Source organism: Pseudomonas sp. GW821-FHT09C10 (assembly GCF_059418085.1).
In genome coordinates, this window is sequence record NZ_JBWKPE010000009.1 from 219,774 (window position 1) to 276,924 (window position 57,151).

General features: G+C 62.7%; 52 protein-coding genes (1 of these 52 running past the window's edge). 20 read left to right on the forward strand and 32 right to left on the reverse strand.

Annotation, left to right across the window (positions count from 1 at the left end):
• Window positions 1–1,796 carry the start of an amino acid adenylation domain-containing protein gene (locus AC07OT_RS18685; protein WP_495108733.1) on the reverse strand. The gene continues 4,468 nt to the left of window position 1, outside the view, so 1,796 of the gene's 6,264 nt are visible here — the first part of the coding sequence; its start codon is at window positions 1,794–1,796; its stop codon lies beyond the left edge, outside the window.
• A 490-nt stretch (window positions 1,797–2,286) separates the two neighbouring features.
• Between AC07OT_RS18685 and AC07OT_RS18690 the strand changes: the two genes are divergently transcribed.
• Together AC07OT_RS18690 and adeC are read left to right on the forward strand one after the other, a co-directional pair.
• Window positions 2,287–3,081, forward strand: a complete 795-nt coding sequence (locus AC07OT_RS18690; RefSeq protein WP_253491357.1) for a helix-turn-helix transcriptional regulator — start codon at window positions 2,287–2,289, stop codon at window positions 3,079–3,081.
• Window positions 3,081–4,502: an AdeC/AdeK/OprM family multidrug efflux complex outer membrane factor gene (gene adeC / locus AC07OT_RS18695; RefSeq protein WP_495108734.1), complete on the forward strand. Its 1,422-nt coding sequence runs from the start codon at window positions 3,081–3,083 to the stop codon at window positions 4,500–4,502. The genes AC07OT_RS18690 and adeC overlap by 1 nt, the downstream gene beginning before the upstream one ends.
• A gap of 57 nt (window positions 4,503–4,559) precedes the next feature.
• Here adeC and AC07OT_RS18700 read toward each other — a convergent pair whose 3' ends face one another.
• From AC07OT_RS18700 to AC07OT_RS18715, 4 genes are read right to left on the reverse strand one after another with little or no spacing between them, the layout of a single operon-like run.
• Window positions 4,560–4,964 (reverse strand): RidA family protein, encoded by a 405-nt coding sequence (locus tag AC07OT_RS18700; protein ID WP_115487026.1) that lies wholly within the window; start codon window positions 4,962–4,964, stop codon window positions 4,560–4,562.
• A gap of 47 nt (window positions 4,965–5,011) precedes the next feature.
• Entirely contained in the window at window positions 5,012–5,605 is a 594-nt protein-coding gene (locus AC07OT_RS18705) for a LysE family translocator (RefSeq protein ID WP_495108735.1), read from the reverse strand.
• Window positions 5,606–5,803, reverse strand: a complete 198-nt coding sequence (locus AC07OT_RS18710) for a rubredoxin (RefSeq protein ID WP_495108736.1) — start codon at window positions 5,801–5,803, stop codon at window positions 5,606–5,608.
• Window positions 5,803–6,624 carry an iron-containing redox enzyme family protein gene (locus tag AC07OT_RS18715; protein WP_419480533.1) on the reverse strand — a complete coding sequence of 274 codons (822 nt, stop codon included), beginning with the start codon at window positions 6,622–6,624 and terminating at the stop codon, window positions 5,803–5,805. The genes AC07OT_RS18710 and AC07OT_RS18715 overlap by 1 nt, the downstream gene beginning before the upstream one ends.
• 524 nt (window positions 6,625–7,148) lie before the next feature.
• On the opposite strand from AC07OT_RS18715, the gene AC07OT_RS18720 reads away from it, so the two are divergent.
• Window positions 7,149–7,346: a DUF6124 family protein gene (locus AC07OT_RS18720; RefSeq protein ID WP_495108737.1), complete on the forward strand. Its 198-nt coding sequence runs from the start codon at window positions 7,149–7,151 to the stop codon at window positions 7,344–7,346.
• A gap of 261 nt (window positions 7,347–7,607) precedes the next feature.
• Here the strand turns inward: AC07OT_RS18720 and AC07OT_RS18725 are convergent, their stop codons facing one another.
• The 5 genes from AC07OT_RS18725 to AC07OT_RS18745 all read right to left on the reverse strand — a co-directional run bounded on the left by AC07OT_RS18725 (window position 7,608) and on the right by AC07OT_RS18745 (window position 12,052).
• Window positions 7,608–8,540, reverse strand: a complete 933-nt coding sequence (locus AC07OT_RS18725) for a flavin-nucleotide-binding protein (protein WP_495108738.1) — start codon at window positions 8,538–8,540, stop codon at window positions 7,608–7,610.
• A gap of 79 nt (window positions 8,541–8,619) precedes the next feature.
• Window positions 8,620–9,504 carry a LysR family transcriptional regulator gene (locus AC07OT_RS18730; RefSeq protein ID WP_495108739.1) on the reverse strand — a complete coding sequence of 295 codons (885 nt, stop codon included), beginning with the start codon at window positions 9,502–9,504 and terminating at the stop codon, window positions 8,620–8,622.
• Entirely contained in the window at window positions 9,504–10,424 is a 921-nt protein-coding gene (locus AC07OT_RS18735) for a LysR family transcriptional regulator (protein ID WP_495108740.1), read from the reverse strand. The genes AC07OT_RS18730 and AC07OT_RS18735 overlap by 1 nt, the downstream gene beginning before the upstream one ends.
• A gap of 18 nt (window positions 10,425–10,442) precedes the next feature.
• Window positions 10,443–11,075: a glutathione S-transferase family protein gene (locus AC07OT_RS18740; RefSeq protein WP_495108741.1), complete on the reverse strand. Its 633-nt coding sequence runs from the start codon at window positions 11,073–11,075 to the stop codon at window positions 10,443–10,445.
• Between the two features lie 104 nt (window positions 11,076–11,179).
• Window positions 11,180–12,052, reverse strand: a complete 873-nt coding sequence (locus tag AC07OT_RS18745) for a LysR family transcriptional regulator (protein WP_065940236.1) — start codon at window positions 12,050–12,052, stop codon at window positions 11,180–11,182.
• Window positions 12,053–12,187: 135 nt separating this feature from the next.
• Between AC07OT_RS18745 and AC07OT_RS18750 the strand changes: the two genes are divergently transcribed.
• Window positions 12,188–12,961, forward strand: a complete 774-nt coding sequence (locus AC07OT_RS18750; protein ID WP_495108742.1) for a glucose 1-dehydrogenase — start codon at window positions 12,188–12,190, stop codon at window positions 12,959–12,961.
• Window positions 12,962–12,975: 14 nt separating this feature from the next.
• Window positions 12,976–14,028, forward strand: a complete 1,053-nt coding sequence (locus tag AC07OT_RS18755) for an L-idonate 5-dehydrogenase (RefSeq protein WP_495108743.1) — start codon at window positions 12,976–12,978, stop codon at window positions 14,026–14,028.
• Between the two features lie 205 nt (window positions 14,029–14,233).
• Here the strand turns inward: AC07OT_RS18755 and AC07OT_RS18760 are convergent, their stop codons facing one another.
• Both AC07OT_RS18760 and AC07OT_RS18765 read right to left on the reverse strand, forming a co-directional pair.
• Window positions 14,234–15,025: an ABC transporter permease gene (locus tag AC07OT_RS18760; protein ID WP_027606140.1), complete on the reverse strand. Its 792-nt coding sequence runs from the start codon at window positions 15,023–15,025 to the stop codon at window positions 14,234–14,236.
• Window positions 15,022–15,699, reverse strand: a complete 678-nt coding sequence (locus AC07OT_RS18765) for an ABC transporter ATP-binding protein (RefSeq protein ID WP_495108744.1) — start codon at window positions 15,697–15,699, stop codon at window positions 15,022–15,024. Before AC07OT_RS18765 ends, AC07OT_RS18760 begins: the two co-directional genes overlap by 4 nt.
• 131 nt (window positions 15,700–15,830) lie before the next feature.
• Here AC07OT_RS18765 and AC07OT_RS18770 point away from each other — a divergent pair, with 131 nt between their 5' ends.
• Together AC07OT_RS18770 and AC07OT_RS18775 are read left to right on the forward strand one after the other, a co-directional pair.
• Window positions 15,831–16,907 carry an aldo/keto reductase gene (locus AC07OT_RS18770; protein ID WP_092485758.1) on the forward strand — a complete coding sequence of 359 codons (1,077 nt, stop codon included), beginning with the start codon at window positions 15,831–15,833 and terminating at the stop codon, window positions 16,905–16,907.
• Between the two features lie 309 nt (window positions 16,908–17,216).
• Entirely contained in the window at window positions 17,217–18,425 is a 1,209-nt protein-coding gene (locus AC07OT_RS18775) for a DUF1835 domain-containing protein (protein ID WP_495108745.1), read from the forward strand.
• Window positions 18,426–18,479: 54 nt separating this feature from the next.
• Here AC07OT_RS18775 and AC07OT_RS18780 read toward each other — a convergent pair whose 3' ends face one another.
• The 12 genes from AC07OT_RS18780 to nac form a co-directional block, all read right to left on the reverse strand.
• A complete protein-coding gene (locus AC07OT_RS18780) occupies window positions 18,480–19,313 on the reverse strand; it encodes an ABC transporter substrate-binding protein (RefSeq protein ID WP_115487017.1) in 834 nt (277 codons plus the stop codon).
• A gap of 59 nt (window positions 19,314–19,372) precedes the next feature.
• Window positions 19,373–20,101 (reverse strand): amino acid ABC transporter ATP-binding protein, encoded by a 729-nt coding sequence (locus AC07OT_RS18785; protein ID WP_169899070.1) that lies wholly within the window; start codon window positions 20,099–20,101, stop codon window positions 19,373–19,375.
• Between the two features lie 23 nt (window positions 20,102–20,124).
• On the reverse strand, window positions 20,125–20,868 hold the full coding sequence (locus AC07OT_RS18790) for an amino acid ABC transporter permease (RefSeq protein WP_053138766.1): 744 nt from the start codon (window positions 20,866–20,868) through the stop codon (window positions 20,125–20,127).
• 6 nt (window positions 20,869–20,874) lie between these two features.
• The gene (locus tag AC07OT_RS18795; RefSeq protein ID WP_027608104.1) at window positions 20,875–21,576 is read right to left on the reverse strand and encodes an amino acid ABC transporter permease; all 702 of its coding nucleotides are present in this window, start codon (window positions 21,574–21,576) and stop codon (window positions 20,875–20,877) included.
• A 109-nt stretch (window positions 21,577–21,685) separates the two neighbouring features.
• Window positions 21,686–22,438, reverse strand: a complete 753-nt coding sequence (locus AC07OT_RS18800; protein ID WP_314560233.1) for an SDR family oxidoreductase — start codon at window positions 22,436–22,438, stop codon at window positions 21,686–21,688.
• A 93-nt stretch (window positions 22,439–22,531) separates the two neighbouring features.
• A complete protein-coding gene (locus AC07OT_RS18805; protein ID WP_495101783.1) occupies window positions 22,532–23,305 on the reverse strand; it encodes a LamB/YcsF family protein in 774 nt (257 codons plus the stop codon).
• Window positions 23,302–23,694: a hypothetical protein gene (locus AC07OT_RS18810; RefSeq protein ID WP_495108746.1), complete on the reverse strand. Its 393-nt coding sequence runs from the start codon at window positions 23,692–23,694 to the stop codon at window positions 23,302–23,304. Before AC07OT_RS18810 ends, AC07OT_RS18805 begins: the two co-directional genes overlap by 4 nt.
• Window positions 23,691–24,665, reverse strand: a complete 975-nt coding sequence (locus AC07OT_RS18815; protein ID WP_108574175.1) for a 5-oxoprolinase subunit C family protein — start codon at window positions 24,663–24,665, stop codon at window positions 23,691–23,693. The genes AC07OT_RS18810 and AC07OT_RS18815 overlap by 4 nt, the downstream gene beginning before the upstream one ends.
• Entirely contained in the window at window positions 24,662–25,318 is a 657-nt protein-coding gene (gene pxpB, locus AC07OT_RS18820) for a 5-oxoprolinase subunit PxpB (RefSeq protein WP_027608099.1), read from the reverse strand. The genes AC07OT_RS18815 and pxpB overlap by 4 nt, the downstream gene beginning before the upstream one ends.
• Window positions 25,315–26,667 (reverse strand): acetyl-CoA carboxylase biotin carboxylase subunit, encoded by a 1,353-nt coding sequence (gene accC / locus AC07OT_RS18825; RefSeq protein WP_495108747.1) that lies wholly within the window; start codon window positions 26,665–26,667, stop codon window positions 25,315–25,317. Before accC ends, pxpB begins: the two co-directional genes overlap by 4 nt.
• Before the next feature lie 33 nt (window positions 26,668–26,700).
• A complete protein-coding gene (locus AC07OT_RS18830; protein ID WP_115487009.1) occupies window positions 26,701–27,114 on the reverse strand; it encodes an acetyl-CoA carboxylase biotin carboxyl carrier protein in 414 nt (137 codons plus the stop codon).
• A 114-nt stretch (window positions 27,115–27,228) separates the two neighbouring features.
• Window positions 27,229–28,134 carry a nitrogen assimilation transcriptional regulator NAC gene (gene nac, locus AC07OT_RS18835; RefSeq protein ID WP_027608096.1) on the reverse strand — a complete coding sequence of 302 codons (906 nt, stop codon included), beginning with the start codon at window positions 28,132–28,134 and terminating at the stop codon, window positions 27,229–27,231.
• Between the two features lie 379 nt (window positions 28,135–28,513).
• On the opposite strand from nac, the gene AC07OT_RS18840 reads away from it, so the two are divergent.
• The 3 genes from AC07OT_RS18840 (at window position 28,514) to AC07OT_RS18850 (ending at window position 32,677) form a co-directional block, all read left to right on the forward strand.
• Window positions 28,514–29,722 carry an aspartate transaminase gene (locus AC07OT_RS18840; RefSeq protein WP_495108748.1) on the forward strand — a complete coding sequence of 403 codons (1,209 nt, stop codon included), beginning with the start codon at window positions 28,514–28,516 and terminating at the stop codon, window positions 29,720–29,722.
• A 9-nt stretch (window positions 29,723–29,731) separates the two neighbouring features.
• Window positions 29,732–31,282 (forward strand): MFS transporter, encoded by a 1,551-nt coding sequence (locus AC07OT_RS18845; protein ID WP_495108749.1) that lies wholly within the window; start codon window positions 29,732–29,734, stop codon window positions 31,280–31,282.
• A 63-nt stretch (window positions 31,283–31,345) separates the two neighbouring features.
• A complete protein-coding gene (locus tag AC07OT_RS18850) occupies window positions 31,346–32,677 on the forward strand; it encodes an OprD family porin (protein WP_495108750.1) in 1,332 nt (443 codons plus the stop codon).
• 10 nt (window positions 32,678–32,687) lie between these two features.
• Here AC07OT_RS18850 and AC07OT_RS18855 read toward each other — a convergent pair whose 3' ends face one another.
• Window positions 32,688–33,224, reverse strand: coding sequence for a chemotaxis protein CheY (locus AC07OT_RS18855; protein WP_495108751.1), 537 nt, complete (start codon window positions 33,222–33,224; stop codon window positions 32,688–32,690).
• 205 nt (window positions 33,225–33,429) lie between these two features.
• On the opposite strand from AC07OT_RS18855, the gene AC07OT_RS18860 reads away from it, so the two are divergent.
• The 9 genes from AC07OT_RS18860 to AC07OT_RS18900 all read left to right on the forward strand — a co-directional run bounded on the left by AC07OT_RS18860 (window position 33,430) and on the right by AC07OT_RS18900 (window position 47,306).
• A complete protein-coding gene (locus AC07OT_RS18860; RefSeq protein ID WP_223841607.1) occupies window positions 33,430–34,116 on the forward strand; it encodes a fimbrial biogenesis chaperone in 687 nt (228 codons plus the stop codon).
• Window positions 34,117–34,139: 23 nt separating this feature from the next.
• Window positions 34,140–35,123, forward strand: a complete 984-nt coding sequence (locus tag AC07OT_RS18865) for a fimbrial protein (RefSeq protein WP_495108752.1) — start codon at window positions 34,140–34,142, stop codon at window positions 35,121–35,123.
• 57 nt (window positions 35,124–35,180) lie between these two features.
• Window positions 35,181–37,979 (forward strand): ATP-binding protein, encoded by a 2,799-nt coding sequence (locus tag AC07OT_RS18870; RefSeq protein ID WP_495108753.1) that lies wholly within the window; start codon window positions 35,181–35,183, stop codon window positions 37,977–37,979.
• Complete coding sequence (gene pvrR, locus AC07OT_RS18875) at window positions 37,966–39,159, forward strand: response regulator cyclic di-GMP phosphodiesterase PvrR (protein WP_027607483.1); 1,194 nt, start codon at window positions 37,966–37,968, stop codon at window positions 39,157–39,159. The genes AC07OT_RS18870 and pvrR overlap by 14 nt, the downstream gene beginning before the upstream one ends.
• Window positions 39,160–39,242: 83 nt before the next feature.
• Complete coding sequence (locus tag AC07OT_RS18880) at window positions 39,243–42,416, forward strand: hybrid sensor histidine kinase/response regulator (RefSeq protein ID WP_495108754.1); 3,174 nt, start codon at window positions 39,243–39,245, stop codon at window positions 42,414–42,416.
• 23 nt (window positions 42,417–42,439) lie between these two features.
• Window positions 42,440–43,087, forward strand: a complete 648-nt coding sequence (locus AC07OT_RS18885) for a response regulator (protein ID WP_027607481.1) — start codon at window positions 42,440–42,442, stop codon at window positions 43,085–43,087.
• 196 nt (window positions 43,088–43,283) lie between these two features.
• Complete coding sequence (locus AC07OT_RS18890; RefSeq protein ID WP_027607480.1) at window positions 43,284–43,889, forward strand: fimbrial protein; 606 nt, start codon at window positions 43,284–43,286, stop codon at window positions 43,887–43,889.
• 77 nt (window positions 43,890–43,966) lie between these two features.
• Entirely contained in the window at window positions 43,967–44,707 is a 741-nt protein-coding gene (locus AC07OT_RS18895; protein WP_065940260.1) for a fimbrial biogenesis chaperone, read from the forward strand.
• 85 nt (window positions 44,708–44,792) lie between these two features.
• Window positions 44,793–47,306, forward strand: a complete 2,514-nt coding sequence (locus tag AC07OT_RS18900; protein ID WP_495108755.1) for a fimbria/pilus outer membrane usher protein — start codon at window positions 44,793–44,795, stop codon at window positions 47,304–47,306.
• 6 nt (window positions 47,307–47,312) lie between these two features.
• Here the strand turns inward: AC07OT_RS18900 and AC07OT_RS18905 are convergent, their stop codons facing one another.
• The 4 genes from AC07OT_RS18905 to AC07OT_RS18920 form a co-directional block, all read right to left on the reverse strand.
• Window positions 47,313–48,176 (reverse strand): alpha/beta hydrolase, encoded by an 864-nt coding sequence (locus tag AC07OT_RS18905; RefSeq protein ID WP_495108756.1) that lies wholly within the window; start codon window positions 48,174–48,176, stop codon window positions 47,313–47,315.
• Complete coding sequence (locus tag AC07OT_RS18910) at window positions 48,176–50,401, reverse strand: TonB-dependent siderophore receptor (RefSeq protein WP_065940263.1); 2,226 nt, start codon at window positions 50,399–50,401, stop codon at window positions 48,176–48,178. The genes AC07OT_RS18905 and AC07OT_RS18910 overlap by 1 nt, the downstream gene beginning before the upstream one ends.
• A gap of 97 nt (window positions 50,402–50,498) precedes the next feature.
• Window positions 50,499–51,842: a HAMP domain-containing sensor histidine kinase gene (locus AC07OT_RS18915; RefSeq protein WP_141155518.1), complete on the reverse strand. Its 1,344-nt coding sequence runs from the start codon at window positions 51,840–51,842 to the stop codon at window positions 50,499–50,501.
• A complete protein-coding gene (locus tag AC07OT_RS18920) occupies window positions 51,842–52,567 on the reverse strand; it encodes a response regulator transcription factor (protein WP_081744477.1) in 726 nt (241 codons plus the stop codon). Before AC07OT_RS18920 ends, AC07OT_RS18915 begins: the two co-directional genes overlap by 1 nt.
• Before the next feature lie 105 nt (window positions 52,568–52,672).
• Here AC07OT_RS18920 and AC07OT_RS18925 point away from each other — a divergent pair, with 105 nt between their 5' ends.
• Window positions 52,673–53,497, forward strand: coding sequence for a 5'-nucleotidase, lipoprotein e(P4) family (locus AC07OT_RS18925; protein ID WP_495108757.1), 825 nt, complete (start codon window positions 52,673–52,675; stop codon window positions 53,495–53,497).
• A gap of 7 nt (window positions 53,498–53,504) precedes the next feature.
• Here AC07OT_RS18925 and AC07OT_RS18930 read toward each other — a convergent pair whose 3' ends face one another.
• From AC07OT_RS18930 to AC07OT_RS18940, 3 genes are all read right to left on the reverse strand, one after another.
• Complete coding sequence (locus AC07OT_RS18930) at window positions 53,505–54,845, reverse strand: OprD family porin (protein ID WP_495108769.1); 1,341 nt, start codon at window positions 54,843–54,845, stop codon at window positions 53,505–53,507.
• Between the two features lie 69 nt (window positions 54,846–54,914).
• A complete protein-coding gene (locus AC07OT_RS18935) occupies window positions 54,915–56,120 on the reverse strand; it encodes an acetyltransferase domain-containing protein (protein ID WP_495108758.1) in 1,206 nt (401 codons plus the stop codon).
• Between the two features lie 28 nt (window positions 56,121–56,148).
• Complete coding sequence (locus AC07OT_RS18940; RefSeq protein WP_495108759.1) at window positions 56,149–56,919, reverse strand: DUF4198 domain-containing protein; 771 nt, start codon at window positions 56,917–56,919, stop codon at window positions 56,149–56,151.
• Window positions 56,920–57,151 lie beyond the last annotated feature (232 nt).

Here is a 57,151-nt window from a genome sequence, read left to right on the forward strand (position 1 = left end):
GACGGTTCGACCCTCACGCCAGGGTTGCTGCCAGGGCGAACAACCGGCCGATCCAGCGCAATCACCGGTATCGCCAACGCCGGCAGGCGTGGCAACAGCGCCTGCTGGGTCAACACCGCCACCGGCGCGCTGTCCTGCAGCAGGTAGTTCAAGCGTTCGGCGGGGTGGGCCGGGTCGATCGGCACATAGCAGGCGCCGGACTTGAGAATCCCCAGCAGCCCTGCCAGGGTCTCCAACCCGCGCCGGGCCAGTACAGCCACGCGATCATCCGGGCGAACACCGTGCGCGATCAGTTGATGGGCCAGGGCATTGGCCTGCTGGTTGAGCTGGGCGTAAGTCAGCTGGCGATTCTGGTAAATCGCAGCGACCGCATCCGGCGTGCGTAGTGCCTGGGCTTCGATCCGCCCGTGCAGGGTGTGTGGCTGCGCGCTGGGCTGGACGGTAGCGTTCCACCGTTGCAACTGGGCCTGTTCGGCAGGCGTGACCAGGGAGAACGCGCCAATCTGCAACGCGCTATTCTCCAGCCCCTGCTCCAGCAATCCGCTCAGCCGCTGCGCCAATGCGCGCACTTCGTCGTGCTGGAAGTATGCCTCGTTGTACACGCAATGCAGGCACGCGGTGCCCTGGTGACGGTTACTGCGCAGGTGGATGGCCAACGGCAGCGGTTCGTGGAGGTTGGAGACTTTGATCGCACGGGCCTGGGTGGCGCCGTAGCGCAGCTCATGGTCGTCCTGTTCGAAGGACACCGACACCTCAAAGAGTTGGCCGCGCTGCGAACGGTGCAAGCCCAGTTCACGGTTCATCTCGCTCAAGGGGAAACGCTGGTGGCGCATATCCTCCTTGAGCCGGTCGCGCACCCCGCGCACCAGGGCACCGAACGGCAACTGTTCATCGAACTGCAACTGCACGGCACTGACCTGGGCAAACAGCCCCACAGTCGCCCGAAACCGCGCGTTGGAGCGGTTGAGTATCGGCAGGCCCACCACCCAATCCTGACGCTGGGCGGTGCGGGTGAAATACACATACAGCGCCGCCAGCAGCACATGAAACGCCGAGGCCTGGTAATGGTTGCCCACCTGTTCCATGCGGGTGAGCAAGGCCATCGGAAAGCCTTGCACCAGGGTGTTGCTGCCGGCCTTGGCGTTGTGCCGGGGCGTGAGCAGCGGCTCCGGTAATACCGGGTATCTGTCCAACCAATAGGCGCGGTCGCGGGCGAAGCGTGCCGAGGCGTGATAGCGCTGGTCGGCGTCGATGAATTCGACATAGGACGGTGCCGGCGGCTCCGGTGGCCGGCCTTGCTCCAGCGCGGTGTACAGGTGCGCCAGGGATTGCAGCATCTGGCCAAAGCCCCAGCCGTCGAGGATCACATGATGGGCCTGGGTGCCGAGGCGGTAGTGGTTGTCGTCGAGTTTGACCAGGAAGAAACGGAACAGCGGCGCGCCTTCCATCTGATAAGGCAGGGCCATCTGCGCGTGCATCAAGGCCTGGCTCGCGACCTCGGGGTCGGGCAGCGCGCTGAAATCGTGCAGTGCCACTTGCGTCGACAACCCAGGGGCAAAGGTTTGTCGAGGCAAGCCGTCGGCGTCACTGTGCAACTGGGTGCGCAGCGCATCGTGCCTGGCCACCAGTTGCTCGACAGCACGCTGAATCAATTCACGGTCCACCGAGCCTTCGAAGTCGACGTAACCGCCGATGTTATACAGCGGCGAATCGCCCGCCCGCAGTTGGTCGAGCCAGATGTCCTGTTGGGCAGCGGTGAGGGGAAAGCTGGCCGGCAGGCTGGGAAAATGCTGCATAAGATCCTTCTCATGGGTATCAGGCACTGGCCGCGCGGGGAGCCCGTCAACGGCGAAATTGCCGGATTTGAGCATTGGAGGTCGCGAGCTGTCTGTCACCCTAAACCCGGACATCCAAACGGATGGATCCGGGTTGACTGAAGGTTCATTGCTGAAACGATTAAAGCCCTGTAGGAAATTGGCTACATCTACTCGCTACCAGCTTTTCAGACGCCGCTTCACGAATGAATATTTTATTTTAAATATCAATAACTTAATAACTAATAAATATTTTACATCGCTTTTCGTAGGCGGAATCACCTCTCAGAAACGTCGAATTAATGACGTTGTTTTTATGGCAGGTTGTGTCCCTCGTTTCCGCTACATACGTAGGACAGATCCCCTGGCCAAATGAAATCCAGAGTGCCGACTCTCGTTCATGAGGAACGAATCGCCCCCCACAGGCCCAGGGAGTTCGTTGACGGTTTTCGACATCAAGGATGAGATGGCTATGAGTTTGAAACGCAGCATGGATAACACGCAGAGCCCGAATTTCTACGCCGAAATGGGCGAGCTGATTGCACACAGCGGCCATGAGGAATTCGCCGCTCACATGTTGCATCTGGTCTGCAAATGGGTGCCGATCCACCTGGTGGATCTCAGTGAATGGACCCTCGACGAGCCGCGCGACCGTGTGCTCGATATCAAGCTTCTGGGCAGCGCTGGCCAAAAACAGGACCTGCCGCCGCCCCTGGCCCTGCGCCCGCCGGATGACCACCCGCTGCTGCGGGAAATGCTCGGCATGCAAGACCCGCTGCTGATCCAGATGAATGCTAAACCCGACAGCGCCCATCCTCGGGGTACCTCGCACCAGTGCAATCTGGTGTCACGCCAGGGCAACCGGCGCTGCGTGATTTCATGCTACCGACCGCCGACCCAGCGCGGTTTTTCCCTGGCCGAGTTATCGTTTCTCAAGTGCCTGTCGGACACCCTGTTGCCGCTGATCGAGCGCCACGCGCACGTCCTGCGCCATGCGCCACATGCCCAGGCGGAGCCGGCCCATACGCTGCTTGAGCAATCACGCTTGCAGCGCGAGTTCCACAAGCGCCTGTCCCTCGGCGAGATCAGCCTTTCGGCCCGCGAACAGGAAGTGTGCCTCGGCCTGTTGACCGGCGGCACTGTGCCGCAGATCGCGGAAAAACTCAGCGTGAAAAACAGCTCCATCGAAACCTACCTCAAGCGCGCCGCCGCCAAGCTGGGCGTGAGTGGCCGGCATGGCCTGGCTAAATGGATGGTGGGGGCCTGATGGACACACGCACCGTCGCCAGCATCGGTATGGCCTGCATGCTCGGGGGCTGCTCGCTGATCCCCGAGTACCAGCGGCCCGAGGCGCCAATGCCCGCGCAGTATCCCCAGGGTGGGGTCTACCGCCTCGCCCAGGCCGGCAACAGCGATCCGGCGTCGGACTGGCAGCAGCAGTTCCACGACCCGGCGCTGCAACAGTTGATTCGCGACGCCCTGGTCAATAACCGCGACCTGCGGGTGGCTGCGCTGAATGTCGAAGCGTTTCAGGCGCAGTACCGCATCCAGCGTGCCGACCTGTTCCCGGCGGTGTCCGCCACGGGGGCCGGCAAACGCCAGAAGCTGCCGGGGGATGTCACCGGCACGGGCAAGTCCGCGATCACCTCCAGTTACTCCGCCACCCTGGGGCTCAGTGCGTATGAGCTGGACCTGTTTGGCCGCGTGCGCAGCCTCAGTGAACAGGCGATGCTCACCTACCTCGGCACGGAAGAGGCCCGGCGCAGCACACAACTGAGCCTGGTGGCCAACGTCGCCAACGCCTACCTGACCTGGCGCGCCGACCAGGAACTGCTGGCCCTGGCCCAACAGACCCTGGCCGCCAACGACCACAGCCTGCACCTGACCCGCCGCAGCAAAACCGCCGGCAAAGCCTCGGCCCTGGACGTGGTGCAGGCGCGCACCAGCGTCGAAAGCACCCGCGCCAGCGTGGCCCGCTATGCACGCCAGGTGGCCCAGGACCTCAACAATCTCACCCTGCTGGTGGGCGGCCCGGTGGATCAAAGCCTGCCAGCGCGCCCGTTGGCTGACGACCAGGTGGCGCGGCTACCGGCCGGCTTGCCATCGGCCCTGCTGCAACGCCGCCCGGATATCCTCCAGGCCGAGTACCAACTGCGCGCCGCCAACGCCAACATCGGCGCGGCGCGCGCGGCGTTTTTCCCATCAGTCAGCCTTACCGCCAATGCCGGCAGCACCAGCACCGAACTGTCGGACCTGTTCAAGGGCGGCACCGGCACCTGGACCTTCCAGCCGCAGATCAACCTGCCGATCTTCAACGCCGGCAGCCTGCGCGCCAGCCTGGACTACGCCAAACTGCAAAAAGACATCAGCGTCGCCCAGTATGAGAAGTCCATCCAGACGGCCTTCCAGGAAGTCGCCGACGGCCTGGCCGCACGCCAGACGTTTACCGACCAGCTCAACGCCCAACGCGACTTCGTCGCCGCCAACCAGGCGTATTACGACCTGGCCCAGCACCGCTACCGCAGCGGGGTGGACAGCAACCTCACCTTCCTCGATGCCCAGCGCTCGCTGTTCAGTGCGCAACAGGCGCTGATCGTGGACCGACTGGCGCAACTGGTGGCGGAGGTGAATTTGTATACCGCACTGGGTGGTGCCTGGGCGCAAATGCCCGCGCTGGCATCGTGGTAAGCCGGTTTGCTCGTTCCGTGGCGAGCTCGCTCGCCACGGAACCGTGAGATGAGGCGCTTATTTCAGCGCAATCACCGCCTCCGCCTCGATTTCGATCAACCACTCCGGCAACGAAAGCCCACTGACAATAATCCAGGACGACGGCGGCGGGTTATGGGGGAAGCGCTCACGCAGCGCCTGGGCGATGAGCTCCTGCCGATCACGTGCGGACTCGACGATATACAGCCGCAGCATTACCACATCGGACAAGTCACCCTCGACCTCCGCCAGGATTTTTTCGATATTGTCCAACGCCGTATCGGTTTGCTCGGCAATGCCTGGACCGACCGTACGCTCCTGGGCATCCACACCTACCTGGCCGGAAAGCAGAATACGCCGGCCATCAGGCACTTCGATGGCTTGGCTGAAGCCGTATTGCAGGGAGTTGAATACGCTCTTGGGATTGATGACCTTGGGTTGCATGACGAGTCCTTGTTGTCGGTAGGAGTGCAAGGCTAACGTTAAAAGTCTTACGTCTCCAGAACGCGAGCCAACTGCCAGGCAGCAAAAGCAATGAGACAACCTCCGCTGACGCGGTTCAAAAAGCCGAAATCGAGCGGGTCAGCAAGCGCCCTCTTGATCATTGCACCAACGAGCGCGTACAACATCTGCCCCGACAATGAACCCAGCAGAAAACCCAGCAAATTCAAGTACATTCCATGCCTATAGAGCAGCGCCTCACTGGCGATGACATAGGAAGAGATCGCAGCGATCGTTAAAGGGCTGGTCAACGTCAGCAGGAAAACCGGGATGAACCCTGCTGCTCGTTTGGCCAGGGAGGTGGCTGCGGATTTCTTGAAAGTGATTACGCCCAAATAAAAGAGGTAGGCAATCGCCGCCCACGTTAGCAATTGGCTGTTGGCGGCCCAAAACGCTTCAACGGCTCGCAACCCCGCGAAGGCGACAGCTGCAAACACTGCATCTGCAACTGCCGCCCCGAAAACCGCAGGTAAAGCGCTAAGGAAGCCGAAGGTGAAGGACTGCCTGAAAATGATGAAGGCTACCGGCCCAAAGCTTATTGAGAGCGCTGCCGCAAACACCATAGGACTTAGAAAAGTCTGCATCTAAATCACAATTTCTTTGAACATTTTTTTCTCTGCATGGCAGTGCGGACACCGAAATTTCTCCCCTATTTCCTCCCACGTTGTTCCAGGTTCAACGTTAACTAACGACTCACCCAAGGACTCCAAATAAACGTAGTGACATATTTGACATTCATAAGCTTTCTCCATATATACACCCCACTTACCCATAACTACCATCAACCGACTAGACGCCGATTTAAAGCAGTAAACATCTGTTCAAATCCATTCATAAACGCCATTGCTCCACGCATTGCCTGTGGTGCGATAGCTGGGCTCTTCTCCATATATGAAATTATGATTTCACGCCCAGTCGCCACATGCATAGGTTCCACCTCACAATGAATAGAAAAAAAAGCTAACACGGGATCATCTACGTCCGCCAAACCGTAATGACTAGCGAACTTTTGAAACCCTTTAAGAAAATATTGAAACTCTCTCGACGAAGTCATCTCCGACGCCAGATGAAAGCCCAGCGCCTCACCTAGATATTCAGACCTATACATTCGATGAGTATTATTCCCCATTGCTGTACCTTCAGGAAGTATGTAATTAGAATTAAATAACTCAGCGTCGGACAACCCTAAATGGCTTGTCAGCTGTTTGAACATCTGGTGATGGGTTGGCAGCATATGTTCACTATGCTGCTGCAGACCATACTCATCAACTGAAGCGTAGAGAATATGTGCAGCCTTAGCAGTTCCATTCCACATATCCTCCTTTATCCACTCATCCGTAACACGTGATGCTAAAGCAACGATACCTGCCGGAACGTCTTTAAAAAAAGCCCAAATCGTTGCAAAAAACAGCGCCATATCTTGATGACTCAATGGTCGACTAGAAATAATCGCCCCAAATTTCTCAAGCTCATTAATAGCATTATGCCTAATTATTGCTCCTGCAATCTCATTGTAGCCCGCCTCGCACACTTTATAGATCTCGTTACGTGTAGCTCTTTCATTCTCACCAGCCCGAATAACAGCCATTCTTCGAATAGTCACAAACACCTTCCTTAACCTTATTAAAGATTTAAGAATCGAAAAAAAACACCTACGCCCCAAAATTATTCACAATAAAAAAAACATATCAACAAAAAATAAGACATTTCAAATTGAAATATTTCCAATACATAGAGCCAAGCATTTAAAAAAAACAAACAAAACACAAAAAATATAATAAAAATATAAATACAAGCCAGATAACCTACATACAAACCCATAATATCTGTAAGAAACTTCTCGCAATCACGACCAAGAACAATAACCTTCGCGGGCACTTTTTTCATGTCCGCGATAAAGTGTTATGGCGGCTGTGCGCGGGGCACCTTCGGGTGCGCTGGGTCCTGGGTCCGGTCTTCCACACCTGCATACAGTCACCACCCATCATGTGGAAGTGATTGTGGCGGCTCCTTCAACTCCAGAAGCAACCGTATGAAAAAAGTCACACCCCGCCCACCCTCCACCTCGGATGACCATCCGCAAATCCCCCCGATGTCATCCGTCCCGGCCTGAGTACGGAAGCCGCCTTGAGCAACGCCAGCGAGATGCTGGAATCGGCTACGGTCTGCGCGTACGACTGCGCCGAACGCCTTGACAGTCACCACCGCAGGCAGGTGCTGGCAGTGGTGCAGATGATCGAGATTGCACAGTTATTGGTGGATGAAGCCCTTAACCGGGAATGCCGGTGCCCTGATCACACAGCGCAAATCCAAGCAGCGCAGTAAAGCCCCCTGTGGGAGTTGTCGAGCTTCAGCGAGGCTGCGATGGGGCCGGATCAGGTGGTCAATTCGTCCGCATTCTTGTGGCGAGCGGGCTTGTCTCGCGTTGGGGTACGAAGCGCCCCTATGAAGATGAATGAGGTGTATCAGGCATGCCTCTGCGCCTGGTTTGGGGGCCGCTGCGCAGCCCCACGCGGGACAAGCCCCCTCACCACAGAGGAAGTTCCCCCGTTTGATCTTCAACAGGCCGTGATAAATACGCTGACGCTACCAACCGCCCATCGCCAGGCTGAACGGCGAAAACTCCGCGAACTGCCAGCGCAAGGCCAACGCCGCCGGGCGGCGGACCACGTGGTCCACGGTCACCGTCCAGAGCCGCTGCGCGCCCTCGAAGCGGGCGACTTCAGGGCCGTCGAGGATCAGCGAGGTATGCCCCGCGATCTGCAGCACATCCCCCGTTTCAAAGTCGATAAACAACAGCCCCGCCACCGGGTTGGCCGCCAGGTTGCCCAAGGTGTTGAAGAACAGGTTGCCGGCAAAATCGGGGATGGTCAGCACGTCGCCCTCCACGCGCACGAAGCCGGTATTGCCGCCGCGATGGGAGACGTCCACCGAACGTTCGCCGTCGACCTCCACGTAGCTGGCGACGAAGAAGGTGTCGGCGTTGCGGATCATGCTTTCGGCAGCGGCGTCCAGGCCGTCAAGACGCTCGGCCTGGGTGCCGGGTTTACGCGCAATCCCATCGACCGGCCGCAGCTGGATGTATTTGGGGCAATTGCCGTAGGTCTGCACCACGTCGACCAACAGCCCCTCGTGATCGAGCGCGCCGATACGCCCATTCATGCGGTTGCGCCGCCGGGTGTTGAGGTCGATACCCAGCAGGCCCACGGCGGCGCCCTTGTGCAAGGCGGCGCGGGCCGGGTCGCTGGCAGAGGGCAGGCTGTCAATCTGCAACATATAAGGGTCGGGAGAGTGGACGAACCCCGGCGCGCCTTCAATCAGGGTCGCCCAGGGAATCCCCTGTTCATCCACCACGCCAAGCATCAGGTAGGGCAACAGCGGATAGAAATTCCGATGCTGCTCCGGCAGGTGATCGCGTATCACCTTGGGCCCGACCACCGCCATGCGCTCGGCCACGCCGACCGCTGCTTGTAACTGCCGTTCGCCGGCATGCCAGGGGGACTGTTCAATAGGGTTCATGGTGATCACCTCCAGTGGGTTGGCCCCATGCTGCGCCCCGCCAGCCAAACGCAGAATACCCAGCCCAGGCAATCCACTGTTACGCCAACTGAAATGCCGGATGCTCACGCAGCGCCGCCACGCAATGATCGACAAAACTGCGCACACGCATCGGCCCATGGCGCCCTTCGCCGTACACCACCTGCACCGGCAGGGGCGCTGGCTCATAGCCCTGCAGGACGCGGCATAACTGGCCGCTGAGCAGATGCTCATGCAGCGGATAGCTCAAGCAACGCACCAGCCCCGCGCCCTGCACCGCCGCATTGATCGTGCCTTGCACCGTGGCGCAACTCAGCCGCGCGCGGGCCTTGAGCTGGCAACCCTGGAACGCCCAATGCACCGGGTCGGCAGTGGCGATCAGGCGATGCCGCTTGAGGTCGTCCGGGTGTCGGGGTTCGCCGTGCGCCGCGAGGTAAGCGGGACTGGCGCAGAGGACCTGTCGCACGTGCCCGACCGGCCGCGCGATCAGTGAGGAGCTGGGCAACTCGCCGACCAGGATCGCCACGTCCAGCCCCTCTTCGTGCAGATTGGGGTAATAGTCGTGGTAGTGGGCGGTGAGCTGCACCGCCGGGTAACGATCCATGTAGCTGGCCAACAGCGGCGCCATCACATAGCGGCTGAACAGCAACGGCATGAACACCCGTAGATTGCCCTGGACCTGTACATGCAAGCCCTTGGCCGAGGCTTCGGCGGCGTCCACGGCGGCCAGCAGCCGCACGCAGTCGGCCATGTAGACAGTGCCCGCGTCGGTAAGGCTGACACCCCGCGTGCTGCGTTGCAGCAACGGTACGCGCAGGCGTGCTTCCAAGCGGGCAATCGCACGCATCAACGTCGGCGCCGAGACCTGGGCTGCACGTGCGGCCGAGGCCAGGCTCGGTTGCTCGGCCAGCGCTGCAAACAGCTGCATATCGCGATAACGCTCCATCAAGCGCGCCGCTTCATCGCCGGATTCAAGGCCGTGTCCTGGCCCAAGCGATGGCTGAGGAAATCCACAAAGGTGTGGATCTTGGCCGGCACGCGCGCGCTTTTCTGGAACACCACCTGGATCGGCAACGGGGCCGGCTCGAAGTCCTCGAGGACAATTTCCAGCTCACCGGCCGCCACCGCCGCCGCGACCTGATAGGACAGCACCCGCGTCATCCCCCAGCCCAGGCGCGCCAGGTTGATCGCTGCGTTGTTCGCCGAGACCACCAGGCGCGGTTCGATGGGCACCGTCAACGGCTGGCCGGCGTCGACAAACGCCCACTCACTCACCAATCGGCTGGAGGACAGGCCGACGATCTGCGCCGCAGGCAATTGCCCGGGGTGCCGGGGGCGGCCGTGCTGGTCGAGATAGCCGGGCGAGGCGCAGACCACCCGGCGTACCTCGCCCACTTTGATCGCCTGTTGCCCCGGCTCATGCAGATGGCCGATGCGCACAGCCACATCGATACCCTCGTCGGTCAGGTTGACCACCCGATCCACCAGCAAGGCATTGATATTCACCAGCGGAAAACGGTCGAGGTACTCGCCCAGCACCGGCGCCACATACAACTCGCCAAACAGTACCGGTGCGGTCACCGTGAGGTGGCCGCAGGGGATCGAATAACTGCCCGCCGCCGCTTCTTCGGCTTCGTCCAGCTCGGCGAGGATGCGCCGGCAATCTTCGAGATAACGCTGGCCGGCCTCGGTCAGGTGCAGGCTGCGGGTGGTGCGTGCCAGCAGCTGGGTGCCGATGCGCGCTTCCATGGCGGCGATGGCCCGGGTCACGCTGGGGGGCGAGGTGTTCAGGCGGCGCGCTGCGGCGGCAAAGCCCTCCTCCTCGGCCACCGCCAGGAACACCTGCATTTCGTGAAATCGGTCCATCGATGCGCCTCAGCAACGTTAATGTGATTGCAACCCTACCGCCGTACGCGGCATGCCCACAAATCCCGGCAAGGCCTCGATGCTGGCAAGCCAGGCGCGCACCTTAGGGTAGTCGGCCAGCGACACATTGCCTTCCGGCGCATGGGCCACGTAGGTGTAGAACGCCACATCGGCGATGCTCGCCTGCTCCCCCGCCAGGAAGCGGGTTTCGCTCAGTTGCTGCTCCACCAGTGCCAACAAGCCATGGGCACGGCTGATCGCCGCCGCCGCATCCACATCGGCACCGAACACCACGGCCAGCCGTGCGGTGGCGGGCCCGGCGTGCAGCTCGCCGGCAGCCGCCGACAGCCAGCGCTGTACGCGCGCCTGCCCCACCGGGTCGCTTGGCAACCATTGGCCCTTGCCGTATTTCGTGGCGAGGTAGACCAGGATCGCGTTGGAGTCCGCCAGTACGGTGCCGTTGTCGTCAATCGCCGGGACTTGGCCGAAAGGGTTGATGGTCGCAGTGAAGTCAGCGCTTTTATGCGCGCCTTGCTTGAGGTCCACCAGGATGAACTCGCTGGGCAACCCCAGCAGGGACAGCATCAGCTCGGCCCGATGGGAATGGCCGGACAAGGGGAAACCATAGAGTTTGATCGCAGGCTGGGACATGTAAGGCTCCAAAGGGTGGGGTTTTGACACCGGCATGTTCCACCGCTGCGCCGACCACTGGAATCACCAGCTTTTACAATCCAGCATTTCAGCAGGTGAAACAATCACTCGCCAAACAGTTCGACGATCAACGCAAACAGCGTGGTCTTCACCGCACTGTCCAACGTGGTCCAGGCCAACCCCGTACGCGCCTGGAACGCCCCCAACGCCAGTGGCCGCGACACGCAATTGGCCGGCAACGCCCGCGCGGCCTGCTGCGGCAGTACGCCGACGCCCAACCCGGCGCAGACCAGCGCGAGCATGGTGGTGAACTCGCCCAGTTCGGACGCGATCTGCAAAGGGATGCCCACGGCCTGGATAAATTCGTCGTAGAACCCGGGCGCATAGCGCCGCGCAAGGATGTACACCGGCACGTCGAGCAGGTCGCCGGGCTGGATCGAATCCTGCGTGGCCAACGGATGATCCATCGGCAGGGCCACGCAGAAGGGCTCGCGCAACACCACGCGGGTCTGCACCCCAGGGTAGGCGGCAGGCAGGCGCATCAGGCCGAAATCCAGGCGATCATTCTTCAGCGCGGCGGCTTGATCGGGGCCGGGCATGTCCTTGAGTTCCAGCTCGATCCGCGGGTAGCGCTGATGCACCGTGCGGATCAACTCGGGTAACAGGTGCGGCAATACCGACGACACAAAGCCCAGGCGCACCCGGCCGATTTCCCCCCGGTTGGACGCCCGCGCCGCCTCCGCCGCCCGCGCGGCCTGGTGCAGGGTCGCCTGGGCTTCGGGCAGGAACACCCGACCGGCATCGGTCAAGGTCACCGAGTGGCGATTGCGGTCCAGCAGGCGTACGCCCAGGCCAGTTTCGAGCAGCTTGATCTGCATGCTCAGGGCCGGTTGCACAATCGACAACTGCGCCGCCGCCCGGCCGAAATGCAGCTCCTGGGCCAGTACCACAAAGGCGCGCAAGTGCTTGAGTTCCATCGAGCCTCCCCGGTTATCACGGATATTGATCAGCCGATCATAAATGAACATTGGACCTGCGCCCTATACCGGAGTGAAGTTAAGCCCATCAGCCATTGTTTTGATTATCACAAGCGCGCCCGGAGAAACCTGCCCATGCAAAGCGTTATAGACACCTTTCGCCTCGATGGCCGACTGGCGCTGGTCACCGGTTCCAGTGCCGGTATCGGCCTGGCCATCGCCCGAGGCCTGGCCCAGGCCGGTGCGCGGGTGGTGCTCAACGGGCGTAACCGCAGCACCCTGCGCGACGCCGCCGCGCTGCTGACCCTCGAGGGCCTGGAGGTGCACACCGAGGCCTTCGACGTCACTGACAGCGCGGCGATCCAGGCCAGCGTGGCCGCTATCGAGGAACGCCTCGGGCCCTTGGATATCCTGGTCAACAACGCCGGCATGCAACGCCGTGGGCCGTTGGAAGACTACAGCGAGCAGCACTGGCGCGAACTGATCAGCACCAACCTCGACAGCGCCTTCCTGGTGGGCCAGGCCGTGGCGCGGGCGATGATCCCGCGCAAGCGTGGGCGCATCATCAATATCTGTTCGGTGCAAAGTGAATTGGGCCGCCCGGGCATCGCGCCGTATGCGGCGAGCAAAGGCGCGTTGAAGATGCTCACCAAGGGCATGGCCATCGACTGGGGCCCCCATGGGCTGACGGTCAACGGTATCGGCCCCGGCTACTTCAAGACCGAGTTGAACGCCAACCTGGTGGCCAACCCCGAATTCAGCGACTGGCTGGTGCAACGTACGCCGAGCCGACGCTGGGGCGACGTCGCTGAGTTGGCCGGTGCGGCAGTGTTCCTGGCCAGCGATGCCGCGAGTTTCGTCAACGGTCATATCCTCTATGTCGACGGTGGCATCACCGCATCGCTGTAACCCTGGAGAACCTTATGCACGCCATTGTCTGCCACGCCTCAAAAGACCTGCGGGTCAGCCCCCAGGACGAACCCCATAGCCTGGGCCCCGAGCAACTGCGCGTGCGCATCGCCCGCGGCGGCATCTGCGGCTCGGACTTGCACTACTACCAGCACGGCGGCTTCGGCACCGTGCGCCTGCGCGAGCCGATGGTGCTCGGCCACGAAGTCTCGGCAGTGATCGACGCCGTGGGCTCCGACGCCGGCCGGTTCAAGGTCGGCCAACGCATTGCCGTATCGCCGTCCCGTCCATGCGGCGCTTGCCGCTATTGCCATCAAGGCCTGCCCAACCACTGCCTGGACATGCGCTTCTACGGCAGCGCGATGCCCTTCCCGCATATCCAGGGCGCGTTCCGCCAGAGCCTGGTGATCGAGACGCATCAGGCACATCTTTTGGCCGATCATATCAGCCTCGCCGAAGGTGCACTGGCCGAACCGCTGTCGGTGGGGTTGCATGCAATTCAGCGGGCCGGCGCAGTATTCGGCAAGCGCGTGCTGGTGACCGGTTGCGGCCCCATCGGCAACCTGCTGATCGCCGGCCTGCGCGCCGCCGGTGCGGCTGAAATTGTCGCGGTGGACCTGTCCGCCAGCGCCCTGGCCTGCGCGGAAAAAATGGGCGCCACACGCACCCACAACATTGCCGACGGCATCGACGCGCTCAAGCGCTACACCGCCGAGAAGGGTTACTTCGAGGTGATGTTCGAAGTCTCCGGCAGCGCCCAGGCCCTGCGTAACGGCCTGGACTGCATCGCCCCACGCGGCGTGCTGGTCACGGTCGGCTTGGGCGGTGAGGTGTCGCTGCCGCTGAACCTGCTGGTCAGCCGCGAGATCGACCTGCGCGGCACCTTCCGCTTCCACAGCGAGTTTGCCCAGGCCGTGGACCTGCTCAATCGCCAGGTCATCGACGTACGCCCGGTGATCTCCCACACGCTGCCGTTCGAGCAGGCGGTGCAGGCGTTTGAATTGGCGGCGGACAAGACCCAGGCGATGAAGGTGGTGTTGGATTTTGGCGTGGTGGATCAGCCTTGAACCTGTGACGAGCCCTTCGGGGTCAGCCATATTTTTGTGGCGAGCGGGCTTGCCCTAATGCCGTTCAGTTAAGGCTTTTTGTAGGAGCGAGCTTGCTCGCGAAAAACGCCCAGGCAACGCGTTCATTCTCGATAAGCGCGGTGGCCCTGAGTTCTTCGCGAGCAAGCTCGCTCCTACAGTGAATCACTTTCGCTTAACTGAACGCTTAGCGCTCTTGCAAGCGCTCACGCAAAAACCGGTGGCTCCTGGAAAACAACCGCCGATAGGTCAGCAACACCGCCCCCACCGTGCCCAACGCCGACGACGCGGCAATCAGGAACATGATCACGATCTGATAGCGCACCGCGTCCACCGGACTTTCCCCCGCCAGCACCTGGCCGGTCATCATGCCGGGCAGGCTGACGATACCGACCACGGTCATCTGGTTCAGTGTCGGGATCATCCCCGCGCGTACCGCCTGGCGGATCGCTTCCTGGGCGGCCTCCCAGCGTGAGCCGCCGAGGGCCAGGATCATCTCGATGGTGTTGCGCCCCGAGGTCAGTTCCTGGGTCATGCGTTCGATCCCCAGGGACACGCCGGTCAGGGTATTGCCGAGGATCATGCCGAGGATCGGGATCGCGTACTGCGGCTCGTACCACGGATGGATGCGGATCACCGCAAACAAGCCCACTGCCGTCACCAGCCACGAACTGCCCCACACCGACAGGATGCTGTCGACCCTTTGCCCACGGTACGTCCTGCGCCCACGCCCCGCCGCCGACAGCCCGGCGATCAGGGTCATTGCGCCCATCAACGGCAGCACCACATACCAGTAGGCGAACGCGAACACCCAGCCCAGCAGGTAACCGATGGCCAACAATTGCACCACGGTACGTACCGCCGCCCACAGCAACTGGCGGCCCAGGCCCAGGCGCAGCAGCAGGGAGAGCGCACCGTTGACCAGGATCAGCGAAGCAGCGATGCCCATGTCCAGGGCGGTGAGGTTTTGATAGTTCATGGCTGGGTCGCCTCGCTCAACACGCCGGCACTCATGTGCCAGTGGATGTCGCTCATGCGCCGCGCCTGGTCGAGGTCGTGGGACACCCAGACATAGGCGCGGGCGTTGTCGCCGGCAAACCAGGCACTGATCAACGCTTCCACATCGCGGGATGAGGTGGGGTCGAGGGCGGCGGTGGGTTCGTCCAGCAGCAGCACCTCGGGGTTGAGTTGCAGGGTGCGGATCAGCGAGACCACCTGAGCCTCGCCGCCCGAGAGGTCCAATGCGCTCTTGGTCAAAAAAGTCGCTGCCTTGCCGGCATGCCCCAGCAACGCGGTCACCGCTTGCGGGTCGAAGCGGCGCTGGCGCAGGGTCTTGAGGCTGAAGGGAAAGCGCAGGTTGTCCTCCACCGTGCCTTCGAGCAGCGCGGGGCGTTGGGAGAGGTAGCTGATATGGCTGCGGTAATGGGGAATCTCGGCATTGGCAATCGGCTGGCCGTTCCACAGGACCTGCCCGCTGGTGGGTGCATCCAGCAGCGCCAATGCACGCAGCAATACGCTTTTGCCGGAACCGGAAGCGCCGGTGATCGACACGCGGTCGGCGCGGTTCAAGGTGAAATCCGTGGGCTGCAGCAACGGTACCTGCCGGCGTTCGTCCATGCGCGTGAGGGCGCGGGTTTCGATCAGTGCACTCATGGACGCGGTATTCCTCTTAAACCTGTTGGGCGCAATGGTGCGGCAGGCGCGGGAAGTTTTCATGAAAAAATTCAAACTATCGCCACCCACGTCGTTCAGAACTTCAGGTTCAACGTTAAGTAGGAGACGACATGCAATACCGACAACTGGGCCATTCGGGCCTGCTGGTATCCGAAATCATCCTCGGCACCGTGCCCTTTGGCGGTCGCGCCGAGTTTGAAAAATGCGGATCGGTAGACGTGCCCCAGGCCAGGCGCATGTTCGATATCGCGTTTGACGCCGGGGTGAATATGGTCGACACCGCCGACCTCTACTCCCACGGACTGGCCGAAGAAGTGGTCGGCAAAGCCTTGGGCGACAAGCGCAACGATATCCTGCTGGCCACCAAGGGCCGTAGCCCCGTGGACAACAACCCGAACAACTCAGGCTCGTCGCGCTACCACCTGATTCGTGCGTGCGAAGCGAGCTTGAAGCGCCTGGGCACCGACCATATCGACCTCTACCAATTGCACAATTGGGACGGCATGACCCCCATCGAGGAAACCCTCGAAGCCCTGCGGCTGTTGGTTGGCTCAGGCAAGATCCGCTACTTTGGCACCAGCAACTTCACCGCCTGGCAGATGATGAAAACCCTCGGCAAGGCCGAATTGCACGGCATGCTCAAGCCCATCACCCAGCAGATCTACTACACCCCGGAATCCCGCGAGGCCGAGTACGAGTTACTGCCCCTGGCCCTGGACCAGCACGTGGGGACGCTGGTGTGGGGGCCGATGGGCGAAGGCCTGCTGACCGGTTCCACCCGGCGCGGGCAGCAGCCACCGGCCAATACCCGCCAGGGCAGCGGCTGGCCCGAACCCTACGTGCATGACCAGGAACGTGCGCTGGACATCATCGAGACCCTCGCCGCCGTGGGCGATGAACAGGGCGTGTCAGTGGCGCGCACCTGCCTGGCCTGGCTCAAGGACCGTCCGGGAATTACCTCGCTGATCGTCGGCGCCCGCACGGAAGCGCATCTGCGTGACAACCTGGCGGCCACGGAATTGAAACTCACCGATGAACAGTTCTCGCGTATTGAAGCGGTGACACGGCGCCAACCGTTGTACCCGTACTGGCATCGTTTTACTGCCGGGATTGATCGCTTCGACCCGGCAGAACGGCCGTTCCTGGCCGAGCACCAGAAGACCATGGATGCACGCAAGGACAAATAATCCAGAACAGCGTACCTGTGGCGAGGGAGCTTGTTCCCTCACCACAGGTTACTTTTGGCCCTTTCTACGTCTTCACTGACTGGCATGAGGGCAAATCCCCCTCCCACATTTAATCCCGTCCCCCCCAAAAAGGAGTACGGCCTCGATCCCAAGTCCGATTTGCAATCAAACGCCGCAATGCCTATATTTTCCGCCTGGCGCTCTCTACGCCACCTTCCGCGGAAAGGGCTGCGCCCAGGACAATGAAGCTCTACCTCATTTCTACGACTCCCAACCTTAAAGCGGAAAAGGTTTGTGCAAGGAGATCGTATGTCGCAACGCCCTGTATCCTCCAACACCGATGGCCGTCTCAACCTTGAGCAGCAGCGCAAGCGCGCCAAGGAACTGTTGCGCCAGCTGAAAGCCCAGGACCCCGGCGCCACCCTGTCCCAAGCCCAATGGCAGATCGCCAGGCAACTGGGCTTCAGCAGTTGGCCCAAACTCAAGGCCCATGTCGACGCCATTGACTTCGCCGCCCGCCATCCCGACTTTGCCGCCAGCGACGAAGCGCGCACCACCCACTGGCGCTGCGGCAATGACATTGCCCACAGCCTTCAGGTGGCCGGGTTCAAGGGCCGCTTCCAGATGCTCACCGACCCGCTGTGCATGGGCCCGGTGCGCGACGTCCCCGCCGCAGAATTCCGCGCCCTGCGCAGCGCGTTCATCAGCCAGGCCTTTGCGCTGCCCTTAGCGGACATCACGCGCCGCGTCGACGATGAATACGATCAGCTGGAAACCTTGGCCAGTGCCGCGCACAGCGTGCTGTGGTGCGAGGCGGATGCCTATGACCAGTTGTTCCTGATCCGTGCCCTGGCCGGCCTGGAGCAGGCACCGCCCAAGCTGGAGCTGATCGAGGTGGATCGTATTCCCGGTGTCGAGCGTTTTATCGGCATCGGCCAACTGGCGCCGGATGTATTGGCGTGGCTATGGCCACAGCGGCGCCTCATCGGTGACGATGCCGTGTACCTGGCCAAACAGGCCTGGTCGGCCTATTGCGACAGCTCACCGACCCGGCTGGCCGAGCTTGCCCATGGCCAACACCCCGCCCTGCCCTTGCTGGCGCCGGCGCTGTTGCGTCAGTTGCAGGAATTGCCGGGCACCCAGGACGGCCTGTCGCTGACCGAACGCCTGGCCCTGACCTACCTCGCCGAAGCCGGGCCGCTGCCGTTTGGCCGTGTGTTCGCCGAGCTGATGGCCAGGCGCGACCCGTTGCCGTTCCTGGGGGACATGATGTTTCATGCGCTGTTGCGGCCGTTGATCGATGGCGAGCAGCCGTTGCTGATGGAAACCGAGACGCATCTGGACTGGCCCCGCCGAACGTTGTCGCTGACCCCATTGGGCCATAGCATGCTCAACGGACAGGCGTACTGGCTCGACCATGCCAGCCACGAACGCTGGGTGGGCGGTACATGCATCAGACCCGGCCAACCGCACTGGATGATTGATGAGGCCCTGCGCCCCCAGTACAGAACACCGTAAAAAAACAGCCCGCCGTGCATCACCCACGGCGGGCTTTTTTACAACCGCCGGCGCTTACGGCAACGGCTCGAACTTCAAGGCGCTCAAGCTCTGCACCTTGTCCTCGCGGACCATCTTGTATTCGGTGTTCGGGCCTATCCAGCGATCCCAGATCGCATCGATCTCCCCGGCCTTCTCCATCGCCATCAACGACTCGTTGACCTTGGCCAGAAACGCCGGCTCATCGCGGCGCATGCCGGCGCCAATGGGTTCCAGGGCCATCGGCTCCTTGGCCAGGGCCAGTTCGACACCACTGGCCTTGGCCTGGTTGACCAGTTTCAGCGCGGTCATGGTGTTGGTCACCAGGCCCACCACCTTGTTCTGTTGCAACGCCATGTAGGCCGAGCCGGTGTCCTGGAAAGTCACCGGGGTGGCCCCGGCAAGGCGTATCGACTGCTCGGAGGTGGAGCCCTTGGTGGAGCTGATGCGCTTTTCCTTGAAGAAGCTTTTCGGCTGGTCGGCATTCGCCGCGCGCACCACCAGGGTTTCCTTGGCGATGTAGTACGGGTCGCTGAACTGGATCTGTTCGGCGCGGGTCTTGGTGTAGGCCAGGTTGGCGAAGATCACGTCGACGCGGCCCATTTTCACTTCGGGAATCCGCGCTTCAACCGACAGCGGCTTGAGTTCCAGGGCCACGCCCATGGTCTTGGCCAGGGCTTTGCACAGGTCCACGTCCATGCCCACCAGCTCGCGGGTTTTCGGGTCCGGCGCGGAGAATGGCGGCACGTCGGCGTAGACGCCGCAGCTCAGGGACTGCTTGGCCAGGATGTCGCTCAACTGGTCGGCCTGTGCGACGGCGATCGCCAATGGCCCCAATGCTAGTGCGGTAAACAGATGCTTCATACCCATGGGAAATCTCCAGAAAGTTGGACCAGCAAAAATGGCAGAGGGAGCAAAGCCGCCGCAGCTCAATGGGCCCGCAGGTCGGCGATAAAACGTTGCGCTCGCGGGTGCGAAGGCTGGGTGAAGAACGCATCGGGACTGCTCTTTTCCAGAATCTGCCCCGCGTCCATAAACCAGATGGTGTCGGCCACTTCACGGGCGAAGTTCATCTCGTGGGTCACGCACATCATGGTCATGCCGTCCTTGGCCAGGCCCTTCATCACGCTCAGCACTTCACCGACCATTTCCGGGTCGAGGGCACTGGTGGGCTCGTCGAACAGCATCACCGGCGGTTCCATCGCCAATGCCCGGGCAATCGCCACGCGCTGCTGTTGGCCGCCGGACAACTGCGCCGGGTAAGCACCGGCCTTATGGGCCAGGCCGACGCGGTCGAGCAATTCCATGGCCTTCTGTTTGGCTGCGGCGCCCTTGAGGTTGCGCAGCTTGTTCGGCGCCAGGGTGATGTTTTCCAGCACCGACAGGTGCGGGAACAGGTTGAAGCTCTGGAACACAAACCCCACGCGGCTGCGCAGGCGGTTGATCTGCGCGTCGGTGCCGTGCACGTCCTGGCCATCGAACAGGATCTGGCCGGCCTGGATGTCTTCCAGGCGGTTGACCGTGCGGATCAGGGTCGACTTGCCCGAGCCCGACGGGCCGCACAGCACCACCACTTCACCGGGTTGCACCTCGGCGGTGATGTCGGTGAGCGCCTGGTACTCGCCGTACCATTTATTGATTTTCGAAAACATGATCATTGGATGCATGAGCGCAGCCCTCTTCAATTATCGGTGGTCAGCAACGGACCGCCCGCCACGGTTTGCCCGCCATCGCCCAGGCGCTTGCGGGCAATGCGTTGCTCCACCCAACCGGCCAGGCGGGTCAGGCCGAAACACAGCAGGTAGTAGATGATCGCCAGGATGAAAAACACCTGGAACGGCTTGGTCAGCAGCTGGTTGTTGACCTGGTTGGCGGCGAAGGTCACTTCCTGCACGTTGATCACGTAGCCCAGGGAGGTTTCCTTGATGATCGAGATGAACTGGCTGATCAGGCTCGGCAGCGCGTTGTACAGCGCCTGGGGCAGGATCACCCAGACCGTGGTGCGCACATAGCCCAGGCCCAGGGCGCGGGACGCCTCGTACTGCCCGGCCGGCAGCGCCTGGATGCCGCCGCGAATGATTTCGCACAGGTAGGCACTCTGGTAGATCACCAGGGTGCAGAGCATGGTCATGAAGCCGGTGATGTTATGGCCGATCAGCAACGGCACCAGGAAGTAGGTCCAGAAGATCACCATCAGCAACGGGATGCCACGCAGCACGTAGACCCACACTGTCGCGACCCAGTACAACCCCTTCCACGGCGACACCCGCGCCAAGGCCAGCAGCAGGCCGAACGGGAACGCCAGCAGCAACGCCAGCGCCGCCAGGATCAGGGTACTCGCCAGGCCGCCCAGCGGACCGTGGGGGTATTGGCCGATCAGGAACAGCGTCCAGTTCTGCTGCACGATTGAAAACATATCGAACATCGCGGTCTACCTCGCCAGGGCTTTGCTGAAGTGGCGGGCGAGCAACGCCCCGGCGCCCATCAGCAGCAGTGAAAACACCAGGTAGAAAACCGTGGCCACCAGGTACGACTCAAAGGTGCGGAACGTGTAGTTCTCCACTTCGCGGCTGGCGTAGGTCAGTTCCATCACGCCGATCGCCATCGCCAGGCTGGTGTTCTTGAACAGCAGCACGGTGTGGTTGATCAGCGACGGCAGGCAGTTGCGCACGCCCTGGGGCAGGATCACGTAGCGCATCGAACGCACGTAGCCCAGGCCCAGGGCCCTGGACGCTTCGGTCTGCCCGGCGGGAATGGCGCGCAGGCCGCTGCGCATGTCTTCACAGAAATACGCGGCCTGGCACAGGCCCAGGGCGATCACCGAGAACAGGTATTCGGTGTTGTGGTTGGCCAGCCACAGTTGCGTGGACTCGCCAAGCAGCGTCGGCACGCCGAAGTACCACAGCATCAGTTGCACCAGGGTCGGCACATTGCGGTGGTACGACACATACCCCGCCACCAAGCGGTCGGCCAGCGTGTTACCGGTCAGGCGCACCGTGACCAGTGTCAGCGCCAGCAGCATCGCCAGCAGCCAGGCGAACAGCGCCAGCTGCAAGGTCATTTCGATGCCCTTGACGATCAGCTCGGCATACTCGCCTTGCAGAATCGCGGCCAAATCGAAGTCTTGCTTCATGGTCAATCCCTATCGGCATTGGGCTAGGGCAGAAATCAAAATCACCCGGCGTGGCCGTGGCGGGATGCAGCGCTGACGGATCGATCCGTTCTTTTGCCGGGGCTCGGATTCAGCCCTGGTAGTCCTGGGGCCGGGCGGTGGAAAGCCCGCCCGGCACCTGCAAGGTCGGGGTGATTTCCATGTGCCCGATGTTGACCGCAATCGGCGCGGCAATCGCGAAGGCGATGGCATTGGCGATGTCCTCGGCCAGGGGCAATTCAAAGCCCTCGACGAAGCGCTTGTAGGTGGCTTCGGAATCGCCGTGCACGTGGGCAAAAATATCCGTGGCGACCCGACCCGGGCAGATCTCGGTGACCCGCACGCGCTTGCCGAACGCATCGATGCGCAACTGGCGCGAAAGCATGCTCACGGCGGCCTTGGTCGCGTGGTAGGTGGAGTTGCCGCCAAAGTTGTAGGCCGCCGCAATCGAACTGATGTTGATGATGTGCCCGCAGTCGCGCTCGACCATGCCCGGCAACGCCAGCCGTGCCAGGTGCAGCACGGCGCGCAGGTTGACGTCGATCAGCAGGTCGATGCCGTCGGCGTCGGCCTTGAGCAGGGAGCCGGGCTTGTCGACGCCGGCGTTGTTGACCAGGATGTCGAAGGTGTTTTCGGCGAACAGTCTGGTCAGCCCGGCAAGGTCGGTGACATCGATGGCGTGGGCGATGCAGCCGGTCCTGGCCGCCAGCTCCTGCAACTTGTCGGCACTGCGAGCCAGGGCATGCACCTGCACGCCTTCCTGGCACAGGCGTTCGACAACGGCGGCGCCGATGCCGGAGGAAGCTCCGGTGACCAGCGCGGTTTTGTAGTCGGAAAATGGCATGGGGTGGTCCTTGTGCTACGGGTTATGGTTCGACTCTATCCAGCCTTCGGGCGCTGGACCAAGACGCAATGGTTGTGTGGCGATAAGGCCCGCTTATGACGCGGCCAGCAGCTGGGAAATCGGCGTGATGCGGCCGCCCAGTTGCTCGATTTCGGCGCGAATGGTGCGCGCCAGTTCGACCGCGCCGGGGGTGTCGCCATGCAACAGGATCGAATGGGCCGGCACCCTCAGCACCTTGCCGCTGAGGGCGGTCACGGTGCCCTCCTCCAGTAACTGCCGCACCCGGCGCAGCACCGCTGCCGGCGCCTTGATCACCGAACCGTCGACCTTGCGCGGCACCAGCAGGCAATCGTCGTCATAGGCGCGGTCGGCGAGAAACGTGGTGGCGACGCGCAGGCCGTACTTCTCGGCCGCGCCCTCGATGGCGCGGCTGCTCGAAGAACTGATGATCAGCGTCGGGTCAAACGCCGCCACCGCCCGCACCAACGGCTCGGCCAGCGCCGCATCGGCGGCGGCCATATTGCCCAGGGCGCCGTGGAAGCTCATGTGGGTCATGGGATGGCCGTTGACCGCCGCGATCCCGGCGAGCGCGCCGAGCTGGTAGATCACATGGGTGGCGAGTTCCTTGATCTCGATGTTCATCTGCCGACGGCCAAAGCCCATCAGGTCCGGGAAGCCCACATGCGCCCCCAGGTCAATGCCACCGGCCTTGGCCAGGCGCACCGTGTTGTCCATGATCAGCGGGTCGCCGGCATGGAAACCGCAGGCGACATTGGCCGATGAAATCAGGTGCATCAGCGCCTCATCCTCGCCCATGCGCCACGGGCCGAAGCCTTCGCCGAGGTCGGCGTTCAAATCAATCTTCATGCGGGGTACTCCACACCAAGGAACGCTTCGCCGTAGCCGACGGTAGTGCCGCACGGCACGCGCACATCGACGACCCGTGCGGCGCGGGGCGCGCGCAAGGGCAACAGCAACTCACCCACTTGCAGCAGCGCGACCAGTTGCCCGGCGCTGAGCTGATCGCCCACCGCCACGAACGGTTGATCCAGTTGGGGATGGGTCAGCAGCAAGCGCCCCAGGCCGGTGGTGCGCAGCACCTGGTCTTCAACCACGGCAACGGCAGGCGCCGCAACAGCAGCGCCCGAGGCACCGCGCTTGAGCGTCAGGTGCACACCGGGGCGGCTCATTTCGGCACCGGCCAGGTGGTGCTCCTTGAGCCACAGCGCCAATTGGCGAATTTCCTCAAGGGTCATGCTTTCACTCCTTCACGGTGCAGTTCCAGCAGGCGGCTGACTTCACGCAGATACGCGCGATTGGTTTCCAAGGCCTCGACGGCCTCCAGGTAGCTGCACTCGATAAAGCGCACCTTGCCGCCGATGGGCGCCTGGCCCAGGCGCCACAGGTCGGCCTCGATCACACTGCCGAACTTGGGGTAGCCGCCGCTGGGCTGGGCGTCACGCATCTGGATGATGGGCTGGCCGCCGTGGGGCACCTGGATCACCCCCGGCACGATGCCGTGGGAGCGAATTTCCATCGGTGCGATGGGCAGCAGCGGTTGGCCTTCCATTCGGTAGCCGTAGCGATTGCTCTGGGTGGTGATCTTCCATTCACCGGCCCAGAACGCCGCGCGGGAAGCCTCCTGGAAGCGCTCGTATTCGGCGGCGGGCAACACGCGCATGGCAGGCACCCCATCAACCTGCAACGGCAGCGCCAGGCCTGGCGCCAACACCCCAACATCCAGCGGCAACGGGCTGATACCGGGGTGCAGTGCCCCCAGCCGATCACCCTGTTGCAGGGCGCGGCCGTCGAGGCCACCGAACTCGCCGCGCAATTGAGTGCTGCGCGAACCCAGCACCGACGGCACATCTACCCCGCCTGCCAAACACAGATAGGCACGGCTGCCAGACGTCGGATAGCCCAGGCTCAAGACCTGGCCTTCGCGGCCCTGGCACACCCAGTTCGGTGGCAAGGGCTGGCCGTCCAGGGTGGCGTCGCAAGCGGCGCCGGTCACCGCAAAGGCACAGTCCTGCAGCAGCCGTACCTCGAACGGGAACAGCGGTATTTCAATCGCGGCGGCGTCTTCGGGATTGCCCAGCAACAGGTTGCCCAGGGCCAGGGCTAGGTGGTCCATGGCGCCCGATGTGCCCACACCGTAACCCAGGCTGCCGAAGCGGCCGAAGTCCTGCACGGTGGCCAGGGCGGTGGCCGATAAAATCTCGATCATCGAATGATCCTCTCGATGCGCAAGCGCAGGAAATCACCCGGCCGCAAGATCGCGGGCGGGGTTTGGGCGGGGTCGAAAAACGCCATTTCAGTGCGGCCGATGGTGTTCCAGCCGCTGGGGCCGGCCGAGGCGGACACCCCGGTCTGCACCCCGCCGATGGACACCGAGCCCGCCCCGATAGTCAGCACCGGCACCTGGCGCCGTGGTGTGGCCAGGCGCGGGTCCATGCCGCCGAGGTAGCAATAACCGGGATGGCTGCCCAGGGCGTACACCGGGTACAGCGGTTCGCAGTGCAGGTTGGCGATGGTCTCGATATCCAACCCGGTGTGGGCGATCACGTCCGCCATATGCGGGCCGAACTCGCCGCCGTACACCACCGGCAATTCGACGATGCGCCCCTCCAGGGGCAGCGGCTGGCTCTGTTCCCAGGCTTCCAGCAGGCGCTGGCACAGGCCGTTCAGTTCACGGGGCGGCGTGAGGAAGGTGAGCATCAGGTTGTTCATGCCGGGCACGGCTTCGTGGATCTCGGGCCATTCGCCGGCTTGCAGGGCCAGGCGCCAGATGCGCTGCTGCGGGGCCAGGTCCAGTTCGCCCGGCGCCTCGAAGAGCAAGGCGCTGGAGCCCAGCAGGCTGATGACAGGGGCGGTGTTCATATCGGACTCCTTTGCTGCAACCAGCGCTCCAGGTGATGAATATCGACGCCGCCGGCGCAGAACGCCGGGTCATCCAGAATCTCGCGGTGCAACGGAATGTTGGTGCTGATGCCCTCCACGACCATCTCGCTCAGGGCCAGGCGCATGCGCGCCATGGCGTCTTCGCGCGTGGCGCCCTGGGTGATGACCTTGGCCACCATCGAGTCGTAGTACGGCGGCACGCGGTAGCCGGTGGTGACATGGGAATCGACCCGCACACCAAAGCCGCCGGGCACTTCCCAACGCTGGATCAGGCCGGGGGTCGGCATAAACGTCAGCGGGTCCTCGGCGTTGATGCGGCACTCCAGGGAGTGGCCGTTCAGTTGAACGTCCTCCTGGCGCACGCTGAGCACTTCACCGCGGGCCATGCGCAGTTGCTGCTGGACGATGTCGATGCCGGTGGTCATCTCGGTGACCGGATGCTCCACTTGCAGGCGCGTGTTCATCTCGATGAAGAAGAACTCGCCGTCCTCATACAGAAACTCGAAAGTGCCCACGCCGCGATAGCCGATGCGGCGGCAGGCCTCGGCGCAGCGTTCGCCGACCGTGGCGATCAGCGCGGGATCGATGCCCGGCGCCGGCGCTTCTTCCAGGACTTTCTGGTGGCGGCGTTGCAGGGAGCAGTCGCGGCAGCCAAGCCAGATCGCATGGCCATGGGCATCACACAGCACCTGGATTTCCACGTGCCGGGGGTGGCCGAGGAATTTCTCGATGTACAGTTCAGGGTTGCCGAACGCCAACCGCGCTTCTTCGCGAGTGAGACCGATGGCCGCCAACAACTCGGCCTCTGCCTGCACCACGCGCATGCCGCGGCCACCGCCACCACCGGCCGCCTTGACGATCACCGGATAACCGATGTCGGCGGCGATGGCGAGGATGCTCGCGTCGTCGCTCGGCATGCTCGAATCCGGCCCCGGCACGCACGGCACACCGGCTTCACGCATGGCACGCTTGGCTGCCACCTTGTCGCCCATGGTGCGAATGCATGCGGCGCTCGGCCCGATAAAGGTCAACCCGGCCGCTTCGATGCGCTCGGCAAACCCGGCGTTTTCCGACAGGAACCCGTAACCGGGGTGGATCGCCTGGGCACCACTGACCCTGGCGGCAAACAGCAGCGCCGTCTGGTTCAAGTAGCTCAGGCCCGGTGCGGCCGGGCCGATGCACAGCGACTCATCGGCGTTTTGCACATACTGCGCATGACGGTCCGCTTCGGAGTGCACCGCCACAGTCTTGATACCCAGGCCATGGCAGGCACGCGCAATACGCAGGGCGATTTCGCCACGGTTGGCGATCAGCACTTTGTCGAACATTGAATTCACCTGAATAACGAATACGCGTGGGGGTCAACCGAGACGGAACAGGGCCTGGCCCGCTTCGACTTCGACGCCGGCCTGGGCAAGAATCTCAACCAACTTGCCGGCAACCTTGGCCTTGACCGGGTGGAACATCTTCATCGCCTCGATCACCGCCACGGTCTGACCGGCTTCGATCGCTTGGCCCACGCTGACGAACGGCGCCTCACCCACGGCGGGCGTCAGGTGCAGGACGCCATAGAGGCTGGCCTTGATCTCCACGGCGGCGCTGGCCACGGCGGCGGCGGGTGTTGGCGCTGAAGTCACGGTCGGTGCCGCGCTGGTGATCACCTGACCTGCCTGCTTGAACAGCCGCAGCGTGCTGTCGCCTTCGGTCAGGCTCAGTTCCAGCAGATCGGATTCGGCCAGCAAATCCATCAACCCCTTGATACGTGCTGAATCCATGTATGGCCCCTGCCTGTCGAGCGTGTCTTGAGTGGATGGGCCCAATCTACCGAGCCCCTCGAAAAGCGGCCAAGACGCTTTGGCTTTGGGGTGATAAGCCGACCTTATGACCGCTCAAATCAGGCTGCCACGCATCTTCGCCACCAGCTCCAGCAGGATCGCCTTGACCGCCTGGGCCGGCACCGACAACGGCAGATGCCCCGACAGGCACAGCGCCAGCGGCGCCTCCACCTCGGGTTCGACGATGCGGCACATGTGCACCGAAGTGGCCGCCACCATCACCCGCGCCGACGACTCCGGCAGGATGGTCGAGCCGAAATGGTCGGCCACGGCGGCGGTCAGCGTGGTCGAGGATTCAATTTCGGCCACCACCCGCGCACTCAGGCCGATGCGCAGGAAGGCTTCGTCCACCAACCGACGCATGACGTTGTAGGGACGCGGCAGCAGCATGTCCATGTCGGCCAGTTCGGCCAGGGGCACTTCTTCACGCGTGGCAATCGCCGGGTCGGCACTCACCAGGTACAGCGGCTCGCGTAACAACGAGACAAAACTCAGGCCATGCACCTCGCGCCCGCCATACAGCACGGCCATGTCCATACGGCCGTTCATGATCAGCTCGCTCAAGGTGGTACCGAAATTTTCATTGAGGTACAGCAGGATGCCAGGGTGGCGCTCACGCACGGTGCGCAGCAACGGCAACGACAGCGCCGACGCCGCAGTACCCGGCGCCAGCCCCACCGACACCTGCCCGGACAACGCCTGGCCGGTGGCATTGATATCGCTCTGGGCCTGCTCGCACTGGCGCAAAATGATCTGCGCATGCCCATACAGCACCTTGCCCGCCTCGGTCGGCGTGACGCCGCGCTTGGTGCGAATCAACAGCTGCTGTTGCAGCTCGGCTTCCAGGGTTGCCAGTTGTTGGCTCAACGCCGGTTGCGCCACATGCAGTACATCGGCGGCCTGGGTCATGCTGCCGATGTCGACGAGTTTCACGAAATACTTCAATCGGCGCAGGTTCAAAATGGCGATGCTCATGTAATGGACAAGTGATGCCTTAAATGTGGGAGGGGGCTTGCTCCCGATGAGGCAGTGTCAGTTGATGCATCTGTGACTGACATACTGCTATCGGGAGCAAGCCCCCTCCCACATTTGGTTTTGCGTACACCTGGCAGGTTTGCAAAAGACAGGCCATCCGTATAACCAGCCATAAGGCTTTGCTATGGCTGTCCCTGATCTCCGATCCAAGGCACCCGCCCGGAGCAGCCAGGACTGGACGCACCGCAACAGTGCAACCCCAGCCATAAGCACTGCCTATCAAACCAGAACGAACTCATCTTATGGCGCCCTTCCCCGCGCCTCGTACTGTGGCCCCTGTCAACGCCATCAACGAGGAACGCCCGTGACTGCCTCCCGCATCGCCGCCCGTGTGCAACGCATCAAACCATCGCCCAGCAGCGCCGCGTCCGACCGCGCCAACGAGCTGCGTCGCCAGGGCCAGTCCATCATCAACCTGGTGGTGGGCGAGCCGGATTTCGATACGCCACCTAACATTCGCCAGGCCGCCAGTGCCGCCATCGAGCGCGGTGAAACCCGCTACACCCAGAACGCCGGTACCCCGGAGCTGCGCCAGGCCATCGTCGACAAACTGGCACGGGAAAACGCCCTGGCCTACACCGCCCAGCAAGTGCTGGTGACCAGCGGCGCCAAAAGTGCGATCTTCAACGCCTTCGCCGCCACTCTCGGCGCCGGCGATGAGGTGCTGATCCCGGCGCCGTACTGGGTGTCGTACCCGGACATGGTGCTGGCCTGCGAAGGCGAGCCTGTGACCCTCGCCTGCCCGGAACACAACGGCTTCAAGCTGACCCCAGGCCAGCTGCGCGCGGCGATCACCCCGCGTACCCGCTGGCTGCTGCTCAACTCCCCCAGCAACCCCACCGGCGCCAGCTACAGCCACAGCGAATTGCGCGCCCTGGCCGATGTGCTGCTGGACTATCCCCATGTGCTGCTGATGACCGATGACATCTACGAGCACATCCGTTTCGACGGCCTGGACAACCCGCATATCCTCGCCATCGAGCCGGCCTTGAGCGAGCGCAGCCTGGTGGTCAACGGCGTGTCCAAGACCTACGCCATGACCGGCTGGCGCATCGGTTACGCCGCCGGCCCCGCCGACCTGATCGGTGCCATGGCCACCCTGCAATCGCAGTCCACCAGTAACGCCTGCTCGATCAGCCAGGCAGCGGCGGTGGAAGCGCTCAACGGCGACCAGAGCTTCGTCCAGCAGAGCGTGTTGGTCTACCAGCAACGCCGCGACCGCTGCCTGGAGCTGCTCAATGCCATTCCCGGCCTCAGTTGCCGCAAGCCCGATGGTGCGTTCTACCTGTATGTGAATTGCGCTGGCCTGCTGGGTAAAACCACGCCCGAGGGCAAGGTGCTGCACACCGACAGCGACGTCGTGATGTACCTGCTGGAAAGCCAGGGCGTGGCGGTGGTGGCCGGTACGGCGTATGGCCTGGCGCCGTTTTTCCGTATGTCGATCGCCACCGCGATCGCTACTCTCGACCAGGGCTGTGCACGCATCGCCACCGCCGTCACCGCGTTGCGCTGAGGGCCGACCATGACCGTGGCAGCCCACCCGCCCTTGAGTTTCAAGCAAGCCTTGCTGGCCATGCTCGGCATCTCCCTGGTGCTGATGCTCTCGGCACTCGACCAGACGGTGATCGGCAACGCCTTGCCGAGCATCGTCGCCGAGCTCGATGGCTTTGAACTCTACGCGTGGGTGGCCACCGGTTACCTGTTGGCGTCCATCGTCACCATTCCGATTTTCGGGCGGCTGGGGGATTACTACGGGCGCAAGCCGTTCGTGCTCGCCGCCACGTTGATTTTCACCCTGGCCTCCCTGGCCTGTGCCGTGGCCGATGACATGCGGGTACTGGTGATTGGCCGCGCCTTGCAAGGCGTGGGCGGCGGCATGCTGATCGGCACCGCGTTCGCCTGCATTCCCGAACTGTTTCCCGATACCCGTCAACGCCTGCGCTGGCAAATGCTCTTGAGTGCGCTGTTCAGCGTGGTCAATGCCATCGGCCCGGGCCTGGGGGGTTACCTGACCGGCGCCTTTGGCTGGCGCTCGGTGTTCTACCTCAACCTGCCCCTGGGGTGCCTGGCGCTATTGATCGCCTGGCGCTTTCTGCCCTGGTACCGCCCGCAGCAGCGCAGCGGCATTCGCCTGGACTGGCCCGGCGCGTTATTGATCGCGCTGGCCCTGGGCAGCCTGCAGCTATTTGTGGAGTGGCTGGGGCATTCGAGCCTGGCGTTGAGCACCGCCCTGGGCCTGGGCTGCATGGCCGCGATCAGCGCGCTGTGGCATTGGGAGCGGCGTTGCCCCCATGCGCTGTTGCCGGCGGCGCTGTTCAGTTTGCCGAGCCTGCGATGGTTGTTCGTACTGTCGGTGGCGGCCGGCGCGATCATGTTTTCGCTGTTGTTCTACCTGCCGCTGTTGCTGCAAGGCGCCTACGGCTACTCGCCCCAGGACGCCGGCCTGTTGATCACGCCGCTGGCGTTGAGCATCACCTTGGGGGCCATCGTCAACAGCCGCATCGTGACCCGTTTGCGCAACCCCAACCATTTGCCGCTGGCAGGCTTTGTCGCACTGCTGCTGGCGTGCCTGGGCCTGGCGGTGGTCGGGCGCGGGGCCGCGTTGAACCTGCTGCTCGGTTTGATCCTGCTGGCCGGCCTGGGGCTGGGATTTATCCTGCTCAACCTCACGGTCTTCACCCAGACCCTGGCCGAACGGCAGTTCCTGGGGATTGCCACAGCGCTGACCCAGTCCCTGCGCCTGGTCGGCGGGCTGCTCGGCACTGCGGGCATGGGGGTGCTGGTCAACCTGCTGTACAGCGCCAATGTGCAGCGGGTGTTTCTCGCCGCGAATCACGCCGAGGGCATTGCCGCGTACGCCGATCCGCAAACGCTGTTGCATGCCAACCTCGACGCCTCGCCGTGGCTGAACCTGGCCCGGGATGCCCTGGCGCAGTCCGTTGGCGTAGGCCTGTTGCTGTGCGCCGGGATCGGCGTGCTGGCGCTGTTCATCCTGTACCGCTTGCCGCCGGTGCGACTGCATGTCGTGCCGGCCACCGTTGCTCCTGAAAAACCTGCTCCTGAAAACAAATAGAAAACCTTCACTGCCGCTTTTGACTGCCCTCAAAAAAACCAAACACACATGGGGATGACACCGATGGAGCTTTTCAATCGCGCACCAACAGTACTCGCCGGTCTTTGTGGCCTGCTGATCGCCCAACAGGGCTACGCCGCCGGCCTGGTGGAAGACAGCAAGCTCAACGTGCTGGCCCGCAACTTCTTCAGTAACGCCGACAACCGCAGCGGCGCGGCCGACCCCAACTACACCCAGGAATGGGGCCAGGGCTTTATCGCCAACTTCGAGTCGGGTTTCACCCAGGGCACGGTGGGCTTCGGCATCGACGCCATCGGCATGTTCGGTGTGCGCCTGGACTCCGGCAAGGGCCGTCACTACAACCCGCAAAGCACCGCATTCAACGGCAACGTGTTCCCCACCGATCACGATGGTCGCGCGGTGGACCAGTTCGGCAGCCTGGGCCTGACCGCCAAGGCGCGCTTTGCCCGGACCGAGCTGAGATACGGGACCCTGGTGCCGATGCTGCCGGTGGTGATGTCCACCGACCGCATGCTGCAACAGACCTTCAACGGCGGACAGGTGCAGTCCAAGGACCTGGACCATTTCACCTTCACCCTCGGCCAGCTGGAACACGTGAAAGGCCGTGGTTCGAGCAACCAGATGGGCATGTCGATCCCGGGCGCCAACAACGCGGTCAGCGGTGAGTTCGTCAACAAGTTCTACTACGGTGGCGTCGACTACAAACCCACCAAAGACCTGACGTTGCAGTACTACTACGGCAACCTGCAGGACTTCTACAAGCAGAACTTCCTGGGCCTCAAGTACGACTGGCAGATCGGCCCGGGCACCCTGCGCACCGACCTGCGCCACTTCGATAACCGCTCCGACGGTGCCAACGGCAACGACCCGGCGTTCTACACCTTCGGCTACTACGGCGACGGCGTGACCAAGGGCAAGGTCGACAGCCGCCTGAGCAGCGCCCTGTTCACTTACCTGGTCGACGGCCATACGATTGCCGCCGGCCTGCAACAGGTCAGCGGCGACAGCGATGCGGTGTGGCTGAACCAGGGGGACGGTTCCACGGCCTACTTCATGACCGAGTCGATGATCGGCAAATTCCAGCGCGCCGGGGAAACCACCTGGCAGGTGCGTTACGGCTATGACTTCGCCACGGTCGGCGTGCCAGGCCTGAGCTTTGTGGGCATGTACGAAAGCGGCTCGAACATCCGCACCCCCACGGGCGACAAAAGCGAGTGGGAACGCAACCTGACGGTGAGCTATGTGTTCCAGCAAGGCCCGCTGAAGAACCTGAGCATCGCCTTGCGCCATGCCTCATTGCGCACCGAAGTCACCACCCAGCGTGACAGCGATGAGCATCGGGTGATCATCAGTTACCCGTTGAGCATTTTGTAACGCCAGCCCCCTAGCGCTTGGGCGACAACCCGATCGCACACGCGACCACCGCCGGGTCGCCGGGGCAAAACCCACGCGTGCCTATTGAACCCTTACTGCCCCGGGGCGCCATGCGCTCCGTGTCTACTGCGCGCAGCGTCGGGCGCTCCAGTGACTGTGGCGTGTGCAAGGGATCGAGCATCTCCATGCAACGGCGCAGCGAGTTGAAGTCCGGCGATTGCGACAGCGACAAATGCAAGGTCTGGCTTACCGACACCGACACCATTGAACTCTGCGCACATTGGCCGTCATACGCCAGTGTGTGGCGGATCAGCGGGTTGTCATGGCAGTACTTCAACAGGTTCACCTCCCGTGTATGCACCAGCGCCATGTTGATGATCAACAGGTCGAATGCCACGCCGGGGGAACGCGTCAACGCCAGCAGTTCGTCGAACGAACCAATCGGGGCGATACGGTGATAGCCCATCTGGTTGAGCATTTTCTCGATCTTGATCCGTTGCAGAAGGTCTGCATCGGCAATCAGAAGGCGTAACGCTTTATTGGACATAGGTAAACCTGACAGTTGGGCATCAGCGTCGATCATTCAACGCCGCTACGTTAACCGTCGGGCGGCAAACCTGACTTTAAGGCGATTCTGAAACGCTAAGCCGGTACACCGGCACACTTTTAAGAATCGCCTGAAAGCCCCCGCGCGCACCTCTCCCTACCATGGGCTGCGTCCCCACACGCTCCCATGGATTTCAATTGTGCTCATGTTTCTACTCAGAATGGCGATGCTGGCCTGTGCGCTGCTGGCTCTCGCACCGCCACCCGCCCGTGCTGCGTTGAAGATCGAAGGCACGCGCCTGATCTACTTCGGCCAGGACAAGGCCGCCAGTATCAGCGTGGTCAATCAGGCACCGCGTGACGTCGTGGTGCAAACCTGGGTCACCGGCGAGGACGATTCAGCCGCAGGCCCCGTGCCGTTTGCCACCCCCGAACCGCTGGTGCGACTGGGCGCCGGGGAACATCACCGGCTGCGCATCCTGTATGCCGGGGAAGGCTTGCCCGCCGATCGCGAGTCGTTGTTCTGGCTCAACGTCATGGAAATTCCGCTCAAGGCGCAAGACGCCAACAGCGTGCAGTTCGCAATACGCCAACGGCTCAAGCTGTTCTATCGGCCGCCCGCGCTCAAGGGTGGCTCGGCCGAGGCGGTGCGGCAATTATCATGGCGCAGCGACGACGGGCCGACTATCACCGTCAGTAACCCCAGCGCGTTTCACCTGTCGCTGGTCAATGTGCAGACCGACAGCCTGGCGCTCAGCGATTACCTGCTGCTCAAACCCCATGAGAGCAAAACCCTCACCGCACCGAGACGTCTGGCCAAAGGCACCCCCCTTCACTTCACCGAAATCACCGATATCGGCTTGCAGGCCCGCCATAGTGCGGCGCTCAAGTGATAGATCGCGGAGTATCTGCCCCCATGTCACTCACCAAACACTGCTTACCGATGCTGCTGTGGGCCTGTGCGGTCCTGCCGGCTACCAGCCACGCCCTGGCCTGCCGTGAGGACGGCACCAACTCGATCATCACCCAGGAGGCACTGGGTACTGCGCTGGCGGTGGCCGCCGATGCGCCCAACGGCACCATCATCTGGGAGTCGGGCCCGCGCTCGACCGATGTGATCTGCAAGGACGACTACGGCCATGGCCGCGAAGAAGTGTATTTCTACGTCAATCCGGCCGGCGTGAGTATCGGCACGGGTATTCGCGTGGGCATTCGCTACAACAACCAGCCGATTACCCAAAGCACCGGCAAGGTCGGTACCGGCTTCTATTCCGATCGAGGCTGCAACTTGGCCAATTGCGTCGGCTGGGACAAGGCGCGCTTTACCCTCAACTTCAGCGTGTTCATCGAGAAATACGACCCCACGCCACCCAGCGGGCAAGCCAGTACGTTGACCTCCTACCGGGTATTCCAGCTCGACGGCGTGCGCGGGCTCAACTCGCGGCCCAACAGCAATTTCAACTACGTGGTCACCGGCATGAACGATATCCGCTTCGTGCCCTGTACCCCCGAGTTGACCATCACCCCCAGCGTGGTCAACTTCCCAACACCGTCGCGCAAGGCTGCCATCGGTGAAATGGCCAGCAGCGCCAACTTCAGCCTGAACCTGCGCAAGGGCTGCGACACGCCCTACACCATCAGCGCACGCTTCGCCAGCACGGCGGGGGGCGGCAGTGTGATCAATGGCTTGCTGGTGCCGGATAACAACAGTTCGGTGGGCATCGCGCTGTCCCGCGCCGAGAGCCAACAGCAATTGCCGTTCAATAACTGGTTCACGCTGCAAGAGTTGATGGGGCTGGGCCAGAGCCACGATGAATTCCGCGCCGACCTGAAATGGCGCACCTTGCCGATCCCGGGTGCCTTCGACGCCGCCGTGGTGGTGGATATGTACTACAAGTAGGCCCGTTTTAAGGATCGTCTTATACCCCCGGTGCACCGTGCTGTTTAAAGTGCGCCGATGCGATTGAAAAGTTATCTGCTCCAGATCAACCCCGTCCTCTCCCGACCCGAAGCAGCCAGAAGGCTGCTTCGTATTTTTGCGACCGTACTGCTGATCGGCATCCTGAGCGGGGTCTATACCTTTCTACTGTCGACGTTCAACAACGACATCTCCCAGCGCCGCGGCTACATGAGCAGCGCCATCGCCGAAGCCCACACTTTTTTTACCAACCGCGAGGCCCTGCTCGAAAGCCTCAGCCTGTCCGCGGTGCGCAAGCAGGCAAGGATCTATCCACCCTCGGAGGAGGAACAACACCTGCAACTGGGTGACACGCCAGGCAACCAGTGGAGCATCTGGCTGACCACGCGCATGCGCGATTACCTCAAGGCCAAGCAGGTCAACCTGCTCTACGTGAACACCGGCCCGACCCCACAGGTGACGCGGCTGTACGACTCCACTGCGCAGGTGCTGCCGATTTCCAAATGCATGCTCAACCGCCTCAAGGCCCTGCAAAACAGCGACCCGGGCACACTCAAGGAGCTGTGGCTCAGCGACAAGACCGAGCAGCACTCGCACCTCTACATCTTCATTCGCCTGGATGAGCGCGACCCCCGCTCCGGCTGGCTGGGCCTGGAAATGGAAAGCCGCGAAGTGTCCCAGACCCTCAGCGACCAGAGCGCCGGCGAATTCATGATGCTCAACTCCCAGGGCATGCTGGTCTTCACCAACAGTCACGACTCACAGCTGAGCCAGCAACGCCTCAAGCCCAGGGAAGACAATTTTTTCGGGTTTGTCGGCAGTGGTTTCCTGCCCGACCACCTGGTGATCCGCAAGCATCTGAAGTCCTCGGACTGGCAACTGATGTACTCCATCGACCTGCGCGCGGTGGTCACCGGCCTGTGGAAACAGTTGCTCGGCTCGCTGCTGTTCTGCCTGCTCAGCCTGACGTTGATCTGGCTGGTGATGCGCCGCGTCGACCAGCGCTTCATCATCCCTTCGATCCATCGCATCCAGGCCTTGATCGAAAGCGAGGCGTTCGGCCGCGACGTGATCCAGACCGCGCCCGTTGCCCTCTGCGTGCTGCGCCGCACCGATGGCCAGGTGGTGCTGGAAAACACCCTGGCCCAACAGTGGCTGGGCCACGGCCCGGAGCGGGAGGCGTTGCGCGCCGGCTGGATCGAGCAGGCCTTTGCCTGCGAGCCGAGCGAACACAGTGACTACTTCGAAACCATCGACGGCCGCCACCTGTACCTGAGCAGCGCCCCCACCCGCTATCGCGGCGAGGACGTGCTGTTTTGCGCGTTCAGCGATATCAGTGCACGCAAGCAAGTCGAGGCGGCGCTGGAAGAAGCACGCCAATCGGCGGATGCCGCCAACGCCGCCAAAACCCTGTTCCTGGCAACCATGAGCCATGAAATCCGCACACCGTTGTATGGCGTGCTCGGCACCCTGGAATTGCTGGCGCGCACGCAACTGGACGCCCAGCAGAAGGACTACCTGCATGCCATCGAAGGCTCCTCCTCGACGCTGCTGCAGTTGATCTGCGACGTGCTGGATGTGTCGAAGATCGAGGCCGGGCAACTGGCCCTGGAGTTGAGCGAATTCTCGCCCCTGGACCTGGTCCACGAAATCATCCAGGGCTACGCCGCAGCCGCCCAGGGCAAGGGCCTGCAACTGTACGCCTGCTTTGATCCCACGCTGCCGGAACGCTTGATCGGCGACGTGACGCGCATCCGTCAGATACTCAACAACCTGCTCAACAACGCGGTGAAGTTCACCGACTACGGGCGCGTGGTGCTGCGGGTCAAAGTACTGGGCCGCGACGGCGAGCGTTCCAGCCTGTTGTGGCAAGTCTCGGACACCGGTAAAGGCATCGCTCAGGAAGACCAGGCGATGATTTTCGAACCGTTCTACCAGAGTGAAGGCAACACCAATGTGGTCGCCGGCACCGGCCTGGGCCTGCCGATCTGCCAACGCCTGACGGAGTTGATGAACGGCAATATCCGCATGGTCAGCGAACTCGGCCTGGGCAGCAGTTTCAGTCTGATCCTGCCGCTGGAAGAGGCTCCCACCCCGCCCATGCCCCCCCTATTGGCCGAGACTATCTACGTGGCCTCGCCGATTCCGGAGTTGGCCAACTCGGTCAGTGGCTGGCTGCGTCGCTGGGGCGCCAGGGCCCAGACCGGCCTGCCGACCCTGGCGGACAATCATCTGCTGCTGCAAGTGCACCCCGGCAGCATCGACCCGTCGCTGGTGCCCGAGTGGCCGGGCCCGGTGATTCACGTCAGCAGCAACGCCTGCACGACCCTGGAGGCCGACGCCGGTGCCTGGCACGTCAACCTCAACCACCTGGGTGCTATTCATCAGGCCGTCAGCCAGGCGCAAGGGCTGTGGGTGGCCCGCGCCGATGAGCACACGCGCCAGCGTGACCTGAATAAACTCAACCTGCACCTGCTGGTGGCCGAGGACAACATCATCAACCAGCTGATACTGCGTGACCAACTCGAAGAGCTCGGCTGTACCGTGGAGCTGGCGGCCGATGGTCAGGAAGCGTTGCAGCTGTACACCGCCGGCAACTTCGACGTGGTGTTGACGGACGTGAACATGCCCCATATCAACGGCTATGAATTGGCGCGCGAACTGCGCCGCCAGGGCTGCCCGTTGCCGATTATCGGGGCCACCGCCAACGCCATGCGCGGCGAGGCCGACCTGTGCCTGGCCGCCGGCATGAACCACTGCCTGGTCAAACCCTTTGCGTTGCGGGCTCTATTCAACTCCCTGGCGCCTTATGCACGGATCACCCATGAAGCCCCTTAGTATTTTGATTGTTGAGGATCATCCCCTGCAGCACATCTACCTGCAGCACCTGCTCAGTGAGTTGGGGGAGTTCATGCTCGAAACCGCCGCGGATGGCAAAGAAGCGCTGGAGCAGCTGCGCCAGCGGGATTTCGACCTGGTACTGACCGATCTGCTGATGCCCGGCATGGACGGCGTGCAGTTTATCCAGTGCCTGGCCAGCCTGCGCTGCAAGCCGGCGCTGGCGATCATGAGCGCTGCGTCGCGACGCATGTTGATGGCGGCCAGCCTGGTGGCAAAAAACCTCGATGTGGAGGTGATCGGGCTGATCTCGAAACCGGTTGCCGCCGATGCATTGCGCAGCCTGGTGGAACAACTCAGGAACAGGGTGTGCAAGCCCTCCCCCGCAATGCCCGAGCACGTGGACATCGACCGTCACAGCCTGATCCAGGCCATGAGCGCCGGCCAGTTCCAGGCCTGGTTCCAACCGAAAAAATCCCTGGCCAACGGCCGTATCGTCGCCGCCGAAGCGTTGGTGCGCTGGATGCACCCCGAGCAAGGCGTGATGCTGCCGGGTGCCTTCCTGCCGGCGATCAAGGCCTTCGAACTGGAGGAACGACTACTGTGGCTGGTGCTCAAGCAGGCGATCCACGCCCAGGAACACTGGCGCCAGCGTGGCTATGAAATCCCGGTGTCGATCAACCTGCCCACCCACCTGCTCAACAGCCACGACCTGGCGGACCGTCTGCTGGAGTTCGTGCTGCACCACGATGGCATCCCGGGGATGATCTGCTTCGAGTTGATGGAGTGCTCGGTGCCGCAGGACATCAGTAACTTCTATGCCGGTGCCTGCCGCCTGCGCATCAAGGGGTTCGGGCTGTCCCAGGATGATTTCGGCAAGGGCTACAGCTCGTACCTGAACCTGGTGTCCACGCCGTTTACCGAACTCAAGATCGACCAGGCGCTGGTCCAGGGCAGCCATGACAACGAAGGCATTGCCCAGGCGTTGGCGAGCATCATCGCGCTGGGCCGCAAACTCGGCCTGACCGTGGTCGCCGAAGGAGTGGAGACGCCCCAGCAACTGGCGCTCCTGCGCAAGATCGACTGCAACCAGGTGCAAGGTTTTCTGATCTCCCACGCGGTGTCGCCGGATCAATTTCAACAACTACTGAACAATGATGGCCCTGCGACATCTCACTAGCAGCCGGCCCCGGATTATTTACCCCGTATTAAGGAGTAAGCTCCATCCAGTGCCGATTTATCCTGCGCCCGCGGAAACCCTTGATGAAGCACAACAACGCGATCCTCGAAGCTTTCACCCGCAGCTCATTGCGCCTGAACAAAGGCCTGATGGTGCTGATTGGCATCGCGTTGCTGCTGGTCCTGACCAACTACTGGTCACTGCAACGCGGGATCGAAACACGCTACGGCGCCACGCGCTTTCACTTCGCGCGGCTGATGGAAAACCTGCAGGAGCAGGAGTCCTATCTCAAGAGCCTGACCCACCCGGGCATCCAGGCCGAACTGTTGCGTGCCACCCATGTGCAGGTCAGCCTGAAAAGCCGCATGGTCGACAACCACCGCACGCTGTACGAAGGCCAGAAGTATTCGTTTTCGGTGCCCTTCAGCGCCAAGTTCGATGAGCAACAGGTCAATGTCGCTGCCCGGCCGCAGATTTTCGCGCTGGGCGCCCACCTGACCAGCTACTACAGCGCCTTCTGGTCCTCCTCGCCCTACGAGGCACCACAAACCTTCCTGTTCAATCGTCAGGCGAACTACACCATTACCGTGCCGTCCGTGGGCTACCAACGCCGCGAAAGCACAGAGGACACGGGCAACCTGGTGGCGCTGGTCAACGCAGTGCAACAACGCCTGGAGCAGACGCCCCAGCCCCTGGAACAAAACCGTGTGTATTGGCAAGCCGGTCCCGCCGCCGAACATTTGCTGGCGTATATCGGCCTGCCACTTGGCGGTCAGGAACAGGCGGTAGTCGGCACCTTGCTCGACCTGTCGCGGGTCGACGATGTACAGCGCGCCCTGGATCACTCGGCATTCGATCGCCTCACGTTGATGGGCCCCGACGGCCAGCGGCTGGCCGGGCCCGACGTCGACGCATCGCTCAGCGATGGCGTGCACTTCAACGCCGATGGCTTCGAATTCAAGATGACCCAGGCCGGTGACCGGCCCTGGAGCGCGGTCTATGGCCTGAACTACGCGCACTTCTTCCACTCTGCGCTGTGGCCGCTGAGCAGCCTGGCGTTGTTTCTCGGCGGCCTGATCACCCTCGGCTGGGGCGGCAGCCGCTGGTATCGGCGCCAGGTAATCAACCCGGCGCGCCTGGCCCACGAGCGCATTGCCGAAAGCGTGGCGTTCAGCCGCGTGATCATCGACACCGCACCCACCGGCCTATGCGTGGTGCGCCGCAGCGACGGCAAGGTGCTTATCGAAAACCAGCGCGCCCAGCAATGGCCGGGCACCGCACGCCTCGTAGCGGCCATGGCCGGTACACCTGAGGGCGCCGAGAGCGGCGAGACGCACCTGGAGATCGAAGGCCGGCACCTGCAGATCGGCTTCGTGTCGACCCGCTACCAGGCCGAAGACGTGCGCCTGTATGCGTTCAACGACATCACCCGTCATATCGATGACGCCCAGGCCCTGGAAGACGCCCGCCGCGCCGCCGATGCGGCCAACGAGGCCAAGACCCTGTTCCTGGCAACCATGAGCCATGAAATCCGCACACCGCTGTATGGCGTGCTCGGTACCCTTGAACTGCTCGGGCTGACAGATCTGGACCCGCACCAGAAAACCTACCTGCAGACCATCCAGCGCTCATCCGGCACGCTGTTCCAACTGATCAGCGATGTGCTCGATGTGTCGAAAATCGAATCCGGGCAAATGGCGATAGAAGCCGTGGATTTCTGCCCGCTGGACATGCTCGAAGACACCCTGCACACCTACGCCGCCTTCGCCCAGCGCAAGGGTTTGCAGCTCTACAGCTGCATAGACCCGCAACTGCCGGACTGCGTCATGGGCGATCCGATGCGGATTCGCCAGATTCTCAATAACCTGGTGAGCAACGCCATCAAGTTCACCGACATCGGCCGCGTGGTGATCCGCGCCCGGGTCACGGCACAGGACGCCAACCACGTTGACCTGGAATGGCAAGTCACCGACTCCGGCGTGGGCATCCCCGAGGCGCAGCAGGCCAAGCTGTTCGATCTGTTTTACCAGGCACCGGACACCGCCAGCGAAGGCGGCGCCGGGCTGGGATTACCGATCTGCCGGTGGCTGGCGCAGATGATGGACGGCGAGATCAGGGTGGTCAGCGAGCCGGGCCTGGGCAGCAGCTTCACATTGAAAATGCGCCTGCCGCTGTGTGGCGGTGCCTTGACCAACCTGCCGCTGATCGAGCCCAGCCCGACGCCGGTGTATGTGCAGGCACCGGTGCGCGAGCTGGCACAGTCAATGAGTGACTGGCTCAACCGCCTGGGCATTGCGGCGGCGCTGGCGGCGCCCACCCAGGAACAGGACAACCGCCACGCGGTGCTGGTGGACCTGTTCGCCAGCGACCCCGCGCGGCCCTGGGTCGGCCAGCGCGTGCTGTGCCTGCCAGGTGCGCACAGCCCGCCGCTGCACACGGCCCAGGGTTGGAGGGTGGATATGTACGATGTACGTGCCATCGCCGCCACGGTCTCGCTGGCACAACACGGCAAGCATGAGCAACCGCCTGCGACGCGCCTGCAAAGTGCCGGGCAGTTGGGGTTGCATATCCTGGTGGCCGAGGACAACCCGGTCAACCAGGCGATTATCAAGGAACAGCTGGAAGCACTCGGTTGCTCGGTGTCCTTGGCCGCCAATGGCGAGCAGGCCCTGCACTTGTGGCAACCGCACGCCTTTGACCTGGTGCTGACCGACGTGAATATGCCGTTGATGAATGGCTATGACCTGGCCAGGGCCCTGCGCGAGCACGACCCGCAGTTGCCGATCATCGGCGTGACCGCCAATGCGATGCGCGAGGAAGGCGTGCGCTGCCTGGCGGTGGGCATGAACGCCTGGATCGTCAAGCCCTTGAGCCTGCAAACCTTGCGTGGCCAGTTGATCAAGCTGTGCAAGGTCAAGCCGCCGGTTGCGCCAGCCACCGCGTCATTCAATGACAGCGTGCAGTTATCGGAGAAGATGCGCCCGCTGTTCATCAGCAGCGTGGAGCAGGACTTGCAAGGTATCGACGCCGCCCTGGCCCAGCGCGACGCCCACGGTCTTGGCCAACGCCTGCATTCGCTGGCCGGCGCCCTGGGTGCCGTCCAGGCGCTCGACCTGGCCCACGCCTGCATCGAACTGGAAAGCGCACTTAACCGTGGCAGCCTCGACACTGCCCTTACGCTCAAGGTGAAAGCGGTCATGCAGCGACTGTCGGCCGTCCTGGAGACTCTCCAGCCCGGGCACTCTTCACTCACTTGAACCGGCACTACGGACGGCCCCTTATGAAAAAATTCAACGTGGTAATCGCGGACGATCACCCGATCGTGTTGCTGGGCGTTCGCGAGCTGGTGGAACGCGACACGCGCTTTCGAGTGGTCGGCGAGGCCGTGTGTTCGGCCGGGCTGATCGATTTGCTGCAGCGCCAGGGCGCCGACATCGTGATCACCGACTACAACATGCCGGGCGACTCGCCCTACGGCGATGGCCTGAAGTTGGTGGAATACCTGAAACGGCATTTCCCACAGGTGCAGGTCCTGATCCTCACGATGATTTCCAACCACCTGATTCTCACCCGCCTGCAAGAGCTGGGTGTGGTCGGCATCATCCAGAAAAGCCAGTTGCACACCGAAATTCAACTGGCACTCCAGGCCATTGCCCAACAGAGCGCCTATCGCAGCCTGGAACCGCCCAAGACATCAGTGATCGAAACCCTCACCGACTTCGACGAGCGCTTTACCAGCTTGTCGCCCAAAGAGTTCGAGATCCTGCGCTTGTTTATCTCCGGCATGAGTGTCAGTGATATTGCACGCAGCCAGAACCGAAGTTCAAAAACCATCAGTGCACAAAAGATATCGGCCATGCGCAAACTTGAAGTTAACAGCGACCAAGACCTGCTCGCTTATTGCCTGGCGCGTAACATTTTCAACTAAAGAACCACTCGCAAGCCATTCGCTGACAATGGCTTCGCCCTTTATTTTCAAACTCCCCGCCTGTTCTTGACGCGTAAGCAGTGCGCCTGAGTTTCGACTTATAAGAATCGTCTTATTCTGGTTAACGACCTCGCCTTTTACTCTTTCCTGGCAGTTCAGTAGTTACATTCTCCAACTAACACTAACGGACATCATCATGAAGAAGTTTTCCCTGGCTGTTATCGCCTCGGCCATTATCGCCGCATCCGGCAGTGCGTTCGCCGACGATACGGTAGCGCCTACTCCTACCCTGGGCGGCAGCGGCAAAATCACCTTCACCGGCGTGATCAACAACGACGCCTGCTCGGTGGACGGCGCCAACTCCGACCGCACCATCTCGGTCGACATGGGCAACGTCTCGATCAAGGACATGGGCACTGCGGAAAACCCAACCGCAGGTCGCGTTACCGCCAAAGACTTCAACCTGAACGTCAACTGCAACCAGGGCACCAAGGTGGCGATGATCTTTGACGCCAACAACGGCGGTTCGGGCCTGGTGACCGGCAAGAACGTACTGGCCCTGAACCCGGGTTCGGCCACCGCGCAAAACGTCGGTATCGCCCTCCTGGACAGCAAAGGCACGCTGATCGATCTGAGCTCGCCAGCCACCGCACGTATCGAAAGCACCATGCACGGTCAAGGCACTGAAGGCGGCGACGCCACCCTGAGCTTCGCGGCGGCCTACGTCACCACCGGTGCCGCCGGTGCGTCCACCGCCGGTCGCGGTGATGCAACCCTGCCGTTCATCCTGCAATACGAATAACCCCGGCGCCCCGTGCACCGAACGCGCGAGGCCATGCGGCCTCGCCATTCCCTTTTTGATGACACCGGATACCCCTCATGCCGCCTCGTTCTATCGCCATGAGCCTGGTGCTGCTGGGCATGCTTATGGCTACCCAGGCCGCCGCCAGCATTTCACTGAATGCCACCCGTATCGTATTCGATGGCGACCACAGGGAAGCCAATATCACCGTGCGCAACGGTAACCAGGACGTGTTGGTGCAATCCTGGGTCGACATGAACGATGCCAGCGGCAGCCGCGCACCGTTTGCCGTCACCCCACCATTGGCGCGGGTGTTCGCCAAGGAACAGCAACTGCTGCGCATCCTGTATGAGGGCGCCGGCATGCCCACGGACCGCGAGTCGGTGGTGTGGCTCAACGTGCAGGAGATCCCCAAGGCCAGCGAGGCCGAGAACACCCTGCAACTGGCGATCCGCCAACGCATCAAGATTTTCTACCGCCCTGCCGGCCTCGCAGGCAGTGCGTTGCAGGCCCCAGCGCAGCTCGAGTGGCGCCTGGCCAGACATGGCGCGCAGACCCTGCTGCGGGTGAAAAACCCGACGCTCTACCACGTGTCCATGGCCGACATCAAAGTGCAGGCGCAACTGGCCAGCGACTCCACCATGATCGCGCCCGGCGAGGAGAAACAGTTTCCCCTCGGCGCCACGCCCGCCAGCGGGCCGGTGCAGTTGTCGTTTTCCAGCATCAATGACTACGGTGCACAGAACGCGTACACCGCGCCCCTGGCCGTCGGCGCTGCCGCCCCCGCGCACGCCACGGAATCACGCCGCAAACCCTAAGCCCCTTTTCTAATCCACAGGCTCACCTCGCGTGCGTGTTTGCGTGCCCGCCTGTTCGCCAACCCGGGATGTCACAGGTCTTCGCATGTCTTTTTTTTCCAGCAACAGGCCCGCGCACGGCGCACTGACGTTGAAGACACTGTCGCTCGCGATGGCCGCCAGCCTGCCGGCCTGGGCAATGGCCGATGAGCCTGCGGAGCGCTTCAACACCACGTTCCTGCAAGGTGCACAGTCCACCGTCGACCTGCAGCAGTTGCTCTCCGCGAACAGCGTGTTGCCGGGCAATTACCGCGTCGACCTGTACAGCAACGAGGTGCTGGTGGGCCGGCGCGATATCGACTTCAAGCGCAACCCCCACAACGGTCGGGTCGAAGCCTGCCTGAACCTCGACCTGCTCAAGCAATTGGGCATCGACCTGGCGCGCTTGCAGGCCGAGGGCAAACTCGACCCGCAGCACCCGCAGGACTGCTACGCCCTGGCCGAGATAATCGAAGAGGCCAACGTGCGCTATGACAGCAGCCGCCTGCGCCTGCTGGCGAGCATTCCGCAAGTGGCCATGCAACGTGGCTTGCGCGGCTATGTCGACCCGCAGCTGTGGGACGAAGGCGTCCCCGCCGCCTTCATCAACTACCAGCTCAACAGCAGTCGTACTGCGGGCGACTACGACACCCGCATCGCCAATAACCTCGGCCTGCGCAACGGCATCAACCTCGGCGCCTGGCGTCTGCGCAACGAATCGAACCTGAGTGGCGGTACCGGGCGCTCGAACACCTACACCAGCAACCGCACCTACCTGCAGCATGATGTGACGGCGATCAAGGGTCAGTTCAGCGCCGGTGAAATTTTCTCCGACACCGACCTGTTTGACAGCGTGCGTTATCGCGGCCTGAAACTGGCCTCCGATGAAGGCATGCGCGCCGACAGCGAACGCGGCTATGCGCCCGTGATCCGAGGTGTGGCGCAAACCAACGCGACCGTGGAAATTCGCCAGAACGACTACATCCTCTACACCGCCAACGTCGCGCCAGGGCCGTTCGAGATCAACGACATCTACCCCAGCGGCTCCAACGGCGACCTGCAAATCACCGTGACCGAAGCCGACGGCAGCCGCCGCGTGACGATGCAGGCGTTCTCCAGCCTGCCGATCATGGTGCGTGAAGGCCAAGTCAAATACAGCGTTTCGGCGGGTACCTTCAAGAGCAACGCCGACGGCCTGGCGACCCCGCGTTTTCTCAGTGGCACGCTGGCGTACGGCTTGACCAGCAACCTCAGCGGCATCGTCGGTTTGCAGGCCAGCGAGGACTACAACGCCGTGTCGGTCGGCGCCGGCAAGAACACCTCGCTGGGCGCGTTCTCCCTGGACGCCACCCACTCGTCCAGCAAGGCACGCGGGCAAACCACCCAGGGCAGCAGCGTGCGTGCGCTATATGCCAAGACCTTCGCCGGCACCGACACCAACTTCACCCTGGCCGCCTACCGCTACTCCACCGAGGGCTACCGCACCCTCACCGACCACGTGGAGGACCTCAGCGAAGACGTGCGCGTTCGCACCGGGCATTCAAAAACCCGCACCGACCTGACCATCAACCAGAGCCTGGGACGCAACAGTGCGTTCGGCAGCCTGTACGTGAATGCCAGCGACCAGCGCTACTGGAATCGCGGCGGCTCGCAGAGTTTTTCCGCCGGCTACACCAGCCACTGGGGCGACCTGAGCTACAACCTGGGCGTGACGCGCACCAAGCAGATTGTCACCTGGGGCGAACCCAGCAGCGACACGCAGTTGAACCTGTCCGTCTCATTCCCGCTGGGCAGCCAGGCGCGCGCACCACGCGCCTTTGTCACCACCAGCCGGCAACACGGCGACACCACCACCCAGGCGGGGATCAACGGCTATGTCGCCGACACCAGCGACACGTTCTATTCGGTGCAGGCGGGCCACAGCGATACCAGCGGCGATTCCGGCTCGGTGAATATCAACAGCCGCACCGCCGTGGCCGACGTCAGCCTCGGCTACAGCCAGGGCCAGGGCTACACCTCGCAGAACTTCAACCTCGCAGGTTCGGTGGTGGCCCATGCCGGCGGTATCAACCTGGGGCAAACGGTCAGCGAGACCTTCGCGCTGGCTCAAGTGCCGGGCATCTCCGGGGCGAAGATCAGCAGTTACAGCGGTGTGGAAACCGGATCCAACGGCTATGCGGTGATCCCGACGGCGCAACCTTATCGGGTGAACTGGATCAGCCTCGACACCCGTGACCTGGGGGGCAACGTGGAGATCACCAACGCCACCCAGCAACTGGTACCGCGCCGGGGGGCCGTGGTCGTCGCGCATTACAGTGGCACCACCGGACGGCGAGTGTTGTTCGAGTTGTTCGATGCGCAACGAAAGCCGCTGTCGTTTGGTGCCTCATTGGAAGATGCCAACGGCAAGCAACTGGCAATTGCCGACCCGAACGGCAATGCCCTGGCGCTGGTTGAGCAGGACCGGGGCACCCTGACCATCAAGTGGGGCGAACAGCGTTGCCGTGCGAGCTATGTGCTGGCGCCACAGAACAAGGCGTTGAACTACGAGCGACAGCCGTTGGTGTGCCAACCCGATTGATGACGCCTACAGGTGTTCGAGGGTATAGCGCAACGACGCGGGTAACATCGGGCCATGGCCAAGGCCGGGAAAGGTCTGGTAGCGGGTAGTCAGCCCCTCGACACTTTGCAGCCTGACCAGCAATCGCTTGGCCGCGGCATCATCCTGCGGCGTGGCCGACCTCGTCGGACCGGCGGGTTCTGCGTCGCCACGCATCAGCAACAGCCTCGGCCGCCGGCCCTGCAGCCGTTGTTGCAAGCCCAGCCCTTCGGCCTCGATCACCCCACTGTTCCACCACAGCGAGGGGCTGGCGGCGGCATACTCATCAAAGGCCTGCGGGCGTGTCAGCAGGGTGTGCAGCACCAGCAGCCCACCATAGGAATGCCCCCACAGCACTTGGCGCGCAGGCTGCACGGCGAGGCGCTGGTTGATCAAGGGCCGGATCTGCCGGGTGAGCAGGTCGAGGAACTGATCGGCCCCACCGCTGGGCACATTCGTCAGTGGGTCGCGTTGCATGCCTTCGCCCACCTGCGGTGTGTAATCGAAGGTGCGGGCATTGCGTTCGATACGCAGTGGCGTGGCGTACCCCACCGCCACCAGCACCGGTGGCGTCGGGTGGTGGGACAGGCGATTCAACAGCTCGGTATCCAATGCCGCCATCGCCGCGTTGCCATCCAACAGGTACGCCACAGGGTTGGCGCCACTGACCTTGGGCGGTTGCCCCAGCCAGATGCGGTAGTGCCGCGCACCATCGGCGGAGTCCAGTTCCAGGGTGCTGAAACGGTAGGCGCTGGCTTCGCGCAATACCGGCGCGTCCATCAACTGGTCCGGTGCCGGCCTGGCATGGGCGCCCTGGGCGACAAGCAAGGCAAGGAAGATCGCGCGCCCCATCAGAACGACGCCGTCAGACTGGTGTACAGGGTGCGGCCGGACTGGTTATAGGTCGCCGCCCCCGCGCCTTCGATGTTGTTCACCCCCTGGGCGTTGCCCTCGCGCCACAGGCGTTTGTCGAAAACGTTATCGACGCCAGCGGTAACGCTCAGATGCTGGCTGATGGCGTAGGTGCCGCTCACACCGGCAATGGCATAGGGCGACAGTTGATTGTTGCCGGTGCCGGTAACACGGTTGCCGTGGTAATCGTACTTTTTCGGGGTCTGCTTGCCGTACCAGGCCACGCTGGCCTGCAGGGACAGAGCCTCGGTGGCTTGCCAATCGAGCATGGAGTTGAGGGTGTACTTGGGCGTGACCGAGAGCACATCGCCGGTCTGTTTGTTTTTCGATTGCAGCATGTAGGTGAAGTTGTTGGTCCAGGTCAGCGACTCGGCCAACGGCAACGTGAGGTTGCCTTCGAGCCCTTCAACCAGTGCCTTGGGGACGTTTTCCCATTGGAAGATATTGGCGTTGGCCGTGGTGCCCGAACCGCCCGAAGCGGTGCCCACCGGCGTCAGGCCGGACTCGATCTTGTTCTTGTAGTCGTTGCGAAAATACGTCAGGCCGGCGACCACCCCGGCAGTATTGCGGTACTCGATCCCCAGCTCCTTGTTGACGCTGGTTTCGGCCTCGAGATCGGCATTGCCTTGCAGGTAGCAGCTCTTGGTCGAGCCATAGCAACCCTGGCCATTGCTGTACAGCAGGTAGTTGGGGTTGAGCTGGTAGAGGTTCGGCGCCTTGTACGAACGGGCAATGCCGGCCTTCAAGGTCAGCGTGTCGGTGAGCACCTGGGACAGGTTCAGCGAGGGGCTCCAGTTGTCGCCGACAATGTCGTGGTGGTCCAGGCGCAGGCCCGGGGTCAGGCGCGTACCGGGGCGCAGCTCGATATTGTCTTCGGCGAACACCGAGAAGATGCGTGACGACGAGGTACTGCTGCGGTTGGTGCTGGTCAGCCCTGCGACACTGCCGCCGGCAGTGGTGGTCTGGGTGTTGGCGCTCGGGTCGTCGAGCCGCGACTCGACCCACTCGGTGCCCAGGGTCAGCACCTGTTCGAAACCGGCGTGCAGCGGCAGGTTGACCTCGCCGTGGGCGGTCAGGTCGCGCAGCACAGTGGTGTAGAAATCGGTGTTGGCGAAGATGCCTTCGGTGCCGCCCGCCAGGCCTTCGTTGATGCGGCTGTTGCGGGTCTTTTCGTATTGCAGGTAGGCCAGGCTGCTGCCGAAATCCCACTCGCCACGGTGGGTGGCCGAATAGGTTTCACGGTAGAGGATGTTGGTCTCATGGCCCAGCATGCTCTTCACATTCGCATTGCTGTTGGTGTTCTGGGTATCGCCGGTATAGATATTGCCCTGGCGGCTGAACCCCGCTTCCAGGTCGAGCGTCTGCTCGGGGGTGAACTGCCAGCTCAGCAGCCCGTTGACGTCCTTGTTGCGTACACCTTCGCGCCCCGCCGGCAAGGTGCCGACCTGGTTACCGGTGCGCACGGACTCATGGCCGCTGTTGATATCGGCATCGTCGGCATTGGTCTTGGCGATGTTGCCGTACACGCGGTAGCTGAGGGTGTCGGTCAGCGGGCCGTTGAGGCCGAAGTTCATGCGCTCGGTCTCACCCTCGGCCGTGTGCTGGGCGAAGTTGTGGTAGATCGTCGCCGAGCCGTGGGTTTCGCTGCCCGGTTGCCGGGTGATGATATTCACCACGCCGCCTGCCGCGCCGTTGCCGTAACGCGCCGCCGCCGGACCACGGATGACTTCGATGCGCTCGATCTGGTCAGCCGGCACCCAGTTGCTGTCACCACGGCTGTCGCGCTCGCCACGCCAGCCGTAACGCACCGAGTTACGGCTGCTGACCGGCTTGCCGTCCACCAGGATCAGGGTGTTTTCCGGGCCCATGCCGCGGATGTCGATCTGGCGGTTGTTGCCGCGCTGGCCGCTGCTGGAGTTACCGGTGAGGTTGACGCCAGGCATGGTGCGGATGATCTCCGAGAGGTCATTGGCCGGGGGGCGTTTCTTGATGTCTTCGGCGGTGATGATCGACACGCCGGGCATCTGCTTGATCTCTTCCTGTGCGGTGCCCAGTACCGTCTGGGTCGGCAGCTCCATCTGCGCGGGGGCTTCGGTTTCAACCGCGAAACTGCTGGCGGGCAACAGGCTGCAAATACTCACGGCAAGCAGGGACAAGCGGAACATGCGCGGATCTCCAAACGTCAGCCCGACCGATAGCGGTGGGCCATCAAAGATCGCCGATGATAATCAGATGCAATTGCGAGTAAAGAACATTAACTTTCTAAACATTCGCCGCGGGCAGGCGCAGGTTCATGCGCAGACCTTGAGTGCCCTGGCTGGCCCACAGCCGGCCGTGCTGCAGTTCGATGGCGCGCCGGGCGATGCTCAGGCCCAGGCCGAAACCGCTGCCCACCGTGCCATCCAGGCGCAGGTAGGCTTCGAAGATGCGCTCAAGATCGCCTCCGGCCACGCCCGGCCCCTGGTCTTCGATCACCAGCCACCAGCTGTCGCCGTCACGCTCGCCGCTCAAGCGCACCACGGCGTGTTGCGGCGAGTGGCGGATGGCATTGCGCAGGATATTTTCCAGGGCCTGGGCAAAGCTGTTGAGGTGCACGTGCACCTGGCAGGCGCTGTCCAGCTCGCAGACCAGCGCATCCAGGGGCCAGCCGGTTTCGAAATGCGCGTCCTGCACCAGCGCTTCCCACACCGAGGCCACCACCACCGTTTCAGCTTCCAGGCGCGGTTTTTCGGTGTCGAGCCAGGCCAGGTTGAGGGAGTCGTCCACCAGCCGGCGCATCTCCTCCACTTCCCGTCCCAGGCGCTGCTCCAGCTGAGCCGGCGACAGGCCGCTTTCACTGGCGATCTTCAAGCGTGCCAACGGTGTGCGGATTTCATGGGACAGGGTGCGCAGCAATTGCCGTTGCTGGTGCAGGCTCTGGCGCAGGCGCCCCGCCATGTGTTCGTAGGCGCGTGCCAGCTCGCCCAATTCGTCCGGGCGCTGGGTCACGCGGCTGCTGGCCAGGGGCTCGAGGTCGCCGGCACTCAAGGCGTTGGCGCGCTCACGCAGTTCGTTCAAAGGCTGTACCAAATGGCGATACAGCAGCAACCCCAGGCCCAGCGCCAACAGCACCGGTACCACGCCGTGGCTCAACACATGGGTCCAGGGCGTCAGGCCCGGTGGCAACAGGCGCTCCGGCAATTGCATCACCAGCCGCCCGCGCTCGGGGTGCTGGGGGAAGGCGATGCTGACGTATGGCAATTCATCGTCCAGGCGCTTGCTCATCGGCCAACTGAGCTTGCGCATGAAAGTCAGGTGGCCGACCTGTTCGGCCGTCAGCGGCGTGGTGCCCAGACTGTGCAAGTAGTCATCCAGCACCGCGACCCAGGTGTGCTCGCGCTGCTGCAACGCCAGTCGCCAGCGCTCCAGCGCCTGGGCATCGCCACTGGCCGCCAGCTGTTCCGCCTCGGCGGCATACGCAGCCAGCGCGATGCGATCCGGCTGTTCCAGAAAGTAGGTGTTGCGCTCCACCTGCAAACCCCAGCTCCAGACCAGCCACACCAGCAGCAGGCAGAAGCACACTTGCAGCGCCGCCATTTTCCACAGCAGCGGATGACGGCGCGGCATCAGGCGCTGTCGCACAGCAGCACGTAGCCCTGATGGCGCACCGCGTCGATGCGAATACCCTGCACATCGATGGCCGCCAGCTTGCGGCGCAGGTTGCACACATGCACATCGAGGCCACGGTCCAGGCGGGTGTAGGGGCGATGCAGCACCTGTTGGTAGAGGAAAGCCTTGCTCAGCGTCTCGCCCCGGTGTGCGTGCAGCGTGCACAACAGACGGAATTCCGAAGCCGTCAGCCCGGCGGCGCGGCCGTTACAGGTGAAATCGCGTGCGTCGCTGTCCAGTCCCGATGTGGAATGCCGGGCGAGCGGTTTCGCGACCCCGCAATCAATCGCCACGCGACGCAGCAAGGCATCGATGCGCACATCGAGTTCCGCCAGGCTGAACGGCTTGGGCAAGTAGTCATCGGCGCCCTGGCTGAAGCCGGTGATGCGATCCTGCTCGGCGCCCAGCGCCGACATCAGGATCACCGGGGTGCCGCGCGCATGCCGCAGGCGTGCAAGGATGTTAAGGCCGCTTTCATTGGGCAGCATGATGTCCAGCAGGATCAGCTCCACCGGCGAATGCAGCGCCAGGTCCAAACCCTGGTCGCCGCAATGGGTGCTGTTCAAGGCAAAGCCGCGACGGCTCAAATGGTTGCTCAGGTGCGTGCACAGCTCCACGTCATCCTCGATGATCAGGATGCGCGGGGCCGGCGATAAGGTTGGCGCTAGATGATAAGTATTCACAATTACGTCAGTTTCGCATCCGGCGAAACATTTCGCAATGTGGTGAATCCACGCGGGATTAGGCTAAGGTGCGGCCCACGCGCCCTTTCCCTGCGAGACCTCTGCATGCGACCCCTGATCTTCGCCAGCCTGTGCCTGCTGGCAGGCTGCCAACAAACGCCGCCGGCCAACGACCAGCTCGACGCCGTACTCTGGACCCAGACCTCCATCGAACACGAGTTGATCTATCGCCAGGTGTTCGCCAACGCCACCCGCCAGCTCGACGTGGCCCTGGCCGATCCCAGCTGGGACGCGTTGCCCTTCCCGCCCCGCAACCTGAGCGGCCTGCCACCGGCGGTGGTGGTGGATATTGACGAAACCCTGCTGGACAACGTGCCGCTCAATGCCCGCGACGTCATCCATAACCAGGTGTATGGCTACGACCGCTGGAACACCTGGGTCGACCAGGCCAAGGCCCAGGCCCTTCCCGGTGCCGTGGCGTTCCTGCAAGCGGCGAAGCAAAAAGGCATCACGGTTTACTACCTGACCAACCGCGAACACCGCCAGGTCGCGGCCACGGTGACCAACCTGCGCCTGCGCGGCTTTCCGGTGGAGAGCAATCAACAGGTGCTCGCCGCCAGCACGCCTACCGGGCACTGCGAAAGCGCCGGCTACGGCAAAAACTGCCGCCGCCAATGGGTCGCCAGCCAGGCTCGCGTGCTGTTGATGGCCGGTGATTCCCTGGGGGATTTCGTCCAGGCCGAACGCAACACCCTCGAGGCCCAGCGCAAGGCCGTCGAACCCTATGTGAACTGGCTCGGGCAGCGCTGGTTTTTGCTGCCCAACCCGACTTACGGCAACTGGTACAGCGCGCCCTATGGGGATGATGAAAAGCTGCCGTTCGCGCAGAAACGCCAGCTCAAGCAGCAGGCGTTGCAGTTGCAGGAGTAACGCCGACCTAGTGCAAGCGCCCGCCCAACGGGTACTCGACCGCCAGGCGGATCTGGTTGGCATCCAGCTCCGCCTGGGCCGCATTGCCCCGGTGCACGGCATGGCGCAGGGTAAAGGCGAGGTTTTTCGCGACACCGGACTGCACCACGTAGCGTGCCTGCAGGTCACGTTCCCAGTGCTTGCCCCCATCACCGTAGCCAAGCCATTGGTAGCCGCCGCGAGGATCCATGTGGCGGCCGTCAATGCCACTGCCACGTACATACAACGCCGCCAGGCTCAGGCCGGGCATGCCATGGCCCGCCAGGTCCAGGTCATAGCGCGCCTGCCACGAGGCTTCCCGGGGAGCGTTGAAGTCGGACAGCGCCACGGCGTTGCTCAGGTAAATCGCCCCGCGCGTCACGTAGTCGAACGGCGTGTCGCCACTGACTTTCTGATAGCCCACGCCCACACTGTGGGCGCCGAGCCGATAGGTCGAGAGCAGGCTCCATGTGGTGTTATCGATGCGCCCCGACAACGCCTTGCCGGTGTCCTGGGTGCGATACAGGTTCAGGTCAACGGTCAGTGCCTGGCCGGGAAACAGCGGCCGGGTGTAGACCGCCCCCAGGTAATGCTGGCGCCAGGTGTCTTCATAGACAGCACTGAACACGCTGGCGCTCAGCCCCTTGATTGCGGTATTGCGCACGCCCACCAGGTCAAAGCGATCGCCTTGTTTGCCGTTGGAATAGTTGACGACAAACCCTCGGTCATGGCTGCTGGCGTTGCGGTCGGTGCTCTCATTGAAGTGCCCGGCGAACAGGGTGGTGGCCGGCAATTCGCGGCTGGTCAGCCACCATCCCGTCGCGGTTTCGGGCAGCAAGCGGCTGTCGGACGAGGCAAACACCGGGGTTTTCACCCGCTGCTCGCCGTAGCGCAATTCGGTTGAGGAAAAACGCAGTTTGGCAACCGCACCACCGCGGCTGAACTGGTCCTTGGGGTGGCCGTCATTGTCCACCGCCAATAGCCGGGCTTTCCCGGCGCGCCCACCGCCACTGTCCAGTTGCCAGGCGGAGTAAACGTGCGCATCCAGGCCAAAACCCAGGGTGCCGGTGGTGAAACCCGAGGTGTAGTCAGCCATCAGGCCATAGGCCCATTCTTCCGCCAGGTCGCTGCGCTGGGATCGAGGTTTGTAGGCGTTGCGTGCGCCGTTGCTGAGGGCGCCATGCTGGTAGTCGCGGCGGTCGTAGACACTGCGGTTGAGCAGGTTCCACTGACTGTCCTCGATAAAGCCGTTGGCGGTGTCTTGTTCGGCGGCGAAGGCGAGCAGGCTCTGCCCTCCCAGTGCCAATAGCAGGGTGCGGGTCGATAGCATCTTCACGGTTTGACTCCAGAACGTGTCAGGCAAAGGTGTTCCGCAGGGCGCAGAACACCGTTGGTTCCGTCAGAGGTATTTGAGCATCGCGATGTCGCGACGACGCTGCTTGAGGTCGGCGAACCAGCGTGTCGGGAAGAACAGCAACACCCCGAGTATCACGCTCCACAACCACACCATCGGCAGGTCGTCAAAACCGTAGTAGGTGCCTTGGTTGGCGCCCCAGATCGCCAGCGCGACCAGGTACATGGCCTTGAGCACGTACAGGTGCAGCAAGTAGAAAAACATCGGCGCCCCACCGTAGATCGCCAGGGTCGCAGTAGCCCAGCGGGCCTGCCACTTCTCGAACAGTGCCAACAGCAGCAGCGACAGGCCCAGGGTGGGCATCAGGAACATCAGCGACGGCGGGTATTTCTTCGCGCTCATGAAGCTCATGAAGGTGCGCAGCGCATCACCGGTCTGCACCCAGGGTTTCTCGCCATACACATTGAGATAGCGGATAAACACGAACGCGACCAGCAGGCCTGCACCCAGCTTGACCAGGCGCGAGATACGCTCGGCCGACGGCATTGCCTTGCCAAACCACGGGCCGATGCCCCAGCCCAGCAGGATCACACCGATCCACGGCAATATCGGGTACGTCGTGCGGGCGCGGGTGAATTCGGTAATGTCGATAAATACCCGCTGATGCAGGATCGACCAGGGCACGAAGAACGGCGACTCCGGCCCGACGGTCACGCCGTCGAGCAAGTTATGCCCAGCGACAATCGCCACCCCCAGCACGATCAGCCAGGCGCGCTTGAAGTGCAGCAAACCGGCGAGCACGATCATGCACAGGCCGATACACCAGATCACTTGCAGCCACAACGTCTTGGGTGGGAACTCGGCGTTCCAGGCAAAGCACACGAAGGTGATTTCCAGGAACACCAGGAACAGCCCGCGCTTGAGCAAAAACACCGAGGTTTCGCGGGCGCTGTGTTTCTGGCTGTAGAGCCAGGCCGACAAGCCCGTCAGGAAGATAAACGCCGGGGCGCAGATCTCGCTGAGCATACGGGTGAAATACAGGTCCGGGGTGACACTCAAGGCATCGATCGGGTCGGTGACCTGCCGGTGCAGCAAGAAGGTTTCGCGCACATGGTCGATGAGCATCAACAGCATCACAAAACCACGCAGCGCATCGATAGCCAGCATGCGCGTGGCCACCGTGACGTTCGTGCGGGCAAGCGTCGGCGCAACAGTGCCCGCCTGACCGGCCAATCCTGAAGAAAGGGTCATATCAATCACTCATGAAGGAGGCAATGAATCAGGCTGACTTTTTCAGCCTGGCGACTTCCGATGCCGGCAGTTGCGACGGCGCGCGAGGTAACGGCGCCTGGCCTTGCTGGCGGTGGAACGACAACGTCGAACTGAAGCGTTTGACGTCAAACCGCTCGGGCTTGCCCGCCGGATCAAGACGCTCCCCAGGGCTGTTGTCCTGGTACTCGACGGCCACCACATAAGTGCCCTGCCAGGGCAGCGCGAAGCTGACGTTGCCGGCGGCATCGCTGCGCTGCTTGAAGACTTCACCGGAGGCGGTTTCCAGCATCACTTCCTGGCCCGTCAGCGGCTTGCCCGCGTAGAACACCCGGAACTGCGCGCCGCCCGCATCGGCAACGCCGGTGGGGACGATATCCAGGGTCAGCTCCGGGCTACGGGCCCGCAGGTCACCGACCCAACGCGTGGCCGGGGTCCAGGCGGCTTTCAAGGTCTTGCCGCCTTCCTGCACATCGAACATCGGATAGTGCAGGTCTTGCGCCAGCAGCGAATCCTCTTGCCCGGGCTGCTCCGCCAGCAGGAACGCCTGGCGCTGCAGGCTCAGTTGCAGCGGTGCCGACCGGTCGGCCATCGACCACGCCCGCAGTTGCCTGAACCGGTCCATTCCCCCCGGCGTGACCTCCAGCACGTTCTTGTCATATTCCCCGTAGTACAAGGCCAAGGGCTGACCGGGAAGTTGTTCGTACCAAATCTGATGCGCCTCGCTGGCGGTTGCCAACATGAACGCGCCATAACCCAACAGTGCTTTTGCGTTGCTCATTCGCATTTTTTTCGCTCCGATTGGTGGTGTTCAACCCAAGGCTGTCGCGGCTGGAAAACACCGCACAACCCTGCGCTCCCTCACTCTGCGAGCATTACAGCGCAGGCCCTTTTGCGTTTTTCGCCGAATTGCACCCACGGATCGGCGCAGACCACTGTTTAAGGGCCCGAAAAAGTGTTTTATGCGGGTTGCGTCGAGATGAGGCGTTTAGCCAAGACTACGGGGGGGCGTG

Bases quoted from the DNA above. Each gene is read 5' to 3' on its own strand.
- AC07OT_RS18690 (WP_253491357.1), top strand. From the start codon at position 2,287: ATGAGTTTGAAACGCAGCATGGATAACACGCAGAGCCCGAATTTCTAC.
- adeC (WP_495108734.1), top strand. From the start codon at position 3,081: ATGGACACACGCACCGTCGCCAGCATCGGTATGGCCTGCATGCTCGGG.
- AC07OT_RS18700 (WP_115487026.1), bottom strand. From the start codon at position 4,964: ATGCAACCCAAGGTCATCAATCCCAAGAGCGTATTCAACTCCCTGCAA.
- AC07OT_RS18705 (WP_495108735.1), bottom strand. From the start codon at position 5,605: ATGCAGACTTTTCTAAGTCCTATGGTGTTTGCGGCAGCGCTCTCAATA.
- AC07OT_RS18710 (WP_495108736.1), bottom strand. From the start codon at position 5,803: ATGGTAGTTATGGGTAAGTGGGGTGTATATATGGAGAAAGCTTATGAA.
- AC07OT_RS18725 (WP_495108738.1), bottom strand. From the start codon at position 8,540: ATGAACCCTATTGAACAGTCCCCCTGGCATGCCGGCGAACGGCAGTTA.
- AC07OT_RS18730 (WP_495108739.1), bottom strand. From the start codon at position 9,504: ATGGAGCGTTATCGCGATATGCAGCTGTTTGCAGCGCTGGCCGAGCAA.
- AC07OT_RS18735 (WP_495108740.1), bottom strand. From the start codon at position 10,424: ATGGACCGATTTCACGAAATGCAGGTGTTCCTGGCGGTGGCCGAGGAG.
- AC07OT_RS18740 (WP_495108741.1), bottom strand. From the start codon at position 11,075: ATGTCCCAGCCTGCGATCAAACTCTATGGTTTCCCCTTGTCCGGCCAT.
- AC07OT_RS18745 (WP_065940236.1), bottom strand. From the start codon at position 12,052: ATGGAACTCAAGCACTTGCGCGCCTTTGTGGTACTGGCCCAGGAGCTG.
- AC07OT_RS18750 (WP_495108742.1), top strand. From the start codon at position 12,188: ATGCAAAGCGTTATAGACACCTTTCGCCTCGATGGCCGACTGGCGCTG.
- AC07OT_RS18755 (WP_495108743.1), top strand. From the start codon at position 12,976: ATGCACGCCATTGTCTGCCACGCCTCAAAAGACCTGCGGGTCAGCCCC.
- AC07OT_RS18760 (WP_027606140.1), bottom strand. From the start codon at position 15,025: ATGAACTATCAAAACCTCACCGCCCTGGACATGGGCATCGCTGCTTCG.
- AC07OT_RS18765 (WP_495108744.1), bottom strand. From the start codon at position 15,699: ATGAGTGCACTGATCGAAACCCGCGCCCTCACGCGCATGGACGAACGC.
- AC07OT_RS18770 (WP_092485758.1), top strand. From the start codon at position 15,831: ATGCAATACCGACAACTGGGCCATTCGGGCCTGCTGGTATCCGAAATC.
- AC07OT_RS18775 (WP_495108745.1), top strand. From the start codon at position 17,217: ATGTCGCAACGCCCTGTATCCTCCAACACCGATGGCCGTCTCAACCTT.
- AC07OT_RS18780 (WP_115487017.1), bottom strand. From the start codon at position 19,313: ATGGGTATGAAGCATCTGTTTACCGCACTAGCATTGGGGCCATTGGCG.
- AC07OT_RS18785 (WP_169899070.1), bottom strand. From the start codon at position 20,101: ATGATCATGTTTTCGAAAATCAATAAATGGTACGGCGAGTACCAGGCG.
- AC07OT_RS18790 (WP_053138766.1), bottom strand. From the start codon at position 20,868: ATGTTCGATATGTTTTCAATCGTGCAGCAGAACTGGACGCTGTTCCTG.
- AC07OT_RS18795 (WP_027608104.1), bottom strand. From the start codon at position 21,576: ATGAAGCAAGACTTCGATTTGGCCGCGATTCTGCAAGGCGAGTATGCC.
- AC07OT_RS18800 (WP_314560233.1), bottom strand. From the start codon at position 22,438: ATGCCATTTTCCGACTACAAAACCGCGCTGGTCACCGGAGCTTCCTCC.
- AC07OT_RS18805 (WP_495101783.1), bottom strand. From the start codon at position 23,305: ATGAAGATTGATTTGAACGCCGACCTCGGCGAAGGCTTCGGCCCGTGG.
- AC07OT_RS18810 (WP_495108746.1), bottom strand. From the start codon at position 23,694: ATGACCCTTGAGGAAATTCGCCAATTGGCGCTGTGGCTCAAGGAGCAC.
- AC07OT_RS18815 (WP_108574175.1), bottom strand. From the start codon at position 24,665: ATGATCGAGATTTTATCGGCCACCGCCCTGGCCACCGTGCAGGACTTC.
- pxpB (WP_027608099.1), bottom strand. From the start codon at position 25,318: ATGAACACCGCCCCTGTCATCAGCCTGCTGGGCTCCAGCGCCTTGCTC.
- accC (WP_495108747.1), bottom strand. From the start codon at position 26,667: ATGTTCGACAAAGTGCTGATCGCCAACCGTGGCGAAATCGCCCTGCGT.
- AC07OT_RS18830 (WP_115487009.1), bottom strand. From the start codon at position 27,114: ATGGATTCAGCACGTATCAAGGGGTTGATGGATTTGCTGGCCGAATCC.
- AC07OT_RS18845 (WP_495108749.1), top strand. From the start codon at position 29,732: ATGACCGTGGCAGCCCACCCGCCCTTGAGTTTCAAGCAAGCCTTGCTG.
- AC07OT_RS18850 (WP_495108750.1), top strand. From the start codon at position 31,346: ATGGAGCTTTTCAATCGCGCACCAACAGTACTCGCCGGTCTTTGTGGC.
- AC07OT_RS18855 (WP_495108751.1), bottom strand. From the start codon at position 33,224: ATGTCCAATAAAGCGTTACGCCTTCTGATTGCCGATGCAGACCTTCTG.
- AC07OT_RS18860 (WP_223841607.1), top strand. From the start codon at position 33,430: ATGTTTCTACTCAGAATGGCGATGCTGGCCTGTGCGCTGCTGGCTCTC.
- AC07OT_RS18865 (WP_495108752.1), top strand. From the start codon at position 34,140: ATGTCACTCACCAAACACTGCTTACCGATGCTGCTGTGGGCCTGTGCG.
- AC07OT_RS18870 (WP_495108753.1), top strand. From the start codon at position 35,181: ATGCGATTGAAAAGTTATCTGCTCCAGATCAACCCCGTCCTCTCCCGA.
- pvrR (WP_027607483.1), top strand. From the start codon at position 37,966: ATGAAGCCCCTTAGTATTTTGATTGTTGAGGATCATCCCCTGCAGCAC.
- AC07OT_RS18880 (WP_495108754.1), top strand. From the start codon at position 39,243: ATGAAGCACAACAACGCGATCCTCGAAGCTTTCACCCGCAGCTCATTG.
- AC07OT_RS18885 (WP_027607481.1), top strand. From the start codon at position 42,440: ATGAAAAAATTCAACGTGGTAATCGCGGACGATCACCCGATCGTGTTG.
- AC07OT_RS18890 (WP_027607480.1), top strand. From the start codon at position 43,284: ATGAAGAAGTTTTCCCTGGCTGTTATCGCCTCGGCCATTATCGCCGCA.
- AC07OT_RS18895 (WP_065940260.1), top strand. From the start codon at position 43,967: ATGCCGCCTCGTTCTATCGCCATGAGCCTGGTGCTGCTGGGCATGCTT.
- AC07OT_RS18900 (WP_495108755.1), top strand. From the start codon at position 44,793: ATGTCTTTTTTTTCCAGCAACAGGCCCGCGCACGGCGCACTGACGTTG.
- AC07OT_RS18905 (WP_495108756.1), bottom strand. From the start codon at position 48,176: ATGGGGCGCGCGATCTTCCTTGCCTTGCTTGTCGCCCAGGGCGCCCAT.
- AC07OT_RS18910 (WP_065940263.1), bottom strand. From the start codon at position 50,401: ATGTTCCGCTTGTCCCTGCTTGCCGTGAGTATTTGCAGCCTGTTGCCC.
- AC07OT_RS18915 (WP_141155518.1), bottom strand. From the start codon at position 51,842: ATGCCGCGCCGTCATCCGCTGCTGTGGAAAATGGCGGCGCTGCAAGTG.
- AC07OT_RS18925 (WP_495108757.1), top strand. From the start codon at position 52,673: ATGCGACCCCTGATCTTCGCCAGCCTGTGCCTGCTGGCAGGCTGCCAA.
- AC07OT_RS18930 (WP_495108769.1), bottom strand. From the start codon at position 54,845: ATGCTATCGACCCGCACCCTGCTATTGGCACTGGGAGGGCAGAGCCTG.
- AC07OT_RS18935 (WP_495108758.1), bottom strand. From the start codon at position 56,120: ATGACCCTTTCTTCAGGATTGGCCGGTCAGGCGGGCACTGTTGCGCCG.
- AC07OT_RS18940 (WP_495108759.1), bottom strand. From the start codon at position 56,919: ATGAGCAACGCAAAAGCACTGTTGGGTTATGGCGCGTTCATGTTGGCA.